This is a genomic window from Paenibacillus sp. CF095, assembly GCF_900101225.1.
Taxonomy (GTDB): domain Bacteria; phylum Bacillota; class Bacilli; order Paenibacillales; family Paenibacillaceae; genus Paenibacillus.
The window spans coordinates 461,371-519,041 of record NZ_FMZN01000003.1 but is presented as its reverse complement, the minus strand read 5'-3'; the positions used below and the strand labels follow the sequence as shown (position 1 = coordinate 519,041).

Genomic DNA, 57,671 nt, shown 5'->3' with positions numbered 1-57,671 from the left:
ACTTTCTCTACTCTAATCGGCACATCACATTTAACGTTTATCACCTAAATACATAAAAAGAAAAATCAGAATGATAATCAGAATGCCTGATAGATTGTATATTGTTTGAAATGTCTCACTTTGTGCGTGCATTAAAAAAAACCAGCACAGTAAGAACGAAGACTAACATGCCCCATTTAATATTCATGTTCAAATAAGCACCCCACCTGAAAAAAATGGTTTCCTTTATCATATGTTGCAAAGTTTTTATATTCAACTTGATAGAGATTTAAAGCAAAAGGTAGGTTTGCTGCGGTGGACCGGAACTTCAAAGGATGTCTTTTGTTTCAGAGACAAATGTACTTAATATAAATTATTGAAGAAGACTAATCACTTTTATTGTTTGGAAGTGTTTAGTCTTCTTCTGCGTTCCAACGATACGGAGGAAGAGATTATGTAGTCTCTAAATATCATGTAACTAGCCGGTAGGGAAGAACATACATGTATGTATGAATTCCTTAAGTATTTCCTCGGAAGATAATTCATTAAACATCTAGGTCATTTGTGTTATTTTGTTTTATTTTTTTTACAATTTTAAAGATCAGCATTAATCCCCATTCGATAATATGATAAAAAACGGCTATAGAGAGAGCAGACCAATAATCTAAAATATAAATGCCAGTAAAGCTAGACGCTAGAATATAAATTATGAAGCTATCCATAATAAGTGTAATAGCACTCCGAGTATATATAGAAACCTGTTTCTTTAATCCGTAATTTAAAATAGTAACAATAATGGGATGGACCAGTGTTTCAAAAATTAGAAATCCAATAATGATAAGTACAGAAAAAACAATGATATCTCCTATTTGGTCGAAGTTTATAAAGTTACTCACTTTTCCGAAATTATAGAAAAACAAACCGTATAATGTTGTGAAAATGACCACCGGCAAGATGATCAAAGAAGCTAGTAAAGGAATTAGCCATATCTTCACCATAATAGGAGGTGGGTTTTCCTTATCTTTACGACTCATGTAATTGATTATCAGATTTAGACTGAGTAACAGAATAATAACTAGTATGCATATTACAAGCCAATGTGTTGAATTCATAATTCCTCCCATTTATATTCCATTTTTTAGTTGTAATACCTTATTTAAATAAAAATATACTTTACTTCATTAGAAGTAAAGTATATTTTGACTCATATTTAATCTTAGAGTCCCGCTAACCACACGATGTATTTTGCAATTTCATACGCTTCTGCTGGTGGAACTCCGATACCTACAAGGCCGGTTGCAATAATATTTTCTTGCCAATTTGTAATAGAGTCTAAGAAGTCAGCGATCTTGCCAGAATATTTAGTGACGTAGTTACCCGCTGAAGGACTGAGCTTCGAAAGAAGCTTACCTAAATAATCTCCACCGTAACGTAAAGCAGAGGTTATGGCTTTTTTAATAACGTTAGAAATGAGATTTTGAGTACTTACATCTCCGTTGTTTTGAGCAGTTGGAGTTACAATAACTGTGTTTGAGAGTTTGTTGGAAGGTAATGTTGAAACATTACTTCCATTTAGTGTAGAACTGGAAACAGAAATGGTTTTCACAGGAGCTGGACTAGCCATAACTGTTACTGGAACAGATAAAGCTCCCATCAAAATTCCCGCAGCCAGAGTAGATGCGATGGTTTTTTTAAATTTCACAGAAAAGTTCCTCCATATCACTTTTATTTAATTATTTGGATTATAATCCATTTATTTCATCGCTACTTATTTTATACATTATTTAGTGGCATTTTGTATATACTTCTGACAAAACTAGTCAATAAATCCTATTTATTTACATAAAATATTGTAAATCTACATATATAATTACCGATTGGAGCTACGTTTAGAATGAAGTACTATCCTTTTTATGCTGTCCATAAGACCCATAATTACATCCTTTTCGGTTTTATATCTCTGATAGATATGCAATGAGATGGAATACGCACATCCTAACGATTTAATTACTCTTCCGTACTGAATAGTAAAATAGAACTTAAGAGCAGGAAGCTTAATAAGGATTACTTCTATTAGAACATTGTTTAAATTTAAAAGAATTGAATGTCATGTCCTTTTTACCTATAATCAAATAGCCTATGAAAAATAAACCAATAATTTAAAAGGGAGGATTCCCTGCCTATTAAAAAGAGGCTAGTTTTATCGTGTTTGGTTTTTAGCTTATTCTGCGCTCAGATAGCAACACCTATGGACGCATTAGAAAACGAATCAAACCTAGGTAAACAAATTATTATTCAGGTGGGAAACCAGCAGAAGCTGGTTAATGGTCGGCTAACCGCTTTTGACTCAATGTGGGGGCTCTCGCCAGTTTTAGAGAACGGTACGATTTAGGTTCCAGCTAGAAATATGGTGAGGAAGCTTGGGGGATCCATCAGGTATAACAACAATAATCAAAAAATTACGGTATCCTTGGATAACAAGATACTGACCACGTATGCTGTAACTACTTGCTTTGATGAGGTATTGGTAATGGACTTCTTAAAGATGTTGGTATCTACACATTTCCGCAGTAGCAAATAATCCCATTTCCTCATTGTAGATGCTGAGAAAATGGGATTGTTTCTAAATTGAAGGAAGAGTCACTTCAAAAGTTACACCTGTGTCATCTGAGCTTACAACCTGAATCGTCCCATCATGAAGTGCAACAATTTTATGTGCAATGCTTAGACCCAATCCATTTCCAGGAGAGGAATGAGAAGAATCTCCTTGATAGAATTTATCAAAAATGTATTTTTGCTGACTCTTATCAATCCCTGGGCCATTATTATGAATCGATATACGAACCTGTTGATCCTTGGAATCCAAAACAATTGTAATCTCGGAGTAGGAAGGTGAATACTTAATGGCATTGTCCAGAAGATTAATCCAAACTTGGCTAAGCATATCCTCATTGGCGGTTACCGTCAGTTCAGACGAATCGAACTGAAAGCTTATGTGCTTCGCAGACCATTTCGGCTCCAACAATACAATCACCGTTCGGATGTGTTCAGTTAAGTTGAATATCGTTTTCTCCGTAATGATGGCTTGGCTTTCTATTTTCGATAACTGAAGCACATTCGTAGCAAGTTCAGCCAAACGCTCCGATTCATTGATGATGATATCCAAATAATCATTGCGTTCCTCACTAGTTAAGTTTTTTCTTTTCAGCACTTTTGCGTAGCCTCGTAAGGAAACGATCGGTGTTTTGAATTCATGCGAAAAATTATTAATAAAATCGGAACGCAACATTTCAAGACTACCGAGTTCTTCAGCCATGTGATTAAAACTTCTGTTCAGTTTTCTTAGCTCTTTCGGCCCCTTAAGCTGAATACGAACGGAAAAATTTCCTTTGGCCAACTCTTCGGAGGCCCGTATGACTTTTCGAATCGGAGAGAGTGGTATGCGGCTAAATATCAAAGATGCCAGGATACTGACCAGAATACTCACCGTCCCAAAATATGTAATAAGAACCAAAGCGCCACCTGAATCTGGATCTTCGACTGGAGGAGAAGGGTAAAGTCCGATATTTACAAAAAATATTATGATGACCAGCGAAAGAAAAATAGAGATGAGCAAAATAAATAACACAATGAACGAAAACATAAACGTTAGTCCAAATCCACGTAAAGATCTCTCTTTAATAAAATTCATTATTTTTCTACTCACTATGTTTTACCGCCTTATAACCAATTCCTCGAATAGAGATAATCTCAAATTCCGGATAATCGTCGAATCGCTTTCGTAATCGATTAATGTGAACATTTAATGTGGTATCGCTACTTTCAGAGTCCATACCCCAAATTTCGTCCATTAATTGAATACGGGTAAAAATTTTGTCCGGGTACGACAGCAATTTGTACAATAAATAAAATTCCTTCTGCGGCAGTGTCTGTACTTCATCTTCTCTTGTCACCGACAATTCATCATATTGTAGTGTGATTTTTCCTAGTTTAAGCATCCGTTCGTTCTGGATCTTGGCTCGTCGCAACAAAGCTTTCATTCGCAGAAGCATTTCGTCCTCGTCCACGGGTTTGACCATATAATCATCTGTTCCTGCCATGAAACCTTTACGTTTGTCAGCGGGTAGATGTTTGGCACTAACCATTAGTATAGGGATATCATTTCCTCCCTCGCGGATCGTTTGAGTCAATTCGAATCCATCCATTTGAGGCATCATGATATCTAGAACAATTAAATCAATATGCTGCCTGTCCAATAATTCCAATGCCGCAATGCCATTTTCCGCAAGAAACACCTCGTATCCTGCAGATTCTATAATCGTTTTCATTAATTTGGAGGTGTTTTTATTATCTTCTACAACGAGGATTTGAAACATTCCGTTCATTCCTTCCCGACACATCTGTAATATCTGAACTGCATTCTATCACATCATCCTCCTTAAAGTGAACAACGAAGATCCATTATATCTGTTTTATTTTCAGTTAATATACTTTTGTAAATGTGAGTCAAGCGAATAACAATTCATCAATATCGAATGCTCTGAATGTTCAAATAAGTTAATCAGCTTGATCAGTCAGTCTAACTAACTGCGGTAGTGCAGAATTTATTTTTGAGTATCGTAGTACTAATTCTTACAGTTTCCCAATAAAAAGCTGCTTTTAAACATCAGGCTTCATAGGAGTTTCTTGTGGTAGCTAATGTGGATGAAAATATTAAGAACTGGTACATATTCATCAGTCAGTCTTAATTTTATGTTGCGTTTGAATGAGGTTCGCACTAGTTATTTTTACGGGAAGTTCAATGTAGACAACATTTGGATTGGGGGGAAATTCACAACGAGACGTAAGAAGCAAAAATGCTGTAACCAAGCAGTACAGCAGCACCTATAACAATGCTAAATATACTGAAAGCAACACCTCAAGCTTTTGGGAACAGAAGGCCAATTTTGAGGGAGTTGGAGCTATGACGTATCCAAGAACTAAATTCCCTCTTTGATGGATGCTTGTAGAGGTTTTTTTAAGCGAGAATTTCCGAAAATATCATAAGGGCAATAGGGCATGTTAATACTTCTATTTTGGTCAAGACAAAAAAATAAGCGTAATATCCTTGATATAACTGATTTTTGGCAATTCGTTTCAGCATGGATCACAGTGGCATGCTACTCATGCTGATGTGTATTTGTCATCGTGCTTCTTGTATTGTTTAAAAGATCATGTACAAATGGGAAATGTATTCTTCGATGACGATGTACAGATTCTTATGAATGCGAACTGGCAGGATGTTGCGAAAAGTCTGAAATAGCTACTTGAAGAAACTTTTAAAAGAAAGATCCCATTTCTCCGAAGTAGGCCTACTTTGCTTTTTTTGGATACTTATACCCAATTATGTATTCCGCACAAAAGATAAGAAATCTTTGTTTGTTTTTAGGGTCATAGGCACAAATATCACACCAGTTTATTTTTAGTTTATTCAGATCAGGTATATTACTTTAACAAAAACAGGACTCATCTTTGTATGAATCTAATAGGAGGAATATGGAGAGGAGTGAAAGATGAAATTTATAAAAATGGGTCTGTTCTGTCTAGGACTGTTGGTTCTTAGTTTTATCATTGTGAAGTGCATTCAAGTTGGGATACTTGTTCAGTACAAATGTATTTTTAATAATAGAAGCTGAACCAAATATAAGGAGAGTTCCGTTCAAAACATCATACAAGCTGAAGAACATGGAATCGATACAGTTATTGTCACTTGTAGTGAAGCAAGACTCAGTTCAATGTTAATCTGTCTACACTGTTCTCCCAAATAACTTCAGCCGTCAGTTTACCAGTAATTGCTGTCTGAGGAATCATTGATGGATGAGGAGCTAAGAAATTCTTCGAAATGAGCCCAAAGGGGGGTATAAGGGAACAAGATTCATTAAAACGTAGATTATCCTGCGAGTCCAGCTGCTAAACAAGGCGGTGCATTCTTATATCTTCCAAGTAATAATATAACATTTATAGAATTTTTATCCAATTCGTGTCTAGTTTATTTTCAGTTTATCTTTTAATGATAAGATGTATCCTAGGATTTCAACGGCGGGTAATTTGCCAACCAATAAGAATTTAATATCTAGTAGGAGTGAGGCTGTGTTATTTAATTAGGAAGGTTTATATTTCGAACAAAACTATATTTAGAAGAAGTACATCAGTCTACTTAAAAACAGCAGGTGTATATGCAGGGAGCATAGAACGCGACTCATTTATAAGAGAAAAAGGTCATAATCTATTGCTACTAGAAAGTCATACTTCCAAATGACTATAAAAACGTTGGACTGAAAATAGAGATGCTACTTGAATCAAGAATTCAAGAAGGCGATGACTCAGCAAATCGGAATTTGGAGGAAACTATGAAAAAAATTATGAAAACATTTCTTATTATTATTCTTGTTATTTTTGTTGTAATTCTACTTGGTATGTTTGCCTTTATAAAGATTGCTGAACATAGAGAAACTAATTATAGCAAATATACGGAAACTGCCGGCAAACTTGAAAAGAAATATACGGAATTAGGGGATAGAGAGGTATCTTATAAAGACTATGACGCAAACGATGATGTAATTGGCAAATATGCACTATGGTATCCTAGTGAGCTTGAAAGCAAAGATAACAAGTATCCAGTTGTAATATTTGCGAATGGGACGGGGAGTACTTCATCTACTTATAAACCATTTTTAGAACATTTATCATCTTGGGGATTTATTTCAGTCGGGAATGATGATAAGGATACCAGAACCGGAGCTTCATTAGAGCAAACAATAAAATTCCTAATCAAAGAAAATGAAAATAGAGATAGTGTTTTTTATCAAAAAATTGATTTAGATAATATCGGAATCGGAGGGCATTCCCAGGGCGGAGCAGCCGTGTTTAATATGGTAGTTAATCAAGAGCATGGTTCTATGATTAAGGCATTGTATGCTGCAAGCGCAACATCATCTTATCATACAATGGTTATGGGTGACCAATGGAAATATGATATTTCAAAGGTAAACATACCAACATTTTTAACAGGAGGAACCGGGCAATGGGATGCTGGTAATGCTACAAGTAAAGAGCAGGCTACTGATGATAAAAATGGTGTCGTACAAGGGATTGCTCCGTTATGGTCGTTGCAGGAAAATTATAATTTGCTGCCAGAAACAATAGATAAAGTCGTTGCCCGAAAGAAGAATACAGACCACGGAGATTCATATAAGCAATTTGATGGCTATATGACTGCTTGGTTTATGTATTACTTACAAAATGATAAAGAAGCCAGAAAGATATTTACTGTTGGTGGGGAACTACCCACTAATAATTTATATCAAGATGTTCAGACAAATATAAAATGACTAAACATTAAATCTCAGTTTGTAGGTAATGATTAAATCGCTCATACCGCCAAAGTGATCCAGACGTAGTGGAGTGGCTCTGCCATACGCCATGCCAGCTCTGCATAAGTATGGGGCTGGTTCACTTGGTGGGCGAGCCTACGAAATCCGTTGAAAGCCCCCTTTATTAAGAAAGGGCCCAAAGACTGGAAACTATATTGCGTAAGGTGCAAAATTCTTTTGTTTAGGCGGTGTTAAGGCGTTTTTATAGCTGTGATAAAAAATGCGCCTGCTTCATAAGTAATAATTAAATACTGTGTATTTAAGGACAGTTGATACTACATCGGCTGTCATTTTTTGTGCGCTGAGAAGAAAAGATAAGTGATTTCAAAATGATTATGATCAAATTCGGTTAATATACAATTCTCTAACTAGGCATTATGAAACTGACTCAAATATAAAAAATAAAGTTGAGTCAAGCGGTTATTCGATTTGGAATTTGTTACTATTAATTCTGAATTTCCCATTCTGACAACAGATTAGGTTTCTGTTTTATTACGATTCTTCAGAAGGAAGGTCATTTCTTCTGAAGTCTCTTGCATCCCTCTGGCAAACCATTCTTCAATCCAGCCGAACAATCCATAAGAAAAATAAGCTGCAACATAAGCACCAAAGTTTGGATAATCCGGTTTTGGGCCATAGAGTTCTTTGAGTACATCTTTTAAAAGATAAAACATGTTTCTTTTACTAAGAAGGAGGTAGAACTCCCTCTGTTCGCTAAAGTGCTCAAATAGACTTCCTAACATGTCTTCTTCAGAGGTATTTTGACTTTCTTGATACTCCACATGCCAATCACCTATAAGTTTATAGAGATATTCTTTTAGAATATCTTCTTTTTCCCTATAATTTCTGTAAAAAGAAACACGGCTTACTTTTGCATGAGATGTAAGATCACTAACTGAGATAGTCCGGAGTTCTTTTGTCTTCAACATATCAAGAAGTGAATTTGTAATTTGAAGCTTTACAAAAGTGTTCCTTGTGTTTTTATTGGTCACGTTGCATTTTTCCTTTCCGAATCAGTGTCCTTTGGTTTATTCATATGGATATCAACAATGATACATTTGCATCACAAAAAAAGATACACGTGTTGCATTAATTTAAAGAAATTTAAAAAAGATCTGTAGGTTGATCATGGCTTTGTAAATAAACAGGACGAATAAGACAGGATTAAAGCAGTGACCGCTTCACCCATAGTTAATGTTAAAACGCTAATATAGCACATCAAGTTATTTGTGACCCACCATACAAATTTATTATCATTATCCAGAATATTAAACTTTATTTTATCAAGGAATGGCTATTAATAGTCATTCTTTTATTATATTTAATTCGGATTAGCAAAACTGTAGGTGAAAAAACGAAAACTAGTGCATGTTTCAGATCTGAAGATAAATTACATTAAATGAGTACTCACATAAATTTGTCTTTTATAAGGAGATGCACGTAATGACTATGTTTAAATTCTCTGTTGGTCCCTGGAATGTTCATGATGGAGCAGACACGTACGGACCTGCAACACGGACAGAAATCACTTTTGAAGAAAAAATTAAAGCTTTTGCTGAAATGGGGTTCAGTGCCATCCAGTTCCATGATGATGATGCTGTCCCGAATTTAAATGATTTGACGGAAGAAGAAATTAAAGCCGAAGCCAGAAAAGTTAAATCACTGCTGGACAAATACAATTTGGTTGCCGAATTTGTTGCACCGAGATTGTGGATGGATCCGCATACGATGGATGGAGGCTTCATGTCCGGATCTCAAGAAGATAGAGAATTTGCATTATGGAGATCCTATCGTTCGATTGATATCGCTAATGAACTTGGCTGTGACAAAATTGTACTGTGGTTGGCAAGAGAAGGAACGCTTTGCGCCGAGAGTAAAAGTCCCGTCACCGCAACGAAGCAATTAGTTGATGCGATTAATAAAATGCTGCAGTATGATGCAGGGATCAAAATATTGATTGAGCCAAAGCCAAATGAACCGATTGACCGCAGTATTTGTGGAACGATGGGCCACGTGCTTGCAGTATCTGCAACAACCATTGACCCTTCTCGGGTTGGCGGTTTGCTTGAATCGGCGCATGCAACATTGGCAGGCCTTGATCCGTCCCATGAAATTGGATTTGCTCTGGCAATGAATAAGCTGTGGGGCGTTCATCTTAATGATCAGAATGGATTGAAATTCGATCAAGACAAAAGCTTTGGAGTAGAAAATCTCCGTCAGGCGTTCAATCAGGTTAAAGTGCTGGTGGAGAACAATTATGGTTCCAATGGGGAATATGTAGGCTTGGATGTTAAAGCCATGAGAACTACGAAAGACCAGGACCGTTACAAGCATCTAACGAATAGTCTAAACATCGTAAAATCACTGGAAGAAAAGGTGAAACGTTTTGATTATGAGTTTCAGGAGCAGTGTGTGAGGAACAGAGATTTCGAAGGATTGGAATTGTATGTGATGAACCTGCTTATGGGAACCGATCAAAAGTAATGTTCTCCGGGGAGGTGCAGGCATGTTAAGAAACAAGAAAAAAATAGTAGTGGCCGGACATATCTGTCTGGATATTACTCCGAAATTTCCGGCGAACCCCAATTCGAACCTTAGTGAAATTCTGTTGCCTGGAAAACTGGTGCAGATGCGGGATGCTGACGTTCATACTGGCGGAGTTGTTGCCAATACAGGGCTGGCCCTGAACCTTTTTGGTGCAGATGTCAATTTGATAGGTAAGATAGGACAAGATGAATTCGGAAAACTTATCCTGAATATTCTGAGCAGCCATATGGACACGCAACACATGCTTGTAGCAAATGATACAAATACATCGTATACCATTGTATTATCTCCTCCGGGAATGGATCGGACTTTTCTTCATAATCCAGGGGCTAATGATACATTCACTTTTGAAGATTTGACCATGGAGGCAATCAGAGAGGCGACTTTGTTCCACTTCGGTTATCCACCTTTAATGAAGCGGATGTACGAAAATGATGGCGAACAGTTAATCCGGATGTTCAAAACCGTAAAAAGTTTAGGTGTCGCTACATCCCTTGATATGGCTGCAGTAGACCCGCATTCCCAAGCAGGTACTGCTGATTGGGAGACGATACTACGCCGTGTGTTGCCTTATGTTGATATTTTTGTGCCGAGCGTCGAAGAGCTTTGCTTCATGATCGACCGTGAGAGATACCGTGATTGGCAACAGCGGGCTGGAGGACGAGATATTATCGAAATCTTGTCCATAACCGGAGATGTCAAACCTTTGGCGGACAAGCTACTGGAAATGGGAGCACAAGTAATGTTGTTGAAATGCGGTGCTCTTGGATTGTATTACCGCGCAGCAAGACAAGATATTTTTATCGAAATTTCCATTCCGGATTTGTGCGTTCCCCAGTGGGCAGAGCTGGAGAGGTTTGAAGAGAGTTATATTCCGGACCGGGTCGTATCGGCAACGGGGGCAGGAGACACGAGTATAGCTGCTTTTCTGTATGCAATGCTGCATGGATACTCGCTTAAACAAAGTCTTCAATTGGCTGCAGCGACGGGAGCCTCCTGTGTAACGGCATTTGACCCGCTAAGCGGACTAATGACAATAGAAGAGCTGCTCAAGAAGATAGATGGCGGCTGGAAGAAACAAAAAGTCTGAGATAAAGGGGTAAGAAAAATGTTAGTTAATATGAACGAGGTTTTGCTACCTGCGCAAAAAGGAAAGTATGGCGTCGGTATGTTTAATGCCGTGAATCTGGAGATGGCAAGAGGGATCATTGCTGCGGCAGAAAAAGCGAATTCTCCAGTGATTATGGGCACAGCAGAGGTCTTCTTCTCCTACTGTCCTCTGGAGGAAGCAGCGTATTATTTGATTCCGATGGCCAAGAAGGCCAAAGTCCCCGTTGTTATCCATTTGGACCACGGGATGACCAAAGAAGCATGTGTACAGGCGCTGGAACTTGGATTTACATCCATTATGTATGATTGTTCCCTCGAATCGTATGATGTCAATGTCCGTAGGGTGAAGGAGATGGCTAATTTAGCTCATTCCCACGGTGCTTCCATTGAAGGAGAGCTGGGGCATGTCGGTGACAACGAGGGTTCTTACGAAGGTCAACACGAAATGGAAGATCCTTCGATATTTTTTACTGATCCGGCCGTAGCGAAGGACTTTGTGTTTCAAACCGGGATAGATGCTCTCGCAATTGCTGTAGGAACCGCCCATGGCGCTTACAAACGGCCTCCGAAGCTGGATTTTGAAAGGATTGAAACAATCTCAAAAACTACCACCGTTCCATTAGTTTTACACGGAGGTTCCGGATTAAGCGAAGCGGATTTTAAACAAGCCATTGATTCGGGAATTAGCAAAATAAATGTATTTACGGATATCAATACAGCTGCTGTTGAAGCAATGTTCAGGCAGTTTACCTCCTTCAATAAGGGAATGATCGATTTGATTCCGGCGACGGTCGAATCCATCAAAGAAAAAGTGTTGGAAAAGATGGAGGTCTTCAGTTCTTACAACAGAGTTTAACGTTAAAGGGGCTATCACTATGACAAATAGAGATGGGCCCTTTTTGAATGACTAAATTAACAAGGGATTTGGAACTTCTCTCAGGACGGAAAGATGATTAAGACGCAGTTTACGTAAAATATCAAGTGTATCATGCTCGGAATAATAGTTTTCGACCGTATGCAACGGACTTTTTATCCTGACTGCTTTGCTCTCTTTCGAAAGCTTTTTCTTGTATTCAGCCGGCGTACAGCCGACATTATCTAGAAAAGCTTTATTCAGATATCTGTAGTCGGAAAATCCGCATTCCAAACAGATATCAAGAAGCTTCATATCTCCGGTCAAGAGCTTCTTTGCGTGATTGAATCGAAGATTGTTGATGTAATCCTGAAAGGATATATTCAAATGTTCTTTGATAAATTGTGAGAGATACGTCATAGAAAGTCCTTCGATTTCTGCAATGTCAGAGAGCCGGATTTTATGCATATAGTGCTCATCAGCATAATTCAATATTCGGGTTAACCTGTCAACCTTAAGTTTATTTTTGTTTTTTTCATCGTCACTGATTTCATGGTAAGGAAGTTTGTTTAGAAGGACTCCAAATAACACATTCAGCATGCTCATACAAGAGAACTCGAAGCCTTTTGGCCGTGCAAAGTATTGGTATGCCATTTCAGTGATTAGTGATGTTATATATTTGTACGAATCTCCGGTTATATGCTGTTCTAACCTTGCAGAATCAAAAACCAGATTAGACATCTCTCGAAAATAGTTTTTGCAAAAATTAGGGGAAATCTGCAGGCATAATAAGGTTGATTTGCTTTCTGTCCGAATTTCATGTGGCTGGTTTGAATTCAATAATATAGAAGAATCAGCTTCCAGCTCATAAACTTGTTGTTTGGATAAAATGGACAGTTTACCTTCAAGTACGAGATTGATCTCCAATTCCCGGTGCAGATGGGATGTGCGATAATCCATATCGATCAAGAAGATATTTAAATATTTGATACTCGGATGGTCTATAATCTCAAATTCTCTTTTCATCAGTTCCTCTTCTCCTTGCCTAAGCTGTGGGGATTTCCATCACGGGTTGAATAGACGATTTGTGATAGAACCTACTAATAGCATTTTAGCAGAAAAGATCACCCTAACTAACAGGATGATTCCCAAATAATAATAAGATTTTGATGCTTATAGCCAGGCTATCCTCAAGCTCAGTAAATTAAGAATCAGATATTCATGCTTAAATCCCTCTATATCTTCATCAAAATGAAGACGTCTATACTTATAGGTGAGTAAAATCCTGAGTATTTTAATTAGCATTTTAAAGAACAAATGTAAAAAGGATTTGGATAATTGAAAGGTATACGATTTGATTTTAATTGAAATGCGGATGTTAAGTATTCAGCTTGGATTCAAACCGTAGGTGACGCATTTGGTAAGCTGGAAAAGCTCTAAAGCAATTCTGATTTATGTTAAGAAATCGTTTGCAAAAACTGCTATGTCGAGCAGCTGTGATCGTGTCACTCCCCCTTATCTGAAGACGAGTTTTGTATAGGAATGATGATTGTCCGACAGTAATAAGTTTACTATTAATTGTAAACTTGAACGTGAACGACAAAGCGGTGAAGTGCAATTAACCTGAAAGACTGAAAGGATGAATAGGGATATGGGATTACAAACTTACGAAATCAATCATATTGAGAGACTGAGAAAGTTGGCACCGGAGTGTATGGTACTGTTAAAGTCGGACGGCAGCTTTCCGCTTGAGGTACCGGGAAAGATGGCCCTGTATGGTAGCGGCAGCAGACGCACAATAAAAGGCGGCACCGGCTCCGGGGATGTGAATGTCCGAGCTTACACTACGATAGAGCAAGGCCTGGTCAAAGCCGGATTTAACATTACCACATCGGATTGGTTGGACGCCTACGACGCAGTCTGGGAAGAGGAATACAAGACGTTTCGGGCAGGCCTCAAGGCGAAGATAGAGGCGGAGGGAATGAGCGGGCTGCTGGAGACTCTGGGCGTGGCCATGCCAGAGCCGGAGTATAGTATTCCCCTGAAGGGCGAGGGAGACACGGCAGTTTATGTCCTCGCCAGAAATAGCGGGGAAGGGGCAGACCGTCAGGCGGAAATGGGAGATATGAAACTAAGTGCCGCGGAGATCCGGGACATCCTACAGCTGGCAGAGCAGTATCCAAAGTTTCTGCTGGTCTTGAATGTGGGCGGTGTGGTCGATTTGTCGCCAGTCGTGGAGCGGGTGAAGAATATCCTGATTTTGTCGCAGCTTGGCATATCGGTGGGCGACTCCTTTGCGGATGTGCTGCTGGGAAAGGCATACCCCTCCGGTAAACTGGCTTCTACTTGGGCGGCCTGGGAGGATTACTGCACGGTAGGAGATTTCGGGGAGCTTGATGATACCCGGTACCGCGAAGGAATCTATGTAGGCTACCGATATTTTGATACAGTGGGGAATCAACCTATCTTTCCTTTTGGCTTTGGATTGAGTTATACCGCCTTTTCTATTGAACCGGGGGTGCCTAAGATGAAGGGCACCAAAGTGACAGTGCCCGTGACCGTAAGAAACACGGGAGCGCACCGAGGGAAAGAAGTTGTGCAGTTGTATGTATCTGTACCGGAAGGGAAACTGGACCAGCCATATCAGGTACTGGCGGGCTTTGGTAAGACAAGGGAGCTGGCTCCGGGAGATAAAGAAAATTTGGATATCTGCTTTGAGATGGAGGGTTTGGCATCCTACGATGAGGAGAGCAGTTACCGGATTCTGGAGGCGGGAGATTACTTTTTGCGCTTAGGTAACAGTAGCCGCAACACAGAAGTGGTAGGCACGGTATGCCTGGAGGATACGGTCGAGCTAGAGCGGGTCAGCCATGTGGGCGGCACCCCGGATTTTCGCGACTGGAAGCCTGAAGGGGCTAAGAGAGGTCTGGGGAGCATAGGAATTCCGGGAGAACGGATAGCGCTTCACCTTTCCGCTTCCGCTTTTACGACTGTAACCTATACCGCACCGAAGGTGGATGAAGAGGCTTTGGCATTGGCAAAAACTCTGACGGATAGTGAGCTTGCCTATCTGTGTACCGGTGTTTTTGTGGACGATGAGACCAAGTACCTCATCGGCAATGCCGGCGTGACGGTTGCCGGGGCAGTAGGAGAAACCACTACCTTGCTCCGTGATAAGGGGATTCCCAATCTGGTGATGTCGGACGGTCCTGCCGGGCTGCGGCTGAGTCGGCAATACGGTTTGGATGAGCAGGGGGCGTATCCTCTGGAAGCAGAGGAACAGGAAGCCTTCAAGGAGCTTCTGCCGGAGGCACTGCTGAATATTCTGCTGGGCATCTACCCCGCTGCGGCAGGCCAGAATCGAAATGGCGAGATCCGCGAGCAGAACTGTACGGCCATTCCCGTGGGCACGGCCCTTGCCCAGAGCTGGAACCCGACTGTTTGTCAGGAGTGCGGCGACATTGTGGGGGAGGAGATGAAACGGTTCGGCGTGCACCTGTGGCTGGCACCGGCAATGAACATCCATCGCAATCCACTCTGTGGTAGGAACTTTGAGTATTTCTCGGAGGATCCTCTTATCAGCGGCAAAATGGCTGTTGGCATCATCTTGGGAGCCCAGAAACATCCGGGCTGTGGTGCCACAGTTAAGCATTTTGTCTGCAATAACCAGGAGACCAACCGCTTCAATTCCAACAGCGCGGTTAGCGAACGGGCATTGCGAGACATTTATTTGCGGGGCTTTGAAATTGCCATTAAGGAAGCAGCGCCACTGGCGGTGATGAGCTCTTACAATTTGCTTAACGGAGAGCATACTTCCCAGCGGCATGATTTGATGGAGATAGTGCTTAGGGAAGAATGGGGTTTTGAAGGCATTGTCATGTCGGACTGGGTGCCCGCCGGCAAGCCGTCGGCAGATGACAAAAAATATCCTAGAGCCTGCGCTTCCGGCAGCATAGCGGCGGGCAATGACATCATGATGCCTGGCGGCAGGAAACACCATGAAGATTTGATGAACGCATTGAATAATGAGACGGTAGCCTATCCGCTGACCCGCGCAAATTTGGAGAAGTGTGCTTCACGGATGATAGCTATGGCCTGGAAACTGGCCGGACAGTAAGAATGAGGGAAGCTGCACTTTATGGTTGCTGGTACGGAACCTTTTGATGCGTGAACTGCAGAAGACATAACGGCTACAGGAGGGCAGGGAATTACTCCGCTGTGGTCACTTAATACGAATTATTCCAATATTCCCGATACGGTAATCAAAGTTATGGCTAGGCGTGCAAACACTGACCACAGCGATATCGTGAACCATGCAGACGGTTATATGACAGCTTAGTTTATGTATTGGCTGAAAAACGACCCACAAGCGGGAAATGTATTCTGTGGTAAAGATGCAGAGATCATTACAGATACAAACTGGCTGGATGTAGAAAAAAATTGCTGAATACACCTTTAGTGTGAGAAGGTACTAACTTATAATATTGCTATGAATATGAGGCTCCGGAGTTCGTTTCCGGTGCCTTTTTATTTTGCTTTAACAAATTCAGCGGATAGTTCCTCCCAACTTTAAAAAACGATACCTAAGTTTGAATTCCATTATATTAACCTTCAAGTGTGCAGCTCTATACTTGATAAAGGAACCAAGCGTTAATTTATAAGATTATAATAACAACATCTTGGAATATTTTGTTAAAGGAGGTTTTTTAAATGGTAGATACAAACATCGATAAAATTAAGAAATTTCCACTAGAAGATGGAGAGATTACAAATGTAGAGTGGAAGGAACGGATAAAGACGCCAGAGCCAAATCCTCTGGGATTTAAAATGGTGGATGGCAGCAGTTTTTACAGAGTTGTCATGAAATTACACCCTACGGCACAATCCAATATAACTGTGATGATGTATTTGCCGGAACCGGAAGCGTGGAATGGTAAGTTCTTGGGAACTGGAAATGGAGGATATGCCGGAAGCATCGCAGAAGGCGCTCTCATGAATGGCATTGGCCGGGGATACGCTACAGCTAATACTGACCTGGGGACAACACCAGATCCAAATGATTGTATCGGGCTTCCAGAAGTGTTGATTGATTATGGACATCGTGCGACCCATTTAATGACGGTGGTCGGGAAACAACTGACAACTTATTTCTATGGCGAAGCTCCGAAATATTCTTATTTTGCAGGAGGCTCCACAGGAGGACAGCAGGGTTTTTCGGAGGCTCAGAGATATCCGGAGGATTATGATGGTATCATCTCTCTCTCTCCGGCATTTGACAGAGTCAGACTGCATAGCTTTTTTGTCTGGAACTGGCAGCAGCTTCATGGAAGAAAAGAGGCGACATTTACTCCGGATCAGGCACAAAAATGGAAAGACAGCATTGTAAAAGTATATGGAAAGGAATGCGGAAGTAATGATCTGGATCCATTTTTGGCTTATCCCGGCGGAATTAAGGGGAATCCTATGGACCATCCTACTCTGCAGGAGGCAATTGAGGAGCAATTGACAGATGGCCAGAAAGAGGCACTGCGCATTATTTATGACGGGCCAAAAGACCCGGTTACTGGTGATCGTTTTATTGCACCTTTTCTGCCTGGTTCAGAGGCTGAGTTCTTAAGTCTGGTCGATATGAGTAATAAAGATCAGTTTGCACACGGACTCCTTTTTCCGTTCCGTTGGATTTGGGGAAAGGACTTTAATTTTGAGAAGTTTGATTTTCATAAGGACCTGCAGGAGGCAATAGCACAGCTGAGTCCAATACTGGACGCAACCAATCCGGATCTGAGTGCATTTAAAGCACGAGGTGGAAAGCTGCTGGTCGTTGGCGGCAGTGTAGATGCAATTATACCCTATACAGGCTTTTTGAATTATTATCACAAGGTAATTGCAGAACAGGGAGGATTGGAAGAGACGAAGAGATTCTTCCGTTTCCTGTTGATGCCAGGTTTCTCACATACGGCGGGAGGTACTGGCGTACAAGAGGTAGGAATAATAGGTCTCACAGAGGTTCCGCGGGATCCGGACCATGACGTGATTTGTGCTTTGGAGCAGTGGGTTGAGCAGGGAGTTGCACCAGAGAGGCTGTTGGGAACCCATTTTAAAAAATGGGGTTCAGGGATTGAATTTGATCATGCAAGACCGTCCTATGCCTATCCTTATGTGGCAAAATACACGGGAGGAGACCCCAAAAATCCTGAAAACTACATCCCGGTGGAAGACGCGGAGGCATATGAATAGATCATAGGGATCTGTAATAATCAGTGACTTAGCAGGGGAGTAACCAACGACGAGGAGTGATAGAATATGCAGGAAATTCATCTGGAACCATGGGAGAAGATTTCAGATGAACTCCAGAAATGGCTGCCCATTATTGAAGAGAAAAAATATCCTGAGATTTCGGAGGAGCCGGAATTAGGAAAAGTTTACCGCATGTATCCAGCAGGTTGTCTCAGCGGTAATGGTACTCGCTTCCACGGCAATTTGCGGTTGGGAAAGTATCCGGGTAAACTGCTAATTTTTTTTAACGGCGGCGGAGTATCATGGAACGAATACACAGCGGCCAGACCCAACAACTTGTTCACCAGCCATCTGCCGGATAGTTACTACTTTAATACCACAGATTGGATGGGGGACTATCCCCTGAACAATAGCATTTTTGCTGCCAGGGATGACAATCCCTTTCAGGAATGGACGATCATCAATATCCCCTATTCCACTGGGGATTTTCACTGCGGGGCTGGAGATTTCCCCTACATTGCCCTGAATGACACCCAGAGGACATTGCCTCACCACGGCTATTTAAATACCATAGCCCTGTTACGCATGGCGAAACGATGGGTGAAGAGTCCGGAGACCCTTTTGATTGCCGGAGTCAGTGCCGGAGGCTTTGGGGTGTCGTTGATGGCAGAGGATGTAATCAGCGAATTTCCAGAATGTGCAGATATCACATGTGTTGTAGACAGCTCCTTATTACTCAAGGAGGACTGGAGCCGTGTGGCAAGAGAGGTATGGCACAGCCCGGAGCATATCTGGAAACGTCTGATTGGAGATAATATTACCTTGGATTCCTATTCAGCCCTGTACCAAAAATTTGGCAGCAGGGTGAAGTATCTGTTTGCCAGCTCTACCCGGGATGCCTTGTTGGTTCAAGCTCAAAATGCTTTATATGGCAAGGTACAATTTTATGATAAGGCTAGCGGGCTAAGCTACCAGAGCACCCTGAACGAAATGTGCAACAAGCTTGTTGAGCGTATTCCTACAGCAGGCCTGTACATTTTCGAGCATCCCATGAATGAACGAGAATACCACGAAGCCGAATTAACTATGCACTGTATCCTGGATTCTGCCCACATGTTCGAACACAGGGAAGAGGGGAAAACCGCTTGCGAATGGATAATGAGTGCCTTGCATGGCCGGGTGGAGCGGATCGGACTGGGACACCTATAATTACTAAGGGGGGGAATTATATGGTTAGAACAAATTGGGTCTGGGTTCCAGACTGGAATGCAGAGGATAAGGAAGAACCAAGAATCATCTATTTTCGTAAGAAGGTTGACATTTATAAAGTTCCGGAGAAATTAGAAGTCCAAATATCCGCTGATTCGAGGTATAAGCTATATTTGAATGGAAAACTAATCGAGATTGGACCGAGCAAAGGTGACAATAAAATTTGGTATTATGACACCGTAGATTTGGCGCAACATCTTAAGCAAGGAACAAATATTCTGTCTGTTGTTGTTCTTCGCTACCCTATGGAGCATACAAAGGGTAATAGCGGGATATTTCGTACACATACGCCAGGATTCTATTTCACAGGAGAATATCTGGAAGAAAATGGAGATCTTATCAGCTTATCTGCCGACGAGAGTTGGAAATGCTCAAGAGAGCCAAACGTTAAGATATTACCAGAGCAGAAGGTTTTGGCACACTTATATTTCCTTGAGGAAGCATCCGGCAATCCTGATGCTTTTGGATGGATGAAGGACAATTACGAAGATAGTAAATGGCTGTCCGCAGAGGTACTAGGGTGGCAAATTGTGATAAATAAAGGGGGGAGTCCTGGTAATCTTCAAGCTAGAACAATACCTTATATGAATAAGATCCCCAGAAAATTCGAAGGTATCATTGTGATTAGAGATTCAAAAGTAAAAGAATCAGAATGGAATAAAATGTTGGCTGGAGCAGGGGAAATTACTATTTTGCCACATTCAAATGAAGTTGTTGAAATAAGCGCCGGAGAGTTGATGACAGGATTTCTGAAACTCTCTGTGATTCATGGAAAGGGCGCTAAAATCAATATACTACAGTCGGAAGGATACGTTCTACCAGACGATCCGGATTCTCCGAAGCTCTCTATGCCGAAAAAAGGAGATCGTTTAGACTACAAAAATGGTCATCTGCATGGATTTACAGATACCTATGAAGTTGCTGGAATAGGTAGAAACGGTGATTCAGAGATTTATGAACCCTTTTGGTTTCGAACCTTCCGATTTATCCGGCTTGAAATTGTAACAGCAGATGAACCCTTAACTTTAGCAAACTTTGATTACCAGGAGACAGGATATCCATTAGAAGTTAAAACCTGGGTGAAAACCTCGGATCAATCCTTGCAAGCGATTTGGGATATAAGTGAGAGAAGTTTGAGAAGATGTATGCATGAGACTTATGAGGATTGTCCTTTCTATGAGCAGCTTCAGTATGCTATGGATACCAGATCACAAATCCTGTTCACTTACATGACGTCTGCAGATGACAGACTGGCTCGTAAATGCTTTGACGATTTCAGAAGATCGCAGCGCTATGATGGCATGATAAGCTGTTGCTACCCAAATTATACTTTCCATAGCATCCCTGGATTCTCTATTTATTATATTATGATGCTGTATGACCATATGATGTACTTCGGTGATAGAGAACTGATTCGTTCTTATCTGTCGACGATTGATGGTATTCTGGAGTATTTCCATAGACACCTTACACAGGAGGGGATCGTCGATAAAACAGGCGGACTATTATTTCGGGATACCGCGTGGTCTTTTATTGATTGGACAACGCAATGGAATGACACATCGGGCGTACCTTCGGCATCATTATCAGGGCCGATCACCATGGAAAGTTTGCTTTATATTATGGGACTTGAATATGCTGCCCAAATGGCTTCCTTTGCGGGAAGAGACGGAGTTGCTGATGAATATGTAGTGCGGGCGGCAGAAGTCAGGGAAGCAGTCAGAGAAGTTTGTATGAGTAAAAATGGGATGATTCAGGACGGACCTGGTATTAATGAATACAGCCAGCATTGTCAGGTATTTGCTATTCTAACGGATACGATAGAGTTGGAGCAGGGAAGAGAAAACCTATTAAAAACCCTTAAAAACAAACAGGAGTATACACAGTGTTCTGTTGCTATGGCATTCTATCTGTACCGTGCACTAGAAAAATGTGATCTCTACGAATATACCAATGAGCTATGGGATGTATGGCGAGATATGGTGAACAATAATCTAACTACATGTGTGGAAGATCCAGTCGTGCAGAGAAGTGATTGCCATGCCTGGGGAGCATTAGCTCTTTATGAGTTGCCGGCAGTAATACTCGGGGTACGGCCGACCAAGCCTGGCTTTGAAGAGATGGAGGTGAAACCGGTGCCTGGTCACTTTACTTGGGCTGAAGGAGAAGTGATTACACCTAAGGGTATGGTTAAGGTCAAATGGACCAAAGTGGGAGACAATATAGAACTTCATCATCAACTGATAGAATAGTATTTATTTTCTACTTACAAAATCAAAGAAGGGGGAGGGGAATTATTAAACAGGAAAAGATAGATATGGCAAAGGTGCTAGCCATGCTGGCACAACCCAAGGAGGCACCGCCTCCTTTGGAGAATGTAGAGAAAAAACGTCTGGAAATCCCTTATATCACGAAAGAAAAAAAGGTTGAGCGACGACCGGTGAGACTGATCATGCCCAAAGGGGCAACATGTCCGATGCCTTTGATTTTTGTTCCCCATTATGAAATGGGTGAGGATGCCATGGAACTACGGGCATACCTGCAAAAGGGATGGGCGGTTGCATCTGCGGTGGAATTTGATAATAAATATAATGCACAACTGACAGATGATGACCTTGTATTTAACAATGCAGCTCTTTATACACTGCGTAATTTGCCGGAGATCGACAGAAAGCGAATTGCAGTGGTGGGAGGCAGTGCAGGCGGTTATATGTCACTAATGCTAAATGCTCTTCAATTAGGAATTTGTTGCTCTATAGCTAATTGTCCCATCACGAATGTATATTTTAATTTCTACCGGTATTTTGTTGAAGCAAACCAGTTAAATCAGAAGGCAATTGAGGAGATGTCCAAGGCCAATGGTCAGGTCGAGGACAAGAAGGATAGACAGCCTTTAGATGTCATGAAGAGTGTGATGGGACTGCCATTACCTTTTTTGGCAGGCTTGTCGAGGTTGTTCCTGCCGATTCTGCAAAACTTCCCGAATTCAAATGATATGACAAGGTGGGAAGCCTTTTCACCGGTGGCTCTGGCCGAAACGTTTTGTAATCCGATCGTTATAAGTCATTTTACCTCCGATGTGCTGGTACCCGTAGATCAAGTATCTAAACGCTTTACCTATGCGGAGCCGGGAGATTCCTTGCCGGTGAATTTCAGTTCCAGACTTCCGGAAGATATCATTGGCAAGCTTGGATGTTCTTTGGAAGAACGTCTTCCTGAAGGGGAGACAAGAATAGAATGCATTCCTGCCCTAGAAGCCAATGAGGATGGAATTCTTCCTTATGCAGCAGATAAAAGATTCAATCTGAATATCTATGATGAAGGGCCCGTAGAAGGGTATGGCAGTCACCGGATTCAGCCAGGAACAGGCAGGATAGATGATACTCCATATCTGGAGGAAATGCTGTCAATTACCGCAGCAAAGACGAATGTGCTGACTGTGGAGAAGCTGAGGCTTTTACTGGAACGGTATCAAGGGAAAAGTGTTCAGTTGCCGACACATGAGGGCGTAGATGATGAAGTGTATGGTTCTTTGAATATTTATCGTAAAGAGGTATTTGAGGAACTTTCCGAGTGGAAGAAGGACAACGGCGCGGATGCATGGAGAGCAGTTGGAAAAGAACTGCTGAATACACAAGTGGATGCCACTTATCAGGAAGAACTCCAGAATCTAATGGAACAGTTTTAGAAACAATAAGCAAATAGAGAGGCAGTAGATTAAATGGATAAGCACGATAACTCATGGGCTGATCCTGCTCCGGCAGGGTTGGTGGCTTTGGCAGTATCCTGTTTTTGCTTTTTTGCTTTATTTACCGAACGCGTAACCGGGAATGCTGCCCCTTTATTGGGGTGGTGGCTGCTTGGCGGTTTTGTAATTCAGCTAATCGTAGGAATTATTGAATTAAAAAAAGGAAATACGGTTGGAGGGAATACCTTTCTCTACTTCAGCGCTTTCTTTATGCTGGTTGGCGGATTTGAACAACTCTTTAAATTTTACCTTGCTAATAGTCCGTTCGTGCTGGATACCCAAATTGACGGTTGGGCATGGTTATGTCTATCCTTAGCTTTATGGTTATTTACTCCTGCGTATTTTAAATCACCATTTCTTTTATGTGTTATTGTACTTATTTTGGACGTTGCTCTGCCCATACTGGCTCTTATCGATTTAGGCATCATATCCCGTCAACTTTCTTATATTCCTGGCTGGTTGCTTTTGTTAGCTGGATTAACCGGAATCTATCTCGCAGCGGCTATAGTGGTAAATGACACATTCAAGAGAAAGATCTATCCTAATCCAGATCCTTTAATGAAGTTTACCGGACGTTCTTACCAACGAGAAAAAAAAATTATCACGGAGTAATTTTCTTAAGGGGCAAAAAGCGGGGAATTTTATTTTCCGCTTTTTTGCTATTGCAAAACCTTGGAGATAGACATTAATAATGCGATATTCATGTTTGCAATCCTTTATATCACTGTCAAATGCTCAAACCTATAATCAATTGTAGTGGTGAGTCATCTTCTTATTTAGATAAATGCATTTGTAAGAAATAAGAGGATGACTTTCTTATGATTAATTGTAAACGCATACATCTATTGATGTGGTAGAACCAGCCTGTTTATCCAGCTGCTTAAAGGAGGTGAGGAAATAAAATAAAAAAACATCTGTGTTTTTGCATAAACCAGCATCAGTTTGTTTGCTTCTAATAACACGATTAGAGGAGTGTGTAAACGGATGATTAAGAACAAGCTGCCACTTTGTCTTATATTATTTATCTTGGTTATTTTACCATCGGAGCATTATATCAATGCAGAAAGTGCTTCGGAACCGGATCTTGTTTCATCCTTGTTTGATTTAAATGAACAGGGGTACTTTACACTAGCATTTTCTAAAACAATAGATATGACTGCTCCCCTAAAGTATTCCCCTCTTACAGAATTTCTGATGCAGATAATGGCAGATGATGCTAAAGCGACATTAGCAAGTCTACAAAAAGTTAGCGACATTTATGAAAGTGCAAGTGTGACTTTCTATCCAAACGGAAGAGCATGGTTTGCTTATAAATTTACTGATGTAGCTTTTAATGCGTTAAAAAGTGTGAACTCCAGTCAAAAACAGACTGTTAACGTGTTATCCAATGCTTATAAGGTAGATATTGAAAAAGGTACAGTTGCAATAACCAAAGAAGTTATATTCGAAATGAATAAGAAAGATGAGTCGTTATCCAGAACCTCTTCTATAATTTTGAATGAGGTGTTCTCAGTAGAAGGAGAGGTGGTTGAACCCCCAAATGAGGAACAAACCGTGTCCACGTTTACTGTAATGAAGGATATTTCTTATGGAACCGATGAATCGGATCAAAGAACGAAAATGGATGTATTTGTGCCCAAAAATAGGGATGCCAGTAAAAATAACGGTGCATTCTTAATTATCTATGGCGGTGGATGGACTGGCGGGAGTAAAGAAGAAATGGAGGATGTAGCAGAGCATTATGCTTCCGCAGGGTATGTGACCGTAGCTATTAATATGCGTAATGCATTTGTTAACGAGACTACCCAAAAAACGGAAGTGACCGTCTATGATATGTTAAACAACGTTCATGACAGTATTAAAAAACTGAAGGACTTATCAGATGAACATGGCTGGAATATCAAAGAAATTGCCTTGTTTGGTGGTTCTTCCGGAGCAAATATTGCGATGAACTATGCGTATTCAAGAGGAAGTGATATGGCAAATTTCGATACAAGTGTCATTGTGCCAGTGAAGTTCGTGACGGAAGTGGTGGGTCCGGTAGATATGCATGAATCAGCCTGGTATGGGGATGAAAATTGGCCGGATCGAAGCGTGATGACTGTGCCAGGTGCAGGGCCACTGTATGCTATGCTATTGACCGGGGCGGTTAATAATCCGAATTTAACGGAAGAGAACAAAGAATATTATATTAATTCCATGTCCCCTGTACATTATGTACAAACAAATGGTGGTATACCAACTGTAATGGGGTATTCCAAGGTTGACTATATACAGAATCCGAATAACGGGAAAATTTTGAAGGGATATCTTGATAACAAGAATATCAGAAATGATTTATTTACATTCCCTAAATCGATTCATGGGTATTATGCGGATCCTGAAGAGGCTAAGATGTTTTTTGATAAGTCTCTTGAATATGCAGAACAATACTTCAATGGAACAACAGCTATTGTCGACTTAACAGTGAAATCATCAACCTCCTCTACGGTAACTCTCGGTTGGCCGGCTGCTGCCAGAGGAGCAACGAATTTGTTGATAGAGCAGTCGCCTGCCGGGAAGAATCTATGGACTACAAGTGCCGCAGGTACCATTGCAACGGATGCCACGAGCGCAATTGTAATTGGACTGACGCATGGAACCGCATATGATTTTCGGTTGGTGGTCACTGGTGGCGCGAATACTGGCAACTCCAATCCAGTGAGTGCGATGACAAATTCCGTTGTTCCAGAAACTCCGGTAAACCCGCCGTCTACAGGAAGCAATGTAGTGGTCATAGGGGATTCGGATTTGGTAAAGCCGGGGAATACAGCGACACTGGGGACTATAACAACAACAGAACGCAATGGCCAAAGTGTCGCGATAATCAAACTGGAACAAAAGAGAGTTGAAGATCTGCTTGCAACAGCAGAACAAGGTGCAGTGATAACGATTCCAATGACTACGATTTCCGATGCCGCAACTGTTGAATTAACCGGTCAAACCATAGTCGCACTGGGAAATAAAAATGCGGTTTTAGAGCTTCGAACGGATCGTGCCGGATACAAAATCCCAATCCGACAAATCATCAGGGCTTTATCCGATCCTAATGTAGATGTCTCTAATAAAGATCTGAAAGAAGTTACAATACAGGTCGAAATCACGAAACCGGGAACGGATTCGATAACACTCGTGGAGAATGCTGCGAGTACCGGTAAATTTGCGCTCATTGGCTCTCCGACTGAATTTATAGTTAGAACGTCACATGAAGGTAAAACGGTTGAAATTACGAGCTTTAACACTTATGTTGAACATTTTATTGCCGTTCCTGACAATGTTGATCCCAAATCGCTTACTACGGGTATTGTCGTAGAGCCAAACGGAACGGTACGCCATGTACCTACCAAGATCGTTGTCATGGATGGGAAGTATTACGCTCAAATAAACAGTTTAAATAGCGGTGTATATTCCATCGTGTCACACCAGATTATGTATAGTGAGATGTCAAATCATTGGGCAAAAGAGGCAGTCAATGACATGGGTTCCCGAATGGTCCTGGACGAAACCATTAATGATCAATTTGCTCCGGACCAGGAAATCACCCGGGCTGAATTTGTCGCTATCCTCAGCAGAGGGTTGGGACTAAAAAATGATGGAGATTATCTCCCGTTTGCGGATGTCAGCGAATCCGATGAGGATTACCATGAGATTCAGACCGCATACGCCTTTGGCTTCATTACCGGCTTCAATGACGGGTTGTTCCGGCCGAATGTTAAGATAACGCGGGAAGAAGCGATGATTATTATATCCAAGTCCATGGCAATTACAGTTCTTGAAAAGAAGCTTGTCGAGCTGCCCGCCAAAACAATGTTGAATCCATTTACCGATGCTGAGAAAGTTTCTAAATGGGCACAGGGCGCAGTCATGGATTGCTTAAATGCCGGTATTATAATGGGCAGAGACAACTCAGTTCTTGCTCCCCAAGCTCCTATCACGAAAGCCGAAGCTGCAGCAATCGTACAGCGGTTGCTGCAAAAGTCAGATTTGATCTAACTGCAAAAAAGGGCACCGGACTTCGAGTCCGGTGCCCTTTTTCCAGTTTTTCGTTACAGTTAGATCTGCACGTTACATAACATCCGTTTTGTATCATTTTCTGCTTGTGTATTGATTCTGATCTTATCCAATGATACGTTTGTAACGCAAATAAAGTTACAACTGTATCATACGGTTTGTCGACAATGAATAGGAGAGGGGATTTAGATATGACACTTAAACAAAAACGCATCACTATTTTAATTGCAGTTATAATCGTAGCAGCTGTTATGGGACGGCTTACGATACGGGTATTTTTAAATTACTTATTCGGAGGAACACTATTTGGAGGTAACTTCTTATGAAAAGTGAAGGAAAAGGAAGAAAAAAATTGTTGTGGGGGTTTATTTATATAGGTGTTTTTATTGTTGCATTTGCGGCTTCTGCAATATTTAAAATGACATACGATCCACTAGCTGGAGAAATGCACGTGGATTGGAATGACTCCGTTGGGCGTGTGTATACGGATATCGCCTATGATGAAGAAGAGCAAAATAAATTTGATCTCTATGTTCCAGCGGATCAGACAAAGAAAACTTACGGTCTAGTGGTATATCTCCATGCAGGGGGGTTTGCTGCTGGGGATAAGAGCGATGATGCCACTATGCTGAAATGGCTTACTTCAAAAGGTTATGTGGCCGCAGGTATTAATTATACACTTCGTAATGAGATTAACGAAGCCAGTGTGTATACCATGTCACAGGACATCAAAAAAAGTATTCCCATTGTAAAAGCGGAAGCAGAAAAGTTAGGTTATAACCTTGATCGAATGGCTATATCCGGTGGATCAGCGGGCGGGACTCTGGCGCTGTTGTATGCTTACCGTGATGCGGCCACTTCTCCAATACCTGTTAAGATGGTCTTTGAGTTGGTAGGACCGCCCAGTTTTCACCCAGAGGACTGGACCCCCTACGGTTTGGATAAGAGTTCAGAGGCAGCAGCAGACTTATTCAGTGTTATGTCTGGCAACACCATTACACCAGATATGATAGGAACGCCAAAGTATGATGAAGCAGTCAAGGATATTTCACCGTATATGTGGATTGATGAGAACTCTGTACCTACGCTGGCCGGCTACGGAAAATACGATAAGGTAGCTCCGTTCGGTTCCGTAAAACATCTGATTAGCGCTTTGGAGGAAAACAATGTGCCTCACGATTATTTCGAGTTTCCCCATTCGGGACATGGTCTGCAAAATGACAATAAGATTTATTTGAAATATATAAAAAAGATAAATGAGTATTTGGAACGGTATATGGGAATTGAATGAATAGGATTCGAAATAGGAGGTTTAAAGTGAAGAAAATAGTTAAAGTTACTGGAATTTGTATTATTGCAGTCATCCTCTTAATCGTAGGATTAAATATTAAGAACACTTTATTCCCATCCAAAGAAGACGCGAGTGAAATAGATTTTGATACGATATTTGCACTTCAGTCGAAATCCAAAGAAGATCTTCCTCCTCTTGATCATGTTGAGCAAAAAACGGTTGATGTGAAGTACATCAATAAGGAAGGTATTGTCGATACCAGACAAATGAGACTATACATCCCGGAAGATGCACAGCAGCCATTACCGTTGATTTATATTCCTCACTACGAGATGACTGAGGATGCAGCGGAACTGCGCAATTATCTGGGGGAAGGATGGATGGTGGCTTCACCAGCCCATTTTGATAATAGATATAACGGACAATTGGTCGACGATGATCTTGTTTTTAACAATGCCGCATTATATACCCTGCGTCATATGGAGGAAGTAGATGATCAAAGGATAGCACTGGTCGGCGGAAGTGCAGGTGGTTACTCAACCCTGATGCTTAATGCCTTACAGATGGGAATGAATGCTTCGATAGCGAACTCGCCAATTACGAATATATATTTTAACTTTTACCAGTATTTCACTGAAGGAAGCGAGCTGAACAATGGCAAAATGGGAGGGGCCATGCTTAAAGGAGCCTTTAAATGGATTACTGGAGGGGCCAATAGAGATAAAGAAATGCTTAAAGCGATGATGGATGTGCCGATTCCGTTTCTGGGCATGGTGTCTGGTATGTTCGAACCGATCCTAGACAACTTCCCGGATAAAGAGGATATTGCGAGATGGGAAGCATTTTCTCCAGTCGGAGTGGCAGATTATTTCAGTAGTCCGATTGTCATCAATCATTTTACATCTGATGTTTTGGTTCCAATCGATCAAATTACGAGACGGTTTACTTATGAGGAAAATGGAAGTTCAATGCCGGAGCAATTCTCAACAAGAATGAAGATCAATAATCCTGGAGTTCTTGGAAACTCTCTGGAAGATGAATTGCCGCCAGAACGTACAAGAACAGAACACATTATGATTACGGATCCGAATGAGGATTCAACATTGCCTTATGATAATAAAAAGCCGTTCAACTTGAATATCTATGACGATGGACCAGTAGAATCCTATGGAAGTCATCGTGCGACAAACGGAACAGGGATCATTGATGATATCCCGTATCTGAAGGAAATTTTCTCTCGGGGCCTGGCACAAACAGAAATGCTGATGCCGAAAAAAATGTTGTTATTGTTGGATCGTTATCAGGGAAAAAGCATTCAATTACCGGCACATGAAGGAATTGATGATACTGTATATGGGTCTCTTTCTATCTATCAGAAGGAGATCGAAGAGCAATTATCCCTCTGGGCAGACAATCATTCTATGGATGAATTGGATGCAATGATTCGAAAAATTATTGCAAGTATTGATGATAGGACGGTACAGAATCGATATTTGGAAACTTGGGAAGAGATCAAGGGAAGAATGTCTTAGGATTCCAGGTGAAAAATACTTTTTGTTAAAAACATTTATAGTTTTTAATTTTCATTAGGCTCAAACCAAATTGAGGTTTGAGCCTTTTCAGATTTCCTTTTTTATTATTCGTACAGACTTAGAATGCGATACCTATACTTGAATTTCTCTATATCATCGTTAAAATGAGCACACTTATAATTATTTATGAGTTTTGTTTTGTGTGCTTCGCGACACTTAATATACGGAAAAGGAGAACGATTTTATTGGAATTATATCCCTACGAGCTAGAGCATTTTGAGATTTTAAGGAGCCATGCAGCCGAATGTATGGTGTTGTTGAAGGAGAACGGCGATTTCCCCCTTGAAAATACAGACCAAATCGCCTTGTACGGCAGCGGTGCGCGCCAGACGATTAAAGGCGGTACTGGTTCTGGTGACGTTAATTCCAGATTCTTTGTCACTGTGGAACAAGGGCTACAAAACGCCGGTTTTAATATTAGCACAAAGAAATGGATGGATGGATGGATACGAAGAAATTCGCCGGCAGGCCCATAAGAAGTTTGTAGCCGATATCAAAGCGAAGGCACATGCAGCCAACGTCCCGGCTATCATGCTGGGAATGGGAGCAGTTATGCCTGAACCCGAATACGAACTACCACTTGAAGGGGTGAAAGATACAGCGGTTTATGTGCTTTCCCGTATTTCTGGGGAGGGATCGGACCGAAATGCCGTGAGCGGTGACTTCAAGCTTACACAGTCCGAGATCCGCGACATTCTTATACTTGCGAATACGTGCAAACGATTTATGCTGGTACTGAATGTCGGAGGTGTAGTTGATCTGACACCTGTACTTAAGGTTCCCAATATTTTGGTTTTGTCACAGCTTGGAGCAATCACCGGCGATGTTCTGGCAGACGTACTCCTTGGAAAAAGTTACCCTTCCGGAAAACTGACTACTACCTGGGCTGCCGGAGAGGATTATTCCCAAATTGGAGATTTCGGTAATGAGGATGATACACGCTACCGTGAAGGCGTGTATGTCGGCTACCGATATTTTGATAGTGTAGCCAAGACACCAATCTTCCCCTTTGGTTTTGGTCTGGGGTATACACAATTCAGCATAGATGATCCTGTTATCTCATTAGAAGGAAGTCATGTCAATGTGGCTGCTACAGTGAGGAATATTGGCTCTGCTTCTGGTAAGGATGTAGTGCAGCTGTATGTATCGGTTCCCTCCGGTAAGCTGGACCAACCGTATCAGACCCTCGCAGCCTTTGCCAAGACCAAAGAGCTCAAAGCAGGACAGATACAGCATATAAACATGAACTTTGTAATGGAGGAACTTGCTTCATTTGATACAGCTCGGGCGTTAAATGTATTGGAAGCTGGTGATTATCTGTTGCGCATAGGTAGCAGCAGCAGAGATACCTGTATTTGCGGAATAGTAAGATTAGACCATGAAGTTGTCACTCAGCAGCTGTCACATGCAGGTGGTACCCCTGACTTTGAAGACTGGAAGCCGCAGTCCCAGCAATGGACTTACACTGGAGAAGCCGAGGAAATAGCTCGGGCCAAGGTGCTAATCCTTAATACAGATGCTTTATCAACAGCATCGCAACCATCTATACCAGAAATAGATCCCAAGGTAATTCAACTGGTCAATGACCTCTCAAATCATGAATTGGCATGGCTTTGTCTGGGGAATTATCGCTCTGATAATGAAAGCAGCAGTGTTATTGGTAACGCAGGTTTTGCGGTTGCAGGTGCCGCAGGAGAAACTACAGACCGGTTACAAGAAAAAGGCATTCCCTCGTATGTTATGGCAGATGGACCGGCAGGTCTTCGACTCAGCCGCCAGTATGGTGTAGATGAGCAAGGTATTTATTCAGTAGGGGATGCTGTTCCGTCTGCATTTATAGATTTCATGGATGAGAATTTAATGGCTGCTCTTGGATTTAAGAAGTCGGGTGAAATGGCACGTAGCGGCAAGATTTACGATCAGTATTGTACTGCTCTGCCTATCGGCACTGCTTTAGCTCAAAGCTGGAATCTGGAGTTCTGCCGAACCTGTGGAGCCATTGTAGGAGATGAGATGAAAAGGTTTGGAATACATCTGTGGCTTGCTCCGGCCTTTAACATTCATCGCAGTCCTTTTTGCGGCCGCAACTACGAATATTTTTCCGAAGACCCGCTTATCAGTGGAAAAGTAGCCGCCGCTATTACGTTGGGAGTACAGAGTCACCCTGGTTGTGGCGTGACGATAAAGCACTACGTCTGCAACAACCAGGAAACTAACCGCTTCCGTTCAAACAGTGTTGTCAGCGAGCGTGCCCTTCGGGATATTTATCTACGTGGGTTTAAAATTTGCGTGGAAGAAGCACGGCCATATGCCTTAATGACCTCCTACAATTTGCTCAATGGTGTGCATACCTCCGAACGGGAAGATATTCTTAAAGATATTCTCCGTGAAGAATGGGGATTTGACGGTATTGTAATGTCGGACTGGGTTGTTGCCGGTGTTAAGCATGGCGTCAAAAAGTACCCTTATGCTACAGCAGCCAAGAGCATCAAAGCTGGCAACGATATTATGATGCCTGGCAGTGAAGCAGACCATTCCGACATTATGGCTGCACTCGCTGGTACCAACGAAGTGGTGACACTGACTCGGGACGAGGTTGTAAACTGCGCCATACGAGTCGCGCAGGTGGGGTTTCGACTGACTGAGTCCAAAGGAAGACTATTTAACATTATAGTAAAGGATTTTGAATGATTGAAAGTTTATGAATTGATATAAATGAAACACGAAATGTGAGATTTTCGGCTTGGATTCAAAGCGTATGTGGAGAATTCGGAAAACTTGAAAAGGGCCTGCGATTCTGACTCTTCCCCGCGTAGGATATAGCTTTTGTTCTGACCGGGAAACACCTCGGCTTTCGGGAAGTATTCCTGACGTTATAAGCGGCAGCAGATGATTTGGACAGATTATAGAACCAAATCATCTACTTCCCCTATCTAGTATATAGCCTACGAGTCCGACTGACTGCTGTAAAGCCAAGTCAACTCAATCCGAATACCGCCGTACTTACTCTGAGTAATATTTAAATTAGCGCCGTAGCCAAGCTGTATAAGCATTCGTTGGCGTATGTTCCATAACGCACACCCCATTGAATCATCCAGCGGTTGTTCAATGCGGCGTAACAGGTTTTGGATTGCTTCAGGCTCCATGCCCTTGCCGTCGTCTTCTACAAACAATGTAACCCGGTCCTCATTGTGGATACCTGATATATGGATAAACCCAGCACTTTGTTTCTTTTCTATACCGTGAATGACACTATTCTCTACCAGCGGCTGAATAAGCAATTTGGGAATTGGCAGCGGCAGCATCGTATCTGGAATATCGATTTGCGTATTCAGCCGGCTAATCCGCAAACTTTGGATGTTCAAATAATTGCGGACAACACCCATTTCTTTTTCCAGCGTGGTGAGTGGATCGTTGATTCGTGTCGTATATCTAAAATATTCTGCCAGGTTTTGAGTCATTGCACTCACAGCTTCTTCATTCCCCATGCGGTTCATATTGTTGATGAAAAACAGACAGTTGTATAAAAAATGAGGATTAATTTGTGCCTGTAGTTGCTTGACCAAAGCCTCTCTGGAGATGATTTTTTCTTTGTATACATTCTCTATTAAATCCTCTATTTGCTGAGTCATATTATTAAAATTGTGATACAGAATGGCAAACTCACTATTGACCGTTTTGCTAATCCGGTGCGAAAAGTCACCTTTCTGCAAATGACGGACGCCTTTCAATAAGGTAAGGATTGGCACCTGCACTTTCCGGTAGAAGAAAAGAAGAGTTACTATTCCGGACAAAAATAACATAACACAAGTGATATAAAAGAATGTCTGTGTCTTTACAATAGGCTGCAACGCTTTGTCAAGAGGTACATAATCAATCATATACCATCCTAATGTTTCAGCCTTCAAATAACTGACCATATAAACGGTCTGATTGATCGTTATTAACTCTGTTCCTTCATCTTTATTATATGACTTTAATGGGATTTTGGAGATCAGTTTCTGTGATTCTTCTACATGAGATGAACGGTTAGCTATAATAATGGAATCATAAAAATAAAAGAAAGGATCATTATTTTCCAGTTTCGCAGAGTCCAGCAAATTTTCCAGATTCGCTTTGGGAAAAGTTACTCGAATGGTATACTGCTTATATTTCCTGTACATGGAGAATAGCTTTTGAGATCCATCAAGAATCCATTGTCCCTCAATTACATTCTCAGGAGGAGGCGTGCGATCTTGGGAAGACCCTACCCATTTTCCTAATAATACGGAGTAAATATCAATGTGGACATTCCATCCCTGAGTGAAACTTTGCAGCTTCATCTTGTCTGTGAGATCAAGCATTAGCTGATCTTGTTCGTAATTATTCATCAAATCTACTGATTTCAAAAGCCCCATCTTGGAATCCGTATTTAGTGCGACGGAAAGCATATCTAACTGGTCGACATTGTAATCTAAAGAATTCACCAAGATACGCAGTCGATTGAGGTTATTCATTTGAATATCATTTTTTACTGTACTTAGGCTTGTCTCTACTGTGTACGAATACATTATTAATACAACAATGGTTGACAACAAAATGATTATCAATGCGGTAAGAAAGGTTCTATATTGCTTTAACATGACAACAATCCTTTTCGAAGAGGTAATACAATTATAAGAATTTGTGTTTTAGGTAGCAATGTGAATCGGTTGATAATAAACTGAAACTTTAGAAATCGTTATCAATCTTTAAATACCGACATTAATCAGGTTGCAATCAATGCAAGTTCATATTTCTAGTCTATATCCATTACCAAACTATTCATAATGAGATATCGAATGTTGAGAATACGTTATTTAACAAGTGAAAGCGCATTCTTATAATTGAGTAGTATTCACAAGAATTTATTCAGGGGGGTTGTATGTAAATGAAAAAAAGAGTGCTAGCGACAGCTCTTGCTGCAACATTGTTAACAACAGGATTACTGGGCTGCAGCAATAATAATTCCCAGGATAGCACTGCAAGTGAAAAAGGAAACACGGAAACAAAAGTACTAAATATCGTCAATGGAAAAATCGAACCAACTGCCACCTTCTCCACAATCCGATTGGACAATCCGGCTCTTAAGTTCAGAGATGGGGAATCAATTACAGATAATGTATTTACCCGTTGGACAGAGAAGTCCCTAGGCGTGAAGATCAAAACATTATGGACTGGTGGAGCTACAGATGGCTCCTTTACTACCAAATTGAAGCTCATGCTTTCATCAGGGGACGAGATGCCGGATGTTATCAATTTAAATGATTTCACTTCTATTAATATGTTAATCGATTCAGGCAAGTTTATGGACGTGGGGGAGGCTTTTGAAAAATATGCTTCTCCTATTTACAAAGAGGCAATGGCCGCAAAGGAAGATGCATGGCTGCCATTTATCCGGGACGGTAAAAAAATGGCGCTTCCGACTACCGATGCGGATTTTGGGCAGGCACAGTCGGTAGTGTGGTTCCGTCAGGATTGGCTGGATAAATTGAAACTGAAGGCACCGACGACGATTGAAGAATTGGAAAACGTCATGGATGCATTCGTCAATCAGGATCCGGATGGGAATGGGGTCAAAGATACCTTTGCTCTTGATTTTTCAATGAAGGATCGAATGGCCGGAGCGCCGATCGGAGATGCTACCTGGATATTCGGATTATTCGGAGCCGTACCGGAAAGATGGTATCCGGGAGAAGACGGCACACTTCAATACGGTTCTATTCAGCCTGGAATTAAACAGGGGTTGGCCAAGCTGACTGAGTGGAAGACTAAAGGATATGTAGCAAGCGATATCGCTTTACACGACACCAATTCCATTGTACAGACGGTCGCCTCAGATAAAGTCGGTATTGTATGTGCCCCTTCCTTTTTCTGGGGGTATCCAGGTGCACTTTTACTCGCAAACAACCCGAAAGCTCTTTATGTTCCATATCCCATGCCTGAAGGTGTGAATGGCCAAAATATGCGGACGAATATGAATCTAATGAGTGCAATTTTAATCAATAAAGATATTTCAGATGAATCACTGCAAGCCTTCTTCCATTATATGAACTCGATGTATAGTGTATTTGAATCGGACGATCCATTTTATTTTAAAGGGTATCAAGAAGGTTATGATTATGTTATCAAAGATGGAAAAATTATAACGGATGATAAAGAAATCCCAGGTGGAAAGATTAATACCATAGAATATGTCTTTGGGTCGGCCTTAATGCATTCTACTAAGATTAAAGAGCTCTTTGACAAAATTTCCAGTCGGATTGAGCTTACAGAGCAAGAAAAGGCACTAGCAATTATTACCGGGACTCAGGATGATTCGACACCGTCGGCAAGATCCGGTTTTGATGCCTATCTGGTTAGTAATAAGCAGGCATCAGCAAATGTCAGACAGTACTATGTGGGACCAATGACATCTACAATGTCGGCCAGAAATGAGCTTCTGCAAAAGATGCAGATGGAAGCCTTTACGAAAATTATTTACGGGCAGGCTCCAGTGGATTCGTTTGACCAGTTTGTGGAGAAATGGAAGTCCTCCGGCGGTGATACTATTACCAAAGAAGTGAATGAATGGTATGAATCCGTAAAATAGGCTTAGTATTACTAGCGGCTTGGTGTATCTAACACATCAAGCCGCTTTTTAGTTCCTATATTTATAAAAAGTAAATGCGAAAATATAATTTATGTATATAAATGAGAATAACAAATAGACTCCCATTGGTAATCGTTGAGATTTCCGGGAGCCCTTTAGCATAAAAACATTCCATATATCCTTATCGATTCCTGTAATCCTGTGGCGTCGTGCCGAAATGTTCTTTGAAAATTTTAATGAAATGCGGAGTAGCTTGGAACCCCAACTGATCACTGATTTCAGCTACTTTCAAGTTTGTATTCCGGAGGAGATGAACCGCCCGGTCCATACGAAACTTATAAATATAGTCTCCAATTGTTTCTTTCATAGTTGTCTTGTAAATTTTTGAGAGGTACACAGGATGTAGCCCCACATGATCAGCTATGATCTGTAGTGAAATACCCTTGGACAAATTTTCATGGATAAATGTCCGAACTTTGGCTGAAATTTGCTGATGTGTATTTTCCATTTGGGTAGACGCGTTAGATTTTAAAGTGAGAATTATTTTATTAGCCCATTCGTGGATTCGTTGACGTGAAAGATGACCCTTTTTGTGAAGCAATTCATCGAATTCCGGGCCCATCTGATCATATAGACTATTGCCGTTTGGCTGTAAGCAAATCGTGAATGAGGAAGAAAGGTAAAGCAGTATCGTAAACAATTGATCTTGAGAAAGTTCGAGAGATGGTTCGCTTGAATTGCCACTAATAACTAGGAGTTCATCAATCTTGACAATCGCCTCATCCCAACTACCTGAATCAAGTAAAGCCGATAGCGCAGGCGGAGCATTTAACTTCTTGATAATAGAGTTTTGGGGCTCCTCGCTTGTTTCATTGATAGTCAGGAAGTAGCTTTTATTACTTCCAATTTTTCGGTTTATTGCGTTAATAGAGGCCAGATAAAGATTTTGAAGGTCTTCAGGAAACTTTGCGATGTTGCTCAGGCAAACTGAGAGGGAGCCTTTCAGGAATTTCTGGACATGGTTCTGAAGTTTTACTGCGAATGAATCAACCAAACGCAGAGCGTCATCCTGGTTACCTTTGATAAGAAAAACCAGATATCCTTGTTCAGTAACGCAATGCCATAGACTGAAGAGATTCTCAAACACTTCTTCTGCAATGTTCGTTACGGCATATTCTAAGAGTGATAAAGAGTGGAGATCATACCCAGAGAAATCCTCCTCCATACGGACAACCATCATCATATAGAGATCATCCGATCTGAATGGGACGCTAACGAGTGCAAGTCGTTCTTCCAATACCTTCCGGTGAATACTCTTATTCTTAAGCAAGTCATTAAGCAATTGGGACCGCAGCAAAGGCAAATTAGTCTCAAGTGTTTGTTTAATCCGCTGAAAGGATATTACTTCCTTCCATTCTTCTTCTACGAGTTGGATTGCTTTCTTGACGGAGTTGATGAGCTCTGTATAATCTATAGGCTTAAGTAAATAATCCAATGTCTGATAAGCCATGGCTTTTTTGGCATATTCAAATTCGTCATGGCCAGAAAGAATGATGCAGCGGATTTTACGTGAATAATGCTGCATTATTTCAATTAGCTCTAACCCGGACATTTCCGGCATCTGAATGTCGGTAATCATAATGTCGATGGAGTGCTTGGCCGCAATATGCAATGCTTCTTTGGCGGAGTATGCACAGTGCACTTCTTCAATCCCGTAATCTTTCCACGGCACAGTAAGTGCAAGACTGTCTACGACTGAGGTTTCATCGTCAACGATTAGTAGTTGGTACATAATTAATTCCTCCGGTTGTTTGCTTTTATTCCAATACAGCTCCTGGGTAACCCCATTATAAGAATCGACAGACAAGCTGGCAATGTGTGCAGCTCATTATACGGTCGTATATTCAGAATGAGATATATATGTTTGGATTCCGTTATTTAAAGGCTGTATATATATGAGTAGGTCGATTCAATGGGTGAGCTTTGTTCACAAAGGTGAACTTTCCGGTAGTAAGATCATTAACCAAAGGAGATATGAATTTGCAAAGTAGCTTTTGGCGTAAATAGCGACTTGGTGTGATCCATCACATCAAGTCGCTATTTTTTGTTTTGCAATTTACGCTATATTCAATATTTAAAATGCGTTATCAGTCTTTGCATTGCTTTATATCAAGCAAAAAAGCCCGTCTCTATAATAAAAATAGATCGTAAAGAATTAAGTAGGAGGATTTATTTTATGGGCATGAATTCGGCTGTAAATGCGGTACCGGTAAAAAAGTCAAGGAAATTATCCAGGCAAAAAGGAGGATGGGGGCTATATTTAATGCTCCTGCCTGCTGTGGTACTGACAGCGATTTTTGTTTATGTACCCATGGGAGGCCTGCTGATGGCATTTCAGGACTATAAACCTTATCTGGGGATCACCAAATCCCCTTGGGTCGGGCTGGATCAGTTTAAATTTTTGTTTGAGTATCCCGACAGCATACAGGTGATCTGGAACACGTTAAAGATTTCGTTCCTCAAACTCGTTTTGGGATTGAGCTGTACGCTTACGTTTGCGCTCTTAATAAACGAAGTCAAGAATCGTTTTCTGCGCACCTCCGTTCAAACCTTTGTCTTTCTACCTCACTTCATCTCCTGGGTGGTTTTAGGCGGTGTATTCATTCAACTGCTAAATCCGGAGTATGGACTTGTAAACCAACTGGTGCAGGCTCTCGGCTACGATCCTATCTTCTTCTTGGGCAGCAACAACTGGTTTGTACCCATAGTGATTCTTACAGATGCGTGGAAGGAATTTGGATACGGATCGATTATTTTTCTGGCAGCACTGGCCGGCATTAATCCTGCCTTATACGAAGCTGCACAGATTGATGGAGCTGGCAAGCTGAAGCAAATGTTGAACATCACTCTTCCCAGCCTAATCCCTACACTGTGTGTGGTATTGACGATCAATTTGGGTTTGGTGCTTAATGCCGGGTTTGACCAGATCTTCAACCTTTACAATCCGCTGGTATACGAGAGTGGTGATATCATCGATACCTTCGTCTACCGCATCGGCCTCATTGGCGGAAACTTCAGCTTTGGTACTGCAATTGGACTTTTCAAGTCTGTGGTTGGTCTGATTCTAATTCTAGGCGGTTACCGCATCGCTTATAAAGTTGCCGGATACAAGATTTTCTAAGGAGTGTATACATGCAAACAACAACTAAATTCAGTGCCTTTCAACTAGTTAATAATTTCGTCATGGTTTTGCTTGCGTTAATTTGCATCTTGCCGTTTCTTCACATCATATCGTTATCTTTAAGTTCAAGTACTGCGGTTTCAGCAAATCAAGTGACTTTTTGGCCTATTGGCTTGAATTTCAATTCTTATGCCAAAGCAATGGAGGACTCCCAGCTGCTTCGTTCCGTGTGGATATCAGTGCAGCGAACCTTTTTAAGCGTGACGCTAGGTCTGTTGGTGAACAGTATGGCGGCCTATGTGCTATCTAAAGGCGGAGGACGCAACGGGATTGCAGGATATCGGTTTTTTGTGGGATTTTTCATTGTAGCCATGCTCTTCAATGGAGGCATGATTCCAACATACTTGGTAGTAACGAAAATCGGTTTGTACAACTCGATATGGGCTCTAGTTCTGCCAACCATGGTCAACGTATTCAATATCATCCTGATTATGAATTTCTTCAAGGCCTTGCCGAAAGAATTGGAAGAAGCTGCTTATATCGACGGTGCGGGACACTGGAGAGTATTTCTGAAAGTGATGCTACCGTTATCCTTGCCCGTTATGGCGACAGTCGGTTTATTTGTGGTGGTAGGAGTATGGAATGAGTGGTTGACAGGACAGATCTATATGAAACCGGATAACGTGCCACTAAGCACATTTTTGAAAGCCGCCATAGCGATGCCGAATATCGATGCCAGCAACGCAGAAGAGACAGCGAAATACAACTTCCTGTCCTTGAATTCGGCACAAATCATCATTGGAGCATTGCCAATATTGATAATCTATCCTTTCCTTCAGAAATTTTTCGCCAAAGGGATTGTTATAGGTGCTGTGAAGGAGTAGGTCAGGCATTATTCAGAAAGGGGAGTGAGAGATGAAGAATAAACTGCAATCAATGATGTCTCTAATATCTCTGATTTTTTCAATAGAGGATCAGGAAAAGGATCCCTTGTTATTTATGCTCAGGAATTTAAAACAATCAGTATACATGTAACTGATAAAAGAGAAATCATTACTGATGAAAGGAAGGAATTCGATTTGCTTCAAATCTATGACTTGAAAACAGAGTATTTGTCTAATCCAATGGGGCTCGATGAGCTGCGACCGAGGTTCTCCTGGAAGTTGAAGAGTGACAAAATTGGCGTTATGCAGTCCGATTACCAGATTGTTGCGTATTCGAGCGGAAAGGTAATTTGGAACAGCGGAATTATCAACAGCAGCGAGAGTCAGTACATCCGCTATGAAGGAGCAGAATTGGTAAGCAGACAGCAGGTGAGCTGGAAAGTATCACTGACAACAACCGACGAATCAGGTATGAAAGAGAGTGCCCATAGCGAAATTGCACATTTCGAAATGGGACTTCTTCATCCTAATGAATGGACAGCGAAGTGGATCGAACCAGAAGCGGATGTAGTTTACGACGAGCGGAAGCCCGCTCCCTATTTACGAAGAACATTCGAAGTGAAGCCTGGACTTCAGCAGGCGCGTATTTATCAGACGGCGCATGGGATTTATGAGTTCTGGATTAACGAAATGAATGGAACGGAAGATAAATTTAAACCAGGCCTTACCAGTTACTATACCAGATTGCAATATCAAATTTATGATATTACTGCGTTGCTCAGGGAAGGCATGAATAGCTGGGCAGTCATGCTGGGTGATGGCTGGTGGCGGGGAGTGACTGGAGGTACGGTCAAGAATAACTTTGGCTACAAGTTGCATTACTTGGGGCAAATCGAATTGACCTATGAGAATGGTGAAAGAGAAGTTATCGGTTCAGACGAAAGTTTTAAGTGCTCAACAGGCGGATTGGTCGCTTCAGATATGCTGATGGGCGATATCTATGATGCCCGGCAAGAAGCTCCGGAATGGAAGTCTCATTGGTATGATGACAGTTCATGGAAGCAGGTACATTGTACGACTGACCATACCGATACTCGGTTGATTGCCAGCAACAGTGTACCTGTCAGAGAAAAAGAACATTTCACTGCCAGACCCTTCCGTGATTCAGCCGGACAACTAGTGATAGATTTTGGCCAGAATATTGCCGGATATGTGAAAATGAAACTCAAAAACTGCAAATCTGGTCAGGAGATCCGTTTGACGCACGGCGAAGATCTCAAAGATGGCTGCTTTTCCTTGGATAACATTAGGGATACCCCACTCTTAATTTCAGCATTTCAGGAAGTGGTGTATACCTGTTCCGGATCTGTTGAAGAAGAATATTGTCCTTTATTTTCGATTTTTGGTTTCCGGTATGTGCTTGTTGAGGGTTATGAGGAAGAGATTCATGAAGGCGATTTCGTAGCAGTTGCCGTTTATTCAGATATGGAAGAGACAGGAAGTTTCACTTGCTCAAATCCACTCATTAACAAACTTGTACAGAATAGCTTATGGAGCCAGAAAGGCAATTTTATGGATGTTCCGGTGGATTGCCCAACCCGGGAAAGGAATGCCTGGACTGGTGATGCCCAGATCTACGTTCGGACGGCCACTGACTTTATGAATGTGTATTCTTTTTTTGAAAAATGGTTAAAAGATTTGACATTAGAGCAATACGCGAGCGGTAAGGTTGGCATCACCTTTCCTTCTACCAGCAGTGTTCATAATCCCCAGGAACTGGAACGGAACATCAAAGACAACCCTTTGTGGACTCTAGCCGGTCCAATCGGAAATGGAAGCATCGGTGAGGACAGTGCCGGCTGGGGGGATGCTGCAGTGTGGATTCCTTACATGATTTATCTCTGTTACGGCGATAAGCAGATTCTAATCAACCAATATGAAACGGCTAGAAAATGGGTGGATTATATGCTTGCTTGTGCGAAGGATCCTAATCCGCTTTATGAGCAAGATCCGCAGTATTTCCACTATGAGGAGGGGGAACTGGATGCCAATTATATATTCGATACAAGAATGCATTATGGAGAATGGCTAGAGCCGATTACGAAGAAAGATACCGGTGAATCTGTAGCTGAAGCCATCATGCGGATGCGGACACACGGAAATCCTCGTGTAGCTACCGCTTATATGTATCGTTCCGCCGAAAATGTTGCACATATGGCACAGATTTTGAAAAAAAAAGAAGATTACAGGAAATACAAGAAGATCGCAGAGAGAATCTGTAAAGTTTATGACAAGTATTTGATCGGGGATGACGGTGTAATCGAACCGGGACATCAGGCTGCTTACGTCCGCGTACTGGCTATGAATATCTGTTCCGAGGATAAACGCAGTAAGGTTGTAAAACAGCTCATTCAGGAAATTGAAAATAACGATTATCGGCTGAATACCGGCTTTTTGTCAACACCATTTTTGCTTCACGTACTGGTAGATTGCGGATACCCCGAAGTGGCATTCCGGATTTTGGAGCAAACCGAGAATCCAGGCTGGCTGCATGCCGTGCTGCTCGGCAGTACAACTATTCTTGAGAAGTGGGATGGAATGGATCGGCATCATGGTTCTTATAATCATTACAGCTATGGTGCGGTCTGTGACTTCTTATTCAGCAGGGTCGCAGGAATAACACCGTTATTTGAATCACCGGGATATCGAGAGTTTGAACTCAGGCCGGTTCCGGGCGGAACACTGACTTACGCAGAGGCAATATACGAAAGCCTTTACGGAACCATACGCTCCAGGTGGGAGCAAACAGAAAGTGGTCTGAATTACGAATGCAGTGTACCTGTAAACACAAGAGCGAGAGTGTATTTACCAAATGGTCAATGCATTAGTGTCGGCAGTGGTGATTACAATTTTTACAGTTAAAGCATAAAGGGACTTTGTTTATTTGGAGGTATCGGTTTGAAGAACAACTACGAGAAAGAAATTCAAGATTTGTTAATGGAAATGACCATCGAAGAGAAGGTGGGTCAGCTTCAACAGTGCGGACCCTCTTTGGTGGGGGCGTTCGATGTAAGCTTTGAAGAGTTGGTCAACATGGTTTTTGACGGGAGAATCAGCAAGGCTGATTTCCAAAACATAATGAGCTCAGCCAAACACGATTTTCATGAGGAAGATTTACGTGCGGGTAAAATCGGTTCCTATAACGGATTAAACGATGCAAAAACAGCGAACGAGCTGCAAAAAATTGCGGTAACGGAAACACGCCTGGGTATTCCTCTATTGTTCGGATACGATGTCATTCATGGCTACCGAACCGTTACTCCCATTCCGCTAGCAGAAAGCTGTGCGTGGGAGCCGGAGCTTTGGGAAAGAACAGCCAGAATCGCGGCGGAAGAAGCGACTGCAGGCGGTGTGCATATGACCTTTGCTCCAATGGTGGACGTATCCAGAGATGCCAGATGGGGAAGGGTCAGTGAAGGAGCGGGTGAAGATGTGCTGCTCTCTTCCATCTATGGTGCTGCCAAAGTAAAAGGATTTCAGGGCGATGATTTGACCAAGGAAGATGCCATGGCAGCCTGCGTCAAGCATTTTGCTGCATACGGAGCTGCAGAAGCTGGAAAAGACTACAATCGGGTGGATATGTCGATGCAGCGCCTATTCGAAGAATATCTTCCGCCGTTTGAGGCCTGCGTCAAAGCTGGTGCAAGAGCGATCATGCCGGCTTTTAATGATATCAACGGAATCCCCTGCTCAGTGAACCATTGGCTCCTTACAAATTTACTTCGTAATCAGTGGGGATTTGACGGAATGACCATTAGCGATGCCAATGCCATCGCTGAATGTGTCACACATGGCATTGCCGAGAATACAGCCGATGCAGCTAAGCAGGCGATTGAGGCTGGACTTGATATGGATATGACCTCAAATGCTTTCAGCGAAACGCTGGTTAAACTGATTGCAGAAAGTGCTGTGAGTGTAGAAGCCTTGGACAAGGCTGTAGCCAATGTGCTGCGGGTTAAGTTTGATCTGGGTTTATTTGATCATCCCTACCAAACTTCCGAAGAACGAGAGAAGGCTGTCATGCTAAAACCAGCTTATCGTTCCCTGGCCAGAGAAGCTGCTGAGAAATCCATCGTTTTGCTGAAGAACGAGACATTGCTCCCCTTAAAACCGGGAATCAAGTTGGGGATTGCCGGTGAACAGGCTAATAACCGAGGAGAAATGACTGGCGCATGGGCCATCAAAGCAGACGTGGAAGACTGTGTAAGCCTTATCGATGCTTGTATGACTCAAGGCATTGACTATGTTTACCTTGAAGAGAATACAGTTATCCCGGAAGACTGCGATGTATTTGTTGCTGCCGTTGGTGAGATGAAAAATCAGAGTGGGGAGGCAGCCAGCCGTGCTTCTATTGAGCTGCCCGCAGACCAAATAAATTTACTGAAGAAATTAATAGAAACTGGTAAGCCGGTCATTGCACTTCTTTTTAATGGAAGACCATTGGCAATTCCTTGGGTTGCAGAACATGTATCAGCAATTATTGAGGCATGGCACCCAGGGGTAGAAGCAGGAAATGCCATACTGAATGTACTATTCGGAAAGGTCAACCCTTCCGCCAAATTAACTACTACGTTCCCTTATGCCAGCGGTCAATGCCCAATATATTATGCGCATATGAACACAGGCAGACCAGGTGGAAAAAGTAAGTTTACTTCCAAGTACTTGGATACACCGCTTGTACCTGTGTATCCTTTCGGACACGGATTAAGCTATACAACCTTTGCCTATTCGGAGCTTCAGTTGAGCGAAGGCCAAGAGGGCGTTACAGCATCAGTAAAGGTAAGGAATACTGGAGATCGCGAAGGAACCGAAATTGTTCAGTGCTATATCCGCGATATTGTTGCGAAGCGTATCCGGCCGGTAAAGCAGCTGGTTGATTTCTCGAAAATTCCATTGCAAGCAGGAGAGGAAAGGGAGGTTGTCTTTTATGTTCCCTACCATAAAATGGGCTACTATGACATGAACATGAGGCATGTTGTTGAAGAAGGGGAGTTCGAGCTCTTTGTTGGCGGGAATTCAGTAGACTGTCTATCCAATAAGTTCCGGCTATAAGTCTGCAATTAGCTAAGTAGAGAGGGTATTGAATAATAAAACTATTACTGAGGAGTTATCATGAAGATTACTCGTTTAAAAACCAACCGTGTAACAAATCCGCTGGGCTTTGATCTTGGAAAACCAAGATTTTCTTATGTAGTGAACGACACACAAGCAAAGAAACAAGTTGGTGTTCGATATGTGGTTTCGCTTGACAACGAATTTCTCGACATCGTGTTTGATAGTGGAAGAAGAGAAGAGGCCAACTCGCTTGCCTATGAGCTTCAGTTGGAATTAAAGCCGCGGACACGCTATTTTTGGCGTGTGGAGGTATGGGCGGACAATGGAGAACATGCTACAAGTGAGACTGCATGGTTCGAAACTGCAAAGTTAGATGAAACATGGAAAGGTAAGTGGATCGTTCCTGAAATGAATAAGGATGTTCTTCCGGTTTTGAAAAAGTCATTCCTTTTACACGGTCGTGTTTCTTGTGCGCGCATCTATGTATGTGGTCTTGGTCTTTACGAAATGTATATTAACGGATTAAAGGTGGGAAACGAATTTATTACCCCGGGCTTTAACAATTATCATAAATGGATACAGTATCAAACTTATGATGTAACCGCGCTGCTACAGTCTGGCCAAAACGAGGTATCTGTAAACCTGGGGAATGGCCTATACAAGGGACGCTTTGGTTTCGATGGTCATTCGAGTGAACTGTACGGTGACGTTTTTGCTCTTTTGTCAGAGATGGTAATCACATACAACGACGACACTACAGAAATAATCTATTCCGATAATTCATGGACTGCAGGTCAAAGCCTAATTGTCTCGGGGAACTTATACGATGGGGAAATTTACGATTCGACTTTGAACCCTACTAAAATTTACCCTGTGCAGGAAGTAGAAATAGGTTATGAACGTCTTAAGGCACGGCTAAGTCTTCCAGTGGTCATGAAGGAAAAGCGCAAGCCAATTCAGGTGATTCATACTCCTGCAGGGGAAACGGTTCTGGATATGGGTCAAAATATGGTTGGTTGGGTCGAATACCGAACAAACGCGCGTAGAGGCAAAGTCATTACTTTAAGGTACGGTGAAGTGCTTCAGGGAGGAAATTTCTATCGTGATAATTTACGAACTGCGAAAGCGGAGCATCAATATACGGCAAATGGAAGCGAAGCCGTGGTCCGTCCTCATTTTACGTACTATGGATTTAGATATGTGAAGGTTGAAGGTTGGGACGGAGAATTAAATTTAGAAGATTTTACTGGGTGTGTACTTTATTCCGATCTAGAGGATACAGGACATATCGAGACTGACAATCCTTTAATCAACCGCTTGTTCTTAAACGCGATGTGGGGTCAGAAAGGGAATTTTCTGGATGTTCCGACGGATTGCCCGCAGCGTGATGAGCGGATGGGATGGACAGGGGATGCTCAGGTATTTTCCGGTACAGCCTGCTACAACATGGATTCATATGCTTTTTTCAACAAGTATTGTTTTGACCTTGCAAGTGAGCAGGATGAACGTAATGGAGAGGTTCCAGTTGTGGTTCCTGCCGTGAATGTTCGTTTAGGAGGCTCAAGCGCGTGGGGAGATGCTGCAGTTATTATACCATGGAACGTATATCTTCATTATGGCGATACAAATATTCTTCAGCAGCAGTTTGAAAGTATGAAGAGTTGGGTGGATTACATTATTCGGAAGGATAAGGACTCAGGTGGACAAAGATTATGGACCGTAGGCTTCCATTTTGGAGATTGGCTTTCACTCGACAGCAGTAACCCGGACAATCCTTTTGGCGGAACTGATAAGGATTTTATCGCCTCTGCCTACTACTGTTACTCAACAAGAATAATGGCAAAAACTGCAAAGATCCTAAGTAAAGAAGTGGAAGCGGCATACTATGAACGTATTTCAAATGAAGTTAGGGCTGCCATACAGGATGAATTTTTCACGAAAACCGGTCGACTCGCTATCGATACGCAGACTGCGTACGCTTTGGCACTGTTTATGGATTTGGCTCCTGCGGAACATCTTAAAATAATCGTTGAGGCGCTGCGCAAGCGGTTAAAGGCAGATCGCAATCATTTGAAAACAGGGTTTGTTGGGACGCCATACCTGAATCATGTACTGAGCGCACATGGTTGTAATGATCTCGCCTATACTCTTTTGCTTAACGAGGATTATCCCAGCTGGCTGTATGCCGTAAATCTGGGAGCAACAACCATTTGGGAGCGTTGGAATTCCATTCTGCCGGACGGAACGATTAGCGGGACAGGGATGAATTCATTGAATCACTATGCCTACGGGGCAATTGTGGAATGGATGTATCGCTGTGTGGCGGGAATTAATCCTGTTGAGGAGGCTCCAGGCTTTCAGCGTGTGCGTTTGGAACCCAAGCCTGATGCGCGGCTGAAACGGGTTAACGCAACATTAAACTCGGCATCGGGCACTTATCGAAGCAACTGGGAAATCAACGAAGAAGGAAACCTTATTTTTTATTTTGAAATCCCTTTTAATGCCTCTGCTGAAGTCTACTTACCTCATGCTAGTTTATCAAATGTAAATATTAACGATAACCTCTGGGAGCAGGCTAACATGCTTGGAGAACAGCAAGGAGAAGCGGTCTGGCTGAATTTGCAAAGCGGTAGTTATACGATCTACTATGTACCTTCTAGGAGTTACTTAAACGAATTTAGCACTAAAACACCGTTAGTTGAACTACTGCAGCACGAGACGGCATCATCCATCATTCGTAACACAATGATAGAACAGGCTGGAGTGAACCTGGATGATTTTGGCGATTCTCTTGGTGTTTCTTCCCTCCATGACCTAGCTGCAATATACTCCCTGTCACCAGAAATGCTGGATGAGCTGGATCAGAGACTACGCTCTATAAAATGCTAACGCAATCTTTTATTAATCAGTTCAATTTTAAAGGTACTGATGTTATATTTGCGTCTTGGAAAGAACATTAACAGGCTAATTCTCGTTAAACATAGGTTCTTTCGGGGAAGCCGAACATGTTAAGAGCGCTGATACTACAGTAGCATACACGATAACTTTGTATACGCCATGGTTTTCAGAATAAGTGAAATAATTTTATGTAGGTCCTGAACAGGCTTTCTTTAATAAGTTCAAATGATTCACTCAAAATGTAATCAGCACCTTCATAGGATGATTTCCTGCCAAGTCTGGAATTGATCTTGAAGGTGCTCTTTATAAGTTTAAGTTGAGAGAAAATGAAATGCATATAACTCAAGATGTAGGTAGTTTATTGCTTAAAAGGTACGTGGGCAACTGTAAATGTTTACCTTATCTTGTTTATCAGTGAACATGAATTACGGTTGTCAAACATAATTTGTTATGGCAGAGCGACATTTGCGCATGAATAAATGTTGTGTTATTCTTCAGATAAAGAATTGTGATCATTCTCCATATCAGTTGTCCAGAAAGAGCTTACGACTGAAGAGTTTACAACTAGATAAAGAAGATTAAACACTGGTTACACGATAAATTGTCTCTTTGGGGGATTAAAATGAGTAAAACGAATGAAGAGTTTATTAAAGAAAAAGAAAAGCGAGTTGATGACCTCTCGAAAGTGAAACTCATGGCTCCTTCGGTTGATGGTGGTCATGATCGCGAGGTAACTGTTGTTTACCAGCGAAAGGCAAACTATGGCTTGCCGTCATTCCTCAAACGTAAATGAAACGATTTTAGTAAAAGCTAGCGCTTAAATGTTGGCTTTTTTCTTCATATGTGAAGATAAACTGAGATTGAAAACATTTCTTAGAATAGATGAGGATATCATGAGCAACACGAATAAAGAGAAAGCTCTGATCCATCATTCAAGCAACCAATGATATGGTAAACTGGATGCACCCTCAAAATCAACAACTCAAAAATACAACGCTCGCTCCCGCAGAAGTGGCTCAACAGCGCTATCGTAGACAAGTCGATGCGGAAAGGTAGCAGAATCGTTAAGATATGATAATTATCAATGACCTTAAATGGATTTTTCAAACTTTAATGTCTGGAAGAAGAAAGTTTGCCCTTCATTTGAAAAGATGCGAATAAAAACTTTGGGCAAGGTATCATGAATAAAAAATGTGACCGTCTCTCTTTTAAATATGAGGGTCGGTCTCATTTTTTATTGTACTAATCAAAGACCAAATAGCAATTAAAGTTTTAAAGAGAACTTTTCTACTAATGCCCTAAATTCATTTAAATGTTCTTCCCCTAAAATTTTACTTGCAGTATGTTTTGAATAGTCAATATGATTTAGAAATTGCATACTATTATACTTACCTACTTCTTCAGCCTTAAGAGTGGTTGTGAGGATTACTTGCACATTTAGCTTCGAAAAAATATCTAAGACTATTAATTCTTTTTCTGTTGATAAATCTTCAGCACGGAAAGAATCTACAATAACTGGAAGATTATATTGTAATACTTTAGCAAAAGAATATAGTTTTACAAGATGGTATATTGTAGCCTCACTACCTGAAAATATTTGATTACTTTTCGTGAAAATAGATTCAAATTCAAGGTTTCCAGAAGGATCAATTTTAGAATAAGTATCATTCATAAGTCCTGTAATATTCATAATTAAATCCTGCTGTTTTTGTACAAGACCTTTTGAGACATTAGCATTCTGAAGTAAGTCAGCTTCAATTTTTTTTATTTCTCCATCTATGATGTTTATACGAACTTCTGCATCATCTGCTGAAAACATTTCATTTTTAAACGCCACTAATAATTCTAGGCTAACCTCATCCTGCTCAAGTATTTTATTCATTTCATCTTGACGTTTATTTATTTCAAATGTGAAATTTTCCATGTCCTCGCTATATGCCTTAATTTTTTCTGAAATCGATTCAAGAATTTGCTGACGTATTTCATGTGTAGAAACATCAAAACTATAGCTGTCTTTATCAGCACTCTTAAAATTAATATGTGTTGAATTACAGTCCATACACTTTAGCTCCCCGGATTGTATGGTTCTGTTTAGGGATTGTAATTCTTTTATAGTCATCTCGCATTTACTTTTTCTTGATAAAGCTGCATTTCTCAATTTCCTTAGTTCTAAAATTTGATCTTTGATTTTCTCAACTTTTTCTATCTTTGACCTAAAATTCAACTTGTCATTAACACTACTTAAGTAACTTGCAACTGGATTATTTGACTTCAAAATCTTATGTTGATTTAATAAGTTTTTTCTTTCGTTTTTTAAGTTCTTTATTTTTTCCTTTGCTTGATCATCATCCTCAAAATTTCTAGTACTAGTACTAATATTGGTAAATGAGTATAACATATTTAAAAAGTCTGCTTTATTATAGTAGTTTTTATTGGCGATAGTAGAGGTATCCTTTTTGTCTTGTCCTACAAAATTTAATTGATAAAACAATTCGGGATCGACGATTCTTTCTAATCCATTTTTTATAATTGTAGGGAGCTTAAAAATATTTTTTGTCCAGTACCTTTTTAATTCAGAAATACTATCAAACATCATTATTTTCTGGTCATTTCTTAAAATAAATGAGTTAGACTTCCTACAAAGAGAGTATTGTTTATCTTCTACAGAGAAGACAATTATATGATAGTAATTCATATAATTAAAGGTTGAAGGGAAGGCAGGAGTGTTTCCCAAACAAAACAATAGACTTTGAATTAATATAGTTTTACCGCGATTATTATCATCACTTGAAATAATATTCAAGTAATTAGAAAAATTGTTTTCAACATATGCTTCTTCAGCATTTCCTACGGCAACCTTCTGAATTATCATTATTGCACGCCATCCTTTACAATAGATATGAAATATTTAAGCGAAATAGCATCAAAATCACTTTGGTTAACTAATATAGGATTTAATTTTTTGAAGATCTTATTTATATCATCTTGAGGATTAGAAACAATTGTTGAATAGACATTCTCGAACAAGCCCCAAAACTCTCCTGCGCGATTTTTGTTAAAAAGTGCCATTGACAATGCCAATTGACAATCTTCTAATATGGTTTTCCTTTTTTCTGGTGGAGCTTTATGTAGAGTATCTGAAAAAGGAAGGGGTACCCCCTTATCAAATGGGTTTCTGTTAATTATTCTCCCTAGAACCAATATTTTTATTTCGTTACTTGTCATATGGTGATAGTAATCAAGTGCTTCCACGCTTGTTTCTATAGTTATATTTTCGACAACACCTATATTTTTTTTACTCGATTGGTTATCTCTTATTTCATTAAAAATAGCCACCAGGGTTTGTTCATCTGGAATAATTCCTGGATGTATTTTAAGTATTGATTTAACATAATCACTTGGTTTTCTATCATCAATAATGAACTGGACTTTTTCTAAAAAAAATTCGATTTCTTCATTTGTTATTGATTCATGATCAATGTATGTTTTTTCCTGAGACTCTTCTAATAGTCCTTCTTTTAGTTTTTTTACAGCTTCAGGTTTCACATTGTTGATATCAAATATATTTAGAGAATTATCAATTCTGACTGTATTTGATACACCCCCGAGAAAAAGAAGATAGTAACCAAACTCTATTTCACTTCTATAATTTTTGAATAATGTAACGAGTTCTTTTCCAATTGCCTTTGGTGAGGAGTTTTTCGCACCTTTCGATTGAATATCCCACAACTTATTTCCCATTTTGTCCATTCCGGTTAAATCATTAAAAAAATCCACAACAAAAAAGTAAATATCATTGCTATCATTTCTAAAATTCATTAAATAAAGTAAAGCTTTTGTTTCATACTCAGAACCTGAAGGCCGAAGTCTTTCAGAAGACGTCACCTGATAAGCCATAAGACGTTTAAACTCCTTTCTGCTAAGAAGATTGGGGTAGTTTTCCTATACCTACACATTGTAGCAATATAACTCTTAATTTCATAATGGTAAATACAATATCTTTAGTATAAATCAAAACAAGATGGTCAATAACATTCACTGATCTCAAAAATAAGGGGTAAACATAAATGAGTATAGAGAGCGTTATCCGTTTTGTCGAATCTTCATGTTATAACCAAATGCATTGTTCTGGCACAAAAGTAAATTTCCTGAGACAACTGATCAGTGATTATCAAGCTTCTCTTGGTCTCAAACGACTTGAGTGGACAGCACAGGATGTAGTAGGAAAGTTCATCGCCACTATACAGTATGATATGAAAAACGAACAACTTTATGAGCTGCTAGACAGCCATGGTGTGCTTCCTAAAGTTGTTCGAATTAAGTGGAACTGTTTAAATGAGTCGGAACAACACTTACTTCAAGAATGCCGGTTAGCTAGTAAGCCATACTTAAGATTTACTCCAAAAATGATCGATCAAGGACAACGTGAAGAGGGACTCAGCAGATACAAAAATGACTTGGCGAACTATGACATATACGGCTTATTAAATGAATGGAAGCAACAAAAATTGATCCACTCTAAGCTATTGAATCAATGGACTGCTTTACGTATTACTGCTTTAAAAGAGATGCAAAATATCTGGCAATCCACGATATCCCTGCCTGTAGGAAAGCTAAATGTAGTTATTCCGGATCCGTGCGTCAATACTATTGCTGCATATCAACGTGGAGGAACGGAACTACTACAGCGACGTGGAAAGATTGATATAGAGCAAGTAAAGATATTCACAGCTAAAGGCTACTTTTCTTTGAATCAGGTCCAAGAACACTTAAAAGTACTGGATGTAAGGACAAAGTATATTCTCCTGACAATAACAAGTGAACATAATATGATAGAGGGAATGATACAACAATTTAACCTCTATTCATGGATAAATCTACGAAGCCAAAAAGGATGGGAAGTTTAAAGCTAATATAACTAAAAAGCCGACGTCCAAAGACATCGGCTTTTTTAGTTTAGTTATCGAAAAGTTCAGATAAGAGCAGATTAACTTTTTTGAGATCAGAAGACTTCATTGGCCAGAGCTTCTCATTAATCTCGTTTAATAGTTTTTCCTTGTCATTGTTTCCAGCTTTAACATACTTACTGTAATGAAAAAGTTCATGGACATTAACTTGGAGCGCATCTGCAATCTTTTGAAGGTTTAACAAGGTTATGTTTTTCTCGGCACGCTCAACGCCCCCGATATAGGAAAAGTGAAAGCCAGCCATTTCACCTAATTCTTCCTGTGAATATCCTTGTTTTTTTCGTAATTCCCGGACACGTTGCCCCACTAATCTTAATACAGGTTCGTTCATTGCCACACCTCTAAATTCAGTCTAAACAATGGGAAACCTTCGATACACTAATGTATATAGATTATTTTAGTAAAATGATAAGTTTATATATCAATTTGAGTGGACATAAATAATAAGGGAGGTGGAGAGGATGAATGAAAGACTCAAAGCAGGTATTGAAATTGCTATTGTAACGGCAGAAGGAATTTTGTTTGACGGAAGAATGTATACCAATCGAGAAGTGGTCAAGAAGAAATGGTTTGATTTGGCTAGAGAACAAGGAGAGTGGAAGATTCCTATCGTTCATATCAAGGACTATCACGAAGCAATTCTGATCATCTCGTTAAAATATCAAGAAGTCAGTGTCGCTACAAGGGTGAGCTTAGAAAAGAGAAACGTAAAGGATGTGGAGGCTTACTACGATCAATTAAACCAACTAAAGCAGCTTAAGAAGAGCATTACAAAACAGATTAATTAAACAAAAAAAAGCCTTGTTCAAAGAGAACAAGACCTAGTTAATAGGCTAACTCAATCAATAAGACTCGACAATATAAGGTATTTCTCTAGTGATTCAATATTACGTTGAGCCAATTGTTGTTTCATATTGCGTACGTTATTTGTTCCAGCGTATTGAACTCCAAATGAATGGGTAAGCTGCCTCACTGTAACCTCTGAGGCACCGAATTTCACAGCGTACTTTTTAACCATAGCTTGGATTGTACGCTTTGAGATTCGTTTTCCATGTGTTTCACCATTAGGTTTGGCCAAGAAAAATGCCTGCTCACTCTCTTGAGGAGCGTAGTTATTTGTCCTGATTTTTAAATATTCATGTAAATAATGTTTAGCGTTCTCTCCGAACATAATTCTATGACTCATTTGTACTTTAGCATGTTGTCTAGTTACGATAAGGTAGCCATCTTTAAGATCAATATCTCCCAGATCTAAATTGACAATATCGCTTACTATTATTCCGGATTCCAAAAGTAATGTAATAATACTAACATCCCTATCTCGGTTTAGATTGTGAAACCACTGAGCCTGAACATTGTTTTGCTCGGTTACTCCTTCCTGTATAAATTTAACAAAAGAAGGGATTTCGTTGACATGAAGGATCTTTTTCTGTATCTGACGTGCGATCTCTATGTGATTTTTTGGTCTCTCCATGGTAAATGTAGCAAAAACATTACGTCTCAATACAGGGAATCCACTGTTGTCGAATTCCTGATGTAGAAAACCAAACAAAGAGCGTAACGAATTAAATTTTCGTAACATGGAGCTATATTGCAAATTTCTCGATGAAGTTAAGTGTTGTACAAAATGCTGTACATGTTCTTGGTTTATATCATTAAACTTTTCCAAGGTCAGATCACATGTGGACTCAGCATGCGGCCAAAGTTTGGGTGTAATCCAATTAAAGAAAATGCGAAAATCCCTAACGTATTCTAAACCGGAAGAAGGTGAAAGCATGTCATCTAATTTGTGTTCAATGAAAACTTTAACGGGCAACGGCATCTCTTTTAGCAAGACTAATAATACTTCTAAATCTCTACGCTCTTGTACTTTCATATAGGAAACACAGCCTTTCAATCTTTTCAGGCTTTATTCCCTATATATCTTTATTTTATACATTCAATAGAATATTTCTTTCTAGAATTCGAGATTTCCTGATAATTATTCCTCAACAAAGATTCAAGAGGTATATCTAAAATTTGTAATAGAAGATACAAATTATAAGCACTAATAACATGTCTGCCCCGCTCAATATTAGCTAGGGATGAACGAGCAAGATGATAGCTTTTACAAATCTCTTCTTGTGTTTGTTTCTTCAACTTTCTAAGGTCCCGTAGATATTCTCCAAGCCACTTGTAAAACTCTTCTTCTGACATATAGTATTCTCTCCCTCTATCATTCTATTACTTCTTAGTATGTTCATAGAAATGCAAATTTTATACATGATGTGTATAAAAACTTGAATTTTTGTTTATACAGGAAAACAAATCTAAAGGGGTAACTTATGACGAATAGAAACGAATTCATGAAGTATCAGCCCATCAAGGTACTTCGAAGTAAAAAATATGGAAATAACTATTGGACTCCGCGTGGAAATAAAGTCGATAAGCGTATCGTTGAACTATATAGTGACCTGGAATACGATCATTGGCTTCTGGTTGATACGGACCCTGAAGTCATCACATATTGTGAGCAACCAATGGAAATTTCCTACGTTCTAAATGGCCGACTTCGTACTTCTATCTTTGATATGTGGATCTTAAAAGAGGATGGAACGGAAATTTTTGTAGAAGTTAAATACAAGAAGGAACTGACATCTAAACATCCAAAACATGCGAGAACTCAACGGCAAATCGAAGCACAACGAGAATGGTGCCGAATGAATAATAAACATTACGTGGTTCGTACAGAAGAGGATGTAAGAAAGGGCCGTCACTCAATTGAGAACAGAACATCCTTATGTATGGCAGTAGTCAATAGTAAGAAACCCGTTTATTCAAATGAAGTACTTTATTTTATTCCGTATAAAGGGATAACAATTAAAGAAATAGTACAAGGGTTGCCTCGTCTTCCTGTAGGGGAGGTACTTTTAACCCTAAAATGGCTTCTATATGAGGGAAAGATCAAAGCAAACATGGAAGATCAACTTATCGGTTTTGGAATGGAGGTTTGGAGACAATGAGCAGATCGAGAATATATGAGCAGGACGGATTAGAACCCGACCAAGCTAATCCTGAACTGTGGCCCTCTGTAGATGAGAATGTACTCAATGAAACTGCCCATACAGTGTATATACAACGTAAAAACGCGGTTTTAATGTATTTCCGGAGGGACAGTTTAGATAGTATTCAACATACGACCGGAGTTTCTCCTCGAAACTTGAGAAGATTAGTTCAAAGATGTATTCAATACGATCAAGATGGAGTTGTTTTAGGTTTCCGAGGATTGATTCCTCAGAAAAATGTAAAAAAGTACGAGTTGGATATATTAAGACAAAAAAGAAATAAAGATAACAAAACCGGGGAATTCAACCGTTTATTGGAATTTCATCCGGATATTAAAGACATGGTGGAAGATTTATATTTAGGTAGAAAAAAGGGTTCATTGGAACCGGTCATGAAAATAAAGCACATACACAAGCGCTTTATTGACCAGTGCCGACAAAAGGGAATAACTCTTTCTGAATACCCTTTAAACACAAAATGGATGGGATATAAGGCACTGCAGCGTTACATTAAGCAACTATCAGAACAAAATTTTAGTAAAACAGCAGCACGATATGGAAATGATGCTTTTCAAAAGGCAAACAGAGTGGGGGAAGCAGATCAAAACTCGTTGTCAAATGTATACCCATATCAGAAAGTTCAGTTTGATGCCCATCGTATAGACGGTTTTTTTGCCGTAGATTTAGTTACACCAGATGGAGATCTCGTGACAAAGACACTGGAGCGTTTCTGGATTCTGACCATTATTGATGTGAGTACTCGTAACATACTCGGCTATTCGATTTGTTTAAGCAGAGAGTACGGGGGAAGTGATGTCATGCAATGTGCTCGTAATGCAGTGATGCCACATAAACGAGTTGAATTAACAATTCCAGGGCTTTCG

Annotated in this window: 40 protein-coding genes (1 of these 40 running past the window's edge); 27 read left to right on the top strand and 13 right to left on the bottom strand. The window is 40.8% G+C overall.

Annotation, left to right across the window (positions count from 1 at the left end):
* Nucleotides 1-524: 524 nt before the first annotated feature.
* From BLS69_RS24200 to BLS69_RS24180, 4 genes are all read right to left on the bottom strand, one after another.
* Nucleotides 525-1,091 (bottom strand): hypothetical protein, encoded by a 567-nt coding sequence (locus BLS69_RS24200; RefSeq protein ID WP_091037351.1) that lies wholly within the window; start codon nucleotides 1,089-1,091, stop codon nucleotides 525-527.
* Between the two features lie 104 nt (nucleotides 1,092-1,195).
* A complete protein-coding gene (locus BLS69_RS24195) occupies nucleotides 1,196-1,681 on the bottom strand; it encodes a hypothetical protein (protein WP_091037350.1) in 486 nt (161 codons plus the stop codon).
* 921 nt (nucleotides 1,682-2,602) lie between these two features.
* Nucleotides 2,603-3,607 carry a HAMP domain-containing sensor histidine kinase gene (locus BLS69_RS24185; RefSeq protein WP_256332411.1) on the bottom strand — a complete coding sequence of 335 codons (1,005 nt, stop codon included), beginning with the start codon at nucleotides 3,605-3,607 and terminating at the stop codon, nucleotides 2,603-2,605.
* A gap of 70 nt (nucleotides 3,608-3,677) precedes the next feature.
* On the bottom strand, nucleotides 3,678-4,355 hold the full coding sequence (locus tag BLS69_RS24180; protein WP_091037521.1) for a response regulator transcription factor: 678 nt from the start codon (nucleotides 4,353-4,355) through the stop codon (nucleotides 3,678-3,680).
* Between the two features lie 2,013 nt (nucleotides 4,356-6,368).
* Here BLS69_RS24180 and BLS69_RS24175 point away from each other — a divergent pair.
* Nucleotides 6,369-7,349 carry an alpha/beta hydrolase gene (locus BLS69_RS24175; RefSeq protein ID WP_176872992.1) on the top strand — a complete coding sequence of 327 codons (981 nt, stop codon included), beginning with the start codon at nucleotides 6,369-6,371 and terminating at the stop codon, nucleotides 7,347-7,349.
* Nucleotides 7,350-7,867: 518 nt separating this feature from the next.
* On the opposite strand, the gene BLS69_RS24170 is transcribed toward BLS69_RS24175, so the two are convergent.
* Entirely contained in the window at nucleotides 7,868-8,383 is a 516-nt protein-coding gene (locus tag BLS69_RS24170; protein ID WP_091037344.1) for a TetR/AcrR family transcriptional regulator, read from the bottom strand.
* 451 nt (nucleotides 8,384-8,834) lie between these two features.
* Between BLS69_RS24170 and BLS69_RS24165 the strand changes: the two genes are divergently transcribed.
* The 3 genes from BLS69_RS24165 to BLS69_RS24155 are packed head-to-tail and all read left to right on the top strand — an operon-like array spanning nucleotide 8,835 to nucleotide 11,904.
* Nucleotides 8,835-9,875 (top strand): TIM barrel protein, encoded by a 1,041-nt coding sequence (locus BLS69_RS24165; RefSeq protein ID WP_091037342.1) that lies wholly within the window; start codon nucleotides 8,835-8,837, stop codon nucleotides 9,873-9,875.
* 22 nt (nucleotides 9,876-9,897) lie between these two features.
* Complete coding sequence (locus BLS69_RS24160) at nucleotides 9,898-11,028, top strand: carbohydrate kinase family protein (protein WP_091037339.1); 1,131 nt, start codon at nucleotides 9,898-9,900, stop codon at nucleotides 11,026-11,028.
* Nucleotides 11,029-11,046: 18 nt separating this feature from the next.
* Nucleotides 11,047-11,904 carry a class II fructose-bisphosphate aldolase gene (locus BLS69_RS24155; RefSeq protein ID WP_091037338.1) on the top strand — a complete coding sequence of 286 codons (858 nt, stop codon included), beginning with the start codon at nucleotides 11,047-11,049 and terminating at the stop codon, nucleotides 11,902-11,904.
* Nucleotides 11,905-11,955: 51 nt separating this feature from the next.
* Here the strand turns inward: BLS69_RS24155 and BLS69_RS24150 are convergent, their stop codons facing one another.
* A complete protein-coding gene (locus tag BLS69_RS24150; protein WP_091037335.1) occupies nucleotides 11,956-12,927 on the bottom strand; it encodes a helix-turn-helix domain-containing protein in 972 nt (323 codons plus the stop codon).
* Nucleotides 12,928-13,552: 625 nt separating this feature from the next.
* Between BLS69_RS24150 and BLS69_RS24145 the strand changes: the two genes are divergently transcribed.
* The 12 genes from BLS69_RS24145 to BLS69_RS24095 all read left to right on the top strand — a co-directional run bounded on the left by BLS69_RS24145 (nucleotide 13,553) and on the right by BLS69_RS24095 (nucleotide 32,779).
* The gene (locus BLS69_RS24145; RefSeq protein WP_218133579.1) at nucleotides 13,553-16,018 is read left to right on the top strand and encodes a glycoside hydrolase family 3 protein; all 2,466 of its coding nucleotides are present in this window, start codon (nucleotides 13,553-13,555) and stop codon (nucleotides 16,016-16,018) included.
* A 593-nt stretch (nucleotides 16,019-16,611) separates the two neighbouring features.
* Entirely contained in the window at nucleotides 16,612-18,138 is a 1,527-nt protein-coding gene (locus BLS69_RS24135) for a tannase/feruloyl esterase family alpha/beta hydrolase (protein WP_091037333.1), read from the top strand.
* A gap of 66 nt (nucleotides 18,139-18,204) precedes the next feature.
* Complete coding sequence (locus BLS69_RS24130; protein WP_091037331.1) at nucleotides 18,205-19,347, top strand: pectin acetylesterase-family hydrolase; 1,143 nt, start codon at nucleotides 18,205-18,207, stop codon at nucleotides 19,345-19,347.
* A 20-nt stretch (nucleotides 19,348-19,367) separates the two neighbouring features.
* Nucleotides 19,368-21,659: an alpha-L-rhamnosidase-related protein gene (locus BLS69_RS24125; RefSeq protein ID WP_176872991.1), complete on the top strand. Its 2,292-nt coding sequence runs from the start codon at nucleotides 19,368-19,370 to the stop codon at nucleotides 21,657-21,659.
* 65 nt (nucleotides 21,660-21,724) lie between these two features.
* Entirely contained in the window at nucleotides 21,725-23,095 is a 1,371-nt protein-coding gene (locus tag BLS69_RS24120) for an alpha/beta hydrolase family protein (RefSeq protein ID WP_091037325.1), read from the top strand.
* 33 nt (nucleotides 23,096-23,128) lie between these two features.
* Nucleotides 23,129-23,767: an acetate uptake transporter family protein gene (locus BLS69_RS24115; protein WP_091037322.1), complete on the top strand. Its 639-nt coding sequence runs from the start codon at nucleotides 23,129-23,131 to the stop codon at nucleotides 23,765-23,767.
* Between the two features lie 372 nt (nucleotides 23,768-24,139).
* Nucleotides 24,140-27,187 (top strand): S-layer homology domain-containing protein, encoded by a 3,048-nt coding sequence (locus BLS69_RS24110; protein ID WP_091037319.1) that lies wholly within the window; start codon nucleotides 24,140-24,142, stop codon nucleotides 27,185-27,187.
* A gap of 209 nt (nucleotides 27,188-27,396) precedes the next feature.
* Nucleotides 27,397-27,531: a hypothetical protein gene (locus BLS69_RS32750; protein WP_256332410.1), complete on the top strand. Its 135-nt coding sequence runs from the start codon at nucleotides 27,397-27,399 to the stop codon at nucleotides 27,529-27,531.
* Nucleotides 27,528-28,496, top strand: coding sequence for an alpha/beta hydrolase (locus BLS69_RS24105; protein WP_091037315.1), 969 nt, complete (start codon nucleotides 27,528-27,530; stop codon nucleotides 28,494-28,496). Before BLS69_RS32750 ends, BLS69_RS24105 begins: the two co-directional genes overlap by 4 nt.
* Before the next feature lie 26 nt (nucleotides 28,497-28,522).
* Entirely contained in the window at nucleotides 28,523-30,028 is a 1,506-nt protein-coding gene (locus BLS69_RS24100) for an alpha/beta hydrolase family protein (RefSeq protein ID WP_091037313.1), read from the top strand.
* Nucleotides 30,029-30,273: 245 nt separating this feature from the next.
* A complete protein-coding gene (locus tag BLS69_RS32410; RefSeq protein WP_218133578.1) occupies nucleotides 30,274-30,564 on the top strand; it encodes a glycoside hydrolase family 3 protein in 291 nt (96 codons plus the stop codon).
* Entirely contained in the window at nucleotides 30,527-32,779 is a 2,253-nt protein-coding gene (locus BLS69_RS24095) for a glycoside hydrolase family 3 N-terminal domain-containing protein (protein ID WP_218133577.1), read from the top strand. The genes BLS69_RS32410 and BLS69_RS24095 overlap by 38 nt, the downstream gene beginning before the upstream one ends.
* Before the next feature lie 254 nt (nucleotides 32,780-33,033).
* Here BLS69_RS24095 and BLS69_RS24090 read toward each other — a convergent pair whose 3' ends face one another.
* Complete coding sequence (locus BLS69_RS24090) at nucleotides 33,034-34,710, bottom strand: sensor histidine kinase (RefSeq protein WP_091037311.1); 1,677 nt, start codon at nucleotides 34,708-34,710, stop codon at nucleotides 33,034-33,036.
* 287 nt (nucleotides 34,711-34,997) lie between these two features.
* Here BLS69_RS24090 and BLS69_RS24085 point away from each other — a divergent pair, with 287 nt between their 5' ends.
* Nucleotides 34,998-36,698, top strand: a complete 1,701-nt coding sequence (locus tag BLS69_RS24085; RefSeq protein ID WP_091037309.1) for a type 2 periplasmic-binding domain-containing protein — start codon at nucleotides 34,998-35,000, stop codon at nucleotides 36,696-36,698.
* Nucleotides 36,699-36,879: 181 nt separating this feature from the next.
* Here the strand turns inward: BLS69_RS24085 and BLS69_RS24080 are convergent, their stop codons facing one another.
* Nucleotides 36,880-38,490, bottom strand: coding sequence for a response regulator transcription factor (locus BLS69_RS24080; protein ID WP_091037307.1), 1,611 nt, complete (start codon nucleotides 38,488-38,490; stop codon nucleotides 36,880-36,882).
* Nucleotides 38,491-38,940: 450 nt separating this feature from the next.
* Here BLS69_RS24080 and BLS69_RS24075 point away from each other — a divergent pair, with 450 nt between their 5' ends.
* The 6 genes from BLS69_RS24075 (at nucleotide 38,941) to BLS69_RS32270 (ending at nucleotide 49,569) form a co-directional block, all read left to right on the top strand.
* A complete protein-coding gene (locus BLS69_RS24075; protein WP_371129096.1) occupies nucleotides 38,941-39,879 on the top strand; it encodes an ABC transporter permease in 939 nt (312 codons plus the stop codon).
* Nucleotides 39,880-39,890: 11 nt separating this feature from the next.
* A complete protein-coding gene (locus BLS69_RS24070; protein ID WP_091037301.1) occupies nucleotides 39,891-40,763 on the top strand; it encodes a carbohydrate ABC transporter permease in 873 nt (290 codons plus the stop codon).
* Nucleotides 40,764-40,958: 195 nt separating this feature from the next.
* Entirely contained in the window at nucleotides 40,959-43,685 is a 2,727-nt protein-coding gene (locus tag BLS69_RS24065; protein WP_091037299.1) for a family 78 glycoside hydrolase catalytic domain, read from the top strand.
* A 36-nt stretch (nucleotides 43,686-43,721) separates the two neighbouring features.
* Complete coding sequence (locus BLS69_RS24060; protein WP_218133576.1) at nucleotides 43,722-45,875, top strand: glycoside hydrolase family 3 N-terminal domain-containing protein; 2,154 nt, start codon at nucleotides 43,722-43,724, stop codon at nucleotides 45,873-45,875.
* A gap of 60 nt (nucleotides 45,876-45,935) precedes the next feature.
* Entirely contained in the window at nucleotides 45,936-48,767 is a 2,832-nt protein-coding gene (locus tag BLS69_RS24055; RefSeq protein WP_091037297.1) for an alpha-L-rhamnosidase, read from the top strand.
* A 631-nt stretch (nucleotides 48,768-49,398) separates the two neighbouring features.
* On the top strand, nucleotides 49,399-49,569 hold the full coding sequence (locus tag BLS69_RS32270; protein WP_176872989.1) for a hypothetical protein: 171 nt from the start codon (nucleotides 49,399-49,401) through the stop codon (nucleotides 49,567-49,569).
* Nucleotides 49,570-50,040: 471 nt separating this feature from the next.
* Here BLS69_RS32270 and BLS69_RS24050 read toward each other — a convergent pair whose 3' ends face one another.
* Nucleotides 50,041-51,648 carry a hypothetical protein gene (locus BLS69_RS24050; protein WP_091037293.1) on the bottom strand — a complete coding sequence of 536 codons (1,608 nt, stop codon included), beginning with the start codon at nucleotides 51,646-51,648 and terminating at the stop codon, nucleotides 50,041-50,043.
* Complete coding sequence (locus BLS69_RS24045; protein WP_091037291.1) at nucleotides 51,648-52,673, bottom strand: hypothetical protein; 1,026 nt, start codon at nucleotides 52,671-52,673, stop codon at nucleotides 51,648-51,650. Before BLS69_RS24045 ends, BLS69_RS24050 begins: the two co-directional genes overlap by 1 nt.
* A gap of 170 nt (nucleotides 52,674-52,843) precedes the next feature.
* On the opposite strand from BLS69_RS24045, the gene BLS69_RS24040 reads away from it, so the two are divergent.
* Nucleotides 52,844-53,683: a hypothetical protein gene (locus BLS69_RS24040; protein WP_091037288.1), complete on the top strand. Its 840-nt coding sequence runs from the start codon at nucleotides 52,844-52,846 to the stop codon at nucleotides 53,681-53,683.
* Between the two features lie 49 nt (nucleotides 53,684-53,732).
* On the opposite strand, the gene BLS69_RS24035 is transcribed toward BLS69_RS24040, so the two are convergent.
* Entirely contained in the window at nucleotides 53,733-54,074 is a 342-nt protein-coding gene (locus tag BLS69_RS24035) for a helix-turn-helix domain-containing protein (protein ID WP_091037284.1), read from the bottom strand.
* A 130-nt stretch (nucleotides 54,075-54,204) separates the two neighbouring features.
* Here BLS69_RS24035 and BLS69_RS24030 point away from each other — a divergent pair, with 130 nt between their 5' ends.
* The gene (locus BLS69_RS24030) at nucleotides 54,205-54,531 is read left to right on the top strand and encodes a hypothetical protein (RefSeq protein WP_091037283.1); all 327 of its coding nucleotides are present in this window, start codon (nucleotides 54,205-54,207) and stop codon (nucleotides 54,529-54,531) included.
* Between the two features lie 50 nt (nucleotides 54,532-54,581).
* On the opposite strand, the gene BLS69_RS24025 is transcribed toward BLS69_RS24030, so the two are convergent.
* Together BLS69_RS24025 and BLS69_RS24020 are read right to left on the bottom strand one after the other, a co-directional pair.
* A complete protein-coding gene (locus BLS69_RS24025) occupies nucleotides 54,582-55,619 on the bottom strand; it encodes a tyrosine-type recombinase/integrase (RefSeq protein ID WP_091037282.1) in 1,038 nt (345 codons plus the stop codon).
* A gap of 50 nt (nucleotides 55,620-55,669) precedes the next feature.
* Nucleotides 55,670-55,939 carry a helix-turn-helix domain-containing protein gene (locus BLS69_RS24020; protein WP_091037281.1) on the bottom strand — a complete coding sequence of 90 codons (270 nt, stop codon included), beginning with the start codon at nucleotides 55,937-55,939 and terminating at the stop codon, nucleotides 55,670-55,672.
* A 128-nt stretch (nucleotides 55,940-56,067) separates the two neighbouring features.
* On the opposite strand from BLS69_RS24020, the gene BLS69_RS24015 reads away from it, so the two are divergent.
* Together BLS69_RS24015 and BLS69_RS24010 are read left to right on the top strand one after the other, a co-directional pair.
* Complete coding sequence (locus BLS69_RS24015) at nucleotides 56,068-56,745, top strand: TnsA endonuclease N-terminal domain-containing protein (protein ID WP_091037280.1); 678 nt, start codon at nucleotides 56,068-56,070, stop codon at nucleotides 56,743-56,745.
* Nucleotides 56,742-57,671, top strand: partial view of a hypothetical protein gene (locus BLS69_RS24010; RefSeq protein ID WP_091037278.1) — the 5' end (the start) only. 1,044 nt of this gene lie beyond the right edge of the window; 930 of the gene's 1,974 nt are visible here — the first part of the coding sequence; its start codon is at nucleotides 56,742-56,744; its stop codon lies off the right edge, out of view. The genes BLS69_RS24015 and BLS69_RS24010 overlap by 4 nt, the downstream gene beginning before the upstream one ends.

Bases quoted from the DNA above. Each gene is read 5' to 3' on its own strand.
- BLS69_RS24200 (WP_091037351.1), bottom strand. From the start codon at position 1,091: ATGAATTCAACACATTGGCTTGTAATATGCATACTAGTTATTATTCTG.
- BLS69_RS24180 (WP_091037521.1), bottom strand. From the start codon at position 4,355: ATGTTTCAAATCCTCGTTGTAGAAGATAATAAAAACACCTCCAAATTA.
- BLS69_RS24175 (WP_176872992.1), top strand. From the start codon at position 6,369: ATGAAAAAAATTATGAAAACATTTCTTATTATTATTCTTGTTATTTTT.
- BLS69_RS24165 (WP_091037342.1), top strand. From the start codon at position 8,835: ATGACTATGTTTAAATTCTCTGTTGGTCCCTGGAATGTTCATGATGGA.
- BLS69_RS24160 (WP_091037339.1), top strand. From the start codon at position 9,898: ATGTTAAGAAACAAGAAAAAAATAGTAGTGGCCGGACATATCTGTCTG.
- BLS69_RS24155 (WP_091037338.1), top strand. From the start codon at position 11,047: ATGTTAGTTAATATGAACGAGGTTTTGCTACCTGCGCAAAAAGGAAAG.
- BLS69_RS24150 (WP_091037335.1), bottom strand. From the start codon at position 12,927: ATGAAAAGAGAATTTGAGATTATAGACCATCCGAGTATCAAATATTTA.
- BLS69_RS24145 (WP_218133579.1), top strand. From the start codon at position 13,553: ATGGGATTACAAACTTACGAAATCAATCATATTGAGAGACTGAGAAAG.
- BLS69_RS24135 (WP_091037333.1), top strand. From the start codon at position 16,612: ATGGTAGATACAAACATCGATAAAATTAAGAAATTTCCACTAGAAGAT.
- BLS69_RS24130 (WP_091037331.1), top strand. From the start codon at position 18,205: ATGCAGGAAATTCATCTGGAACCATGGGAGAAGATTTCAGATGAACTC.
- BLS69_RS24125 (WP_176872991.1), top strand. From the start codon at position 19,368: ATGGTTAGAACAAATTGGGTCTGGGTTCCAGACTGGAATGCAGAGGAT.
- BLS69_RS24120 (WP_091037325.1), top strand. From the start codon at position 21,725: ATGGCAAAGGTGCTAGCCATGCTGGCACAACCCAAGGAGGCACCGCCT.
- BLS69_RS24115 (WP_091037322.1), top strand. From the start codon at position 23,129: ATGGATAAGCACGATAACTCATGGGCTGATCCTGCTCCGGCAGGGTTG.
- BLS69_RS24110 (WP_091037319.1), top strand. From the start codon at position 24,140: ATGATTAAGAACAAGCTGCCACTTTGTCTTATATTATTTATCTTGGTT.
- BLS69_RS32750 (WP_256332410.1), top strand. From the start codon at position 27,397: ATGACACTTAAACAAAAACGCATCACTATTTTAATTGCAGTTATAATC.
- BLS69_RS24105 (WP_091037315.1), top strand. From the start codon at position 27,528: ATGAAAAGTGAAGGAAAAGGAAGAAAAAAATTGTTGTGGGGGTTTATT.
- BLS69_RS24095 (WP_218133577.1), top strand. From the start codon at position 30,527: ATGGATGGATACGAAGAAATTCGCCGGCAGGCCCATAAGAAGTTTGTA.
- BLS69_RS24090 (WP_091037311.1), bottom strand. From the start codon at position 34,710: ATGTTAAAGCAATATAGAACCTTTCTTACCGCATTGATAATCATTTTG.
- BLS69_RS24085 (WP_091037309.1), top strand. From the start codon at position 34,998: ATGAAAAAAAGAGTGCTAGCGACAGCTCTTGCTGCAACATTGTTAACA.
- BLS69_RS24080 (WP_091037307.1), bottom strand. From the start codon at position 38,490: ATGTACCAACTACTAATCGTTGACGATGAAACCTCAGTCGTAGACAGT.
- BLS69_RS24075 (WP_371129096.1), top strand. From the start codon at position 38,941: ATGAATTCGGCTGTAAATGCGGTACCGGTAAAAAAGTCAAGGAAATTA.
- BLS69_RS24070 (WP_091037301.1), top strand. From the start codon at position 39,891: ATGCAAACAACAACTAAATTCAGTGCCTTTCAACTAGTTAATAATTTC.
- BLS69_RS24055 (WP_091037297.1), top strand. From the start codon at position 45,936: ATGAAGATTACTCGTTTAAAAACCAACCGTGTAACAAATCCGCTGGGC.
- BLS69_RS32270 (WP_176872989.1), top strand. From the start codon at position 49,399: ATGAGTAAAACGAATGAAGAGTTTATTAAAGAAAAAGAAAAGCGAGTT.
- BLS69_RS24050 (WP_091037293.1), bottom strand. From the start codon at position 51,648: ATGATAATTCAGAAGGTTGCCGTAGGAAATGCTGAAGAAGCATATGTT.
- BLS69_RS24045 (WP_091037291.1), bottom strand. From the start codon at position 52,673: ATGGCTTATCAGGTGACGTCTTCTGAAAGACTTCGGCCTTCAGGTTCT.
- BLS69_RS24040 (WP_091037288.1), top strand. From the start codon at position 52,844: ATGAGTATAGAGAGCGTTATCCGTTTTGTCGAATCTTCATGTTATAAC.
- BLS69_RS24035 (WP_091037284.1), bottom strand. From the start codon at position 54,074: ATGAACGAACCTGTATTAAGATTAGTGGGGCAACGTGTCCGGGAATTA.
- BLS69_RS24030 (WP_091037283.1), top strand. From the start codon at position 54,205: ATGAATGAAAGACTCAAAGCAGGTATTGAAATTGCTATTGTAACGGCA.
- BLS69_RS24025 (WP_091037282.1), bottom strand. From the start codon at position 55,619: ATGAAAGTACAAGAGCGTAGAGATTTAGAAGTATTATTAGTCTTGCTA.
- BLS69_RS24020 (WP_091037281.1), bottom strand. From the start codon at position 55,939: ATGTCAGAAGAAGAGTTTTACAAGTGGCTTGGAGAATATCTACGGGAC.
- BLS69_RS24015 (WP_091037280.1), top strand. From the start codon at position 56,068: ATGACGAATAGAAACGAATTCATGAAGTATCAGCCCATCAAGGTACTT.